Below are 57,671 nucleotides of genomic sequence, written 5' to 3' on the forward strand. Positions count from 1 at the left end.
GTCGACCTCGCAGTGCAACAGGTCGTCGTCCGCATCGTCGTAGGCATCGACAACCTCGTTGAAGCGGGCGGCAATCTCCTTCGAATCAGCGATGGAGCGAGCGAAGGCGACAGCCCGCTTCATCGGTGCCTCGCCCTCGGCGAAGCCGGAGCCGTCAGCGAAGGTGCCGGTGCGCTTGGCCATTGCGTTCCAGCAGCCGATGATCTTGGATGCGTCGTCGATGTTCAGCTCGGATCCGCTGGCGAGGCCCTTCTGGAGGGTCTTGGCGACGACGCCCTCGTCGATGGTGAGGATCAGGACCTTATAGTCGGTGAGCAGGCCCTTTGCCACCGCTTTGCCGAAGCCCAGGCGGTGGAACTCCGGTCCGAACATCTTCTCGTCGTCCATCGAGGTCAGGACTGCGTCTGCGTTCTTCGCATCTGCCTTGGTGTCCTGGTTGTAGATGCGCGGGGTCGCTGTCATATAGAGGCGCCGGTCCGCACCGAGGTAGGTGTCGTCGTGGACCCTGACGAACGCCGACTCGTCGTTCCCTGCCAAAGTGACACCGGTCGTGCGGTGTGCCTCGTCGCACAGAATGAGATCGAAGCGTGCCAGCCCTTTCTTCTGTGCCTCAGCGACGGTGGCGATGGACTGGTAGGTCGAGAACACCACGGTCAGCCCAGCGGTCGACTCCACCGAGGCCATCTGCTGGATCAGGCGGTCCGAGTCCGTGGTCGGTGGCAAAGCCAGGTCGTAGGTGGCCATGTCGTTGTCATCGCCCATAGTTTGCTGCTTGCCGACTTTTCGGTCGGAGCACACCGCAAAACCGCGCAGCGGAACCTCGGTCTCGAACGACCATTCACGCAGCGTCTGCGAGAGCAGAGCGATGGAAGGAACCAGAAACAGGATAGTTGTGTGGTCTCCCACCCCAGCCTCGGCGCGCTCCTGCTGCAGCCGCTCGACGATCTTCAGTCCGGTGAAGGTCTTGCCGGTGCCGCAAGCCATGATCAACTTGCCGCGGTTGTTGCTCGCGAATCCCGCGAAGACGTCGTCGATCGCGGCGTCCTGGTGCTTCCTCGGCTCCTTCTTCTTTTGCAGGCCCAGCTCGATGGGAGCACCAACTGCGGGGAGGTGCCACTCCACCGGACTGCTGGCAATCTGTGACAGCCCGAGGCGGGTGACAGGGATCTGTTGGTCGTTGAGGGCTGCCTCGGCGTGCACGCCCCACTTGTCGGTTGTCGAGATAATCATGCGGCGGGTGAAGCCACCCTTGCCGGACGCAGTGAAGAAGGAGTCGATGTCTTCTTTGCTGACGGTGTACTGCGGCTCATAGAATTTGCACTGGATCGCGCAGAAGCCGCCCGTCTCCCGGTCCTGGGCAACCAGGTCGATCCCGGTGTCGCGCTTGTCGTCCTCGGCTCCGGGCCAGTCGGCCCACATCCACACCCGGCTGAACTGCTCGGTCCACTCCGGGTCCGTGCTGAGGTACTGCAGCATCAATTCCTCGAAGCGCGTACCGCGATCGCGATTCGAGGCGGAACCCTCGCGGATCGCCTTCAGAACGTCGTGCACCGTCGTCGTGGCCACTTAGCTTCGCTCCCCAATCACAGCCAGAGGCACGCACGCTCACGCGCCGAGAATATTGCACCGAAAGTATTCAAAACCCTACTGCCACTCACAGATCTCCCGCGCAAGTTGGGTCTCCTAAGCGGGCCAGTTGCGGGCCGCAATCCAGCTCGGCGTGGAGACCGTAGGCCGACGCGGTGGTGGTTCTATGGCTACAGCGTCGCGTTCACAGTCCCGTGCACCGTGCTCTGCTCGTCGTGCATCTCGCCCGGGGTCGACTTAGCCCATCGGACACACCGAGACTTTCGACGCATTGGCGCGATGTCCCCTTGGCGATGATGTAGTCGGCTGGCCACCCGCCTCCACTGCACGGCGGTGTCATTGCTGTTCGGGTCATCGGACCCGTCCGCGCGCTACGATCGTGAGACCCTGACAGAGGGAGCGTCGTATGAAGGGGAGTCAAACGATGAGCGTTCGAGCTGTCCAGTCTTGTCCGGAGTGGTGTCACGACCACATTGAGCTGGACGAGCCCACGGACGGGACAAGTCACAGGGGGAAAGACGCCAAGATCGCGTTGCAGCAGCACGGACCAGTGTCCGCGTTCGTGGAGCGCTACGACCCTCCTATTGGAGACACGGAGTACTCGGTGTTCCTCTATCCAAAAAGTGGGCTCGTTCAGTTGTCGCTGGCGGAGGCCCGCGAGTTGAATAACACGTTGACCGGGCTGATTGCTCAGGCGGACAACGATATTCGAGGCTGACTGGTGCGGTCCAGCGGCTGTGGACAATTGGTTCGTTGACCAACTGGTTCACCGTCGCGGAAAAGTGCTGTCCATACCCGAGTATCTCCGCCCCGGCGTCGTCTGTGTAAGTCCTTGCGAATGAGGCTGTAGGCCACGGCCTCTGAACCTGGCCGCGCTGAATATCTGTTTGTCGGTGCGTGCCGCTGTGTCGGACCCGCCAAGGGGATCGTCGCGGGGAGGTGATGGATGTTCGACCCGAACATTGGGGATTGTCGTGACCAACGCTTGTGTCGACAGCTTGCGCCGATGCGTGCGCGCAGGCGTTTGGGTTGGCCGGGCGCGACATGTACGGCGGTGGTTGTTGGAGATGATCTCTACTCTTGGAGTTGTCGTTGATCGGCTCCCGGAACCGACAACTCGCCCGGTGTAGCCGATCGGGGGTGGTTCTGCTCCCGACGAGCTGTTGATTCTGCCGCTGGCCGAGGGCAGCGACCGGAGCGGACGACCGCAATGGATAGCAGACGAACTCTCGGCTTCCCGTGGATCACAAGGTCGACCCGCTCGGACTCGAGAAGGATCGCGCTCACCGAGGGTAGAGTTTGGTAATTATTGGAAAATCATGGAGACCTGCTACAGTGCTCCGCATGACCGAGCCACTGGAGAACCTCGAGCGCCACATCGACGGTCTTCGGACCGAGGTGCGTCGCGCGGCGATGTCCGGTGACTTGGTGCGTGCGCGGGAGTTGCGGGCAGATCTGCGTCGTGCAGAACGCGCATGGGATGAGGCCCTGGCTGCTCTGACCGCCCCGGAGGACGAGCCGGAAGATGCTCGCAAGCCGGTTTCGATCCTGCCGATTCGCGATCAGGTTCACCAAGCGCTGACCCTGTTGAGCGTGCCGTCGGCACCGAAAATGATTGCGGCCGTGCAGGATGCGTTCTTTGCCGGAGAGCTGACCGGATCACAGCTGGCTAGCCTGCGACGAGATGAGGAACGCTCGTTCCGGTCCTCGCCGCATGCCCGCCCGTACTACCTATGTAGCGCCTTGGCTGCTGACCGCTTGGTATCGGCACGTGGGCTGGTGGCAGTGTCGACCTGGCCGTTGAATCGCCGAGTCGTTGGTCCACTCAGCGCGCGTGTCGACTTCCTCATTTCGGCTGTCCAGGTCGCCGAGCAAATCGAACGGCTGCCGGAGCCGACGTTGCCCGCGTCGCGGTTGCTGTGGCGGTTCGCGACCAGCATTCCCGGCGCGGCAGCCTCTTTCGACGCTGTGGACCCGGCAACTGTGGCAGCGGCGGGGCGCTGCGAACTCGAGATCCACCGCGACGCCGATCGGACCCATCGCGAAGAGGCCGCGTCTCGAGCTCGAACTCAGCTGGACGAGATCGAGCAGATGTTCGGTTCGTCGCTGAAGGTTGTTTCTCGCTCTACAACTGCACACTGATCGAGTTACCAGTCACACTTCCTTATCCATGCTTGCTTCCGTTGTGAAGGAAGATCTATTGAACGACACCGATTTTCGGTTGGATGTCATTCGCGGGCAGGTCGTGCCGAAGAAGCACAATGCCAGGACGATTGCCGCGTTGACGAGTAATCCCGGCTGTGCCCGCCGGGCAGTTTTGGATGCGTCCTCGGTCGATAAGCAGGCTTTGGCTGAGCACATCGGCTATCCTGCGCCGTTCGGTATTTCACCGTTCGGCCTTGCCCGCGGCAATGCCTTCGAGGCATACGTCAAGGCCAACGGATGCGCCGAATTGCTGCGGCTGCTGCGAGAACGTCTTGGTCTGCCGCTGCCCGAGGTGGCCTACGACGATCTCAATAGCGTGGCCGGCCACGAGACGCTCGAGGCGCGTCATCTCCGGTCGCGCCAGTTGCTGGCGCGCGCCGCCCGCTCCGGTGAGGACTCAGGCACCCTGTTCGATCACCCGTTGCTGCGGATGACCATCGCGGGCCGCGAGGTCTATCTGGAACCGGACCTCGTCGCGTTTCGGTTGCGGGACCAGTTCCACGTCGTGGAGATCAAGTCGTTTCCGATCATCGACGGGCGAGCGGACCCCAGTAAGGTCGCGGCTGCGGCTACACAGTCGGCAGTGTATGTCTTGGCGCTGCGTCGGTTGTTGCAGCAACTCGGTGTGGACCCGGCGATGGTGTCGCATGAAGTGTTCCTGGTGTGCCCGGAGGACTTTTCGAACCGGCCGACGGCGGCGCGGATCGATGTCCGCAAGCAGCTGACGGTCCTCGAGCGGCAGCTCGCACGGATTGCCGACGTCGCGACGGTGGTGTCGACGCTGCCGGTGGGATTCACGCTCGATCTTCGTTTCGACGACGGCGGTGTGGCGACTCGGGCGGTCGGCGAGCTGTGCGAGGCGTTGGAGCTGGTGCCTGCACGGTATGCGCCGGAGTGTCTGGCCGCCTGCGAGATGGCGTTCTTCTGCCGCTCCGGTGCTTGCGGACACACCGCAGCGCTCGGCCGCTCGGTTCAGGAGGACCTCGGTGGTATCGAGACTGTCACTGCGGCAATCGGTTTGGCCTCTGGCGTGATTCCGCCCGGTGAGCACGAACGTGAGGCCGCCGAGGTGTTGCGGATGGCCGATCTCCTGCGCCATCAGTGCCTGAACGGTGCCGCATGAGTACCCTCACCTCACTGGCGCGCGCGTACGCCGTCGACCGTGATTGCGCGCAGCCGATTACCACGGTCCGACATGTCCATATCAGTGACCGGCCGATGGTGTGTGTACCGCTGACCTTGGCGGGCGAGGCGAACGCACCGCTGGCCGTCATGGTCGGCGTGGACCGCGACGCACCGCGTTTGTGGGTGGTTCCGCAGCCTCGCGACCGGAACCTGCGGATCGAGTTCGCCCAGCACTTCGCGATGGCATTGCTGCACTACTGTGCGACGTATGTGGGTTCGACTGGTGGCAAGGCCGGTTCGTGCGCCGACGACGCACCGCAACTGTGGGTGCCCAACCGAGCCGGGATCGGTTTCCTGAACCTATTGGGGCGTTCCACGCGGTTTCGTTCGACGACCGGCCCGCATGCTGTCGGTGTCGCCGTGCCCCGATTGGGTACCTGGCTGACCTTTTTCGCCGAGCAAGCCGAGCATCCTGGGTCATCGCTGCTGATGGCGGCGACCGATGCTCTGGGCCAGCATTGGGCGACCGGGCAGAGCGGGCTCGAGGACGGAAACCTTGCTGCCCTGTTGGGGTGGATCGAACCGCACTCGGGCTCCGGCGGCGCGCAGTCCGCGCTCGAGGCCGAAGATCCCCTGCTATGGCCACCGGCAGGGCCCACGACCGATCCGATGTTCGATCGAGAGGTTTTGGCGCCCAGCATCGTTGAGTATGATCGCGCCTCCAGCGACCACGAGCGCCGACGAGCAATCACTCGCATCGAAACCGCGGTGCGTAGCCAACTCGTCCCGACCTGGCAGCTGATGTGGCGTGCCGTCGACCAGCTGCGGTGCGTTCGACCGGGCGCTCATGTCGCGCAACGGTGGGCGAAGGACATCGACGCGTTCCAGAAGTTCAACACCCATGTGGCCGCGGGAGGGCGGCCACAGCCCAAACGAGACAGCGCGGTAGCTGCGGCGCATCGGCTCAATTGGCTCGAACGTCTGCAAGCAGAGTACGACGCACAACGTGCTTTCGACGACCCCCTTGTTATGGCCGAATTCCGGCTGACCGGTGAAGCTTTCGCCGGTGTCGTCACCGCGGTGGCCTCTGACCGGCGCGTCGGATCGGGACGTCAGGCCGTGTTGCGGCCTGTGATCACGGTTCTCACCCAGGATCCGGTGCGGCTGGTTCCTGGCGACGGGCCCCTGACCGATTCCACGCGTCCGCGTCAGCAAGCGACCGTCGTGTCGATCGATGAGGTGCCCCACGGGTTGGAGGTCACACTCGAGCTTGCCGGGGGAATGGGCCGCAGCCGGATCGCTCCGGTCGGCAGCATCCCCGCTGTCAACGAGCGTGTCTGCTTCAGCACCCTCAGCGACTCCTATCAGCCACGTGGATCATTTCCCACCCGGGATAGCACGCCATGGACCCATGGTGGCCCACCAACTGAGCCGACCCCCACCAGCAACGATGCGAACGAGGACTGGTCGTGACAACCGATACCGCCACCGCCGCCGAGGCAGTCATCGCCGCTGTTTTGTCCGATTTCACCGTAGGTGCCCATCGTGGTGTCGTCGTTGACTCTCCGCCCGGGGCGGGCAAATCGAGTTTGGTTGTCCGGGCAGCCATCCATATTGCGCAGGCGCAGGATCGCGTCATGGTCGTCGCTCAAACCAACGAGCAGGTCGACGATCTGGTCGACCGCATGGCGCGCGAGGCCCCGACGGTACGAATAGGCAGGCTCTCCGCGAACAGCTATGTTCCTGCCACACGAGTCTTGCACCCCAATGTTGTTGTTGCCGAGCAAGTCTCGCGCCTGAGTGACACGCAAATCACCATCGGGACCGCAGCGAAATGGGTGCACGTCACCGGCGATCCGTGGCCGTGGGCCATCATCGACGAGGCATATCAGATGCGCTCGGACATGCTGCTGCGGGTGGCCCCGCGGTTCCAGCGGGCCCTGTTCGTCGGCGACCCCGGCCAGCTCGACCCATTCTCGACCATCGAGGTCAACCGCTGGGCTGGACTGACGTGGGACCCGATGCAAAGCGCGGTCGCGGCGATGCTGCGCAACAACCCCAATCTGCCCGTCCACCAGTTGCCGGTGTCCTGGCGTCTGCCTGCATCTGCCGCACCCGTCGTGTCCTCGGCGTTCTACCCGTTCACCGGATTTCGTGCCGCCACGACTGCCGACCAACGACACCTCAGCTTCCAGACCCGCGGATTCGGCGGCCCTGTCGATGACACTCTGGAGCTGGCTGCCCGGACCGGATGGGCGTTGCACGAACTCCCCGCCAGGCACACGCTGCGCACCGATACCGAAGCAGTACAGGCGATTACCGAACTGGCCGCGCGGGTGCTCGAACGCGGGGGTGTCGCCTGTTCCGAACGCAACCCCGACGGGACGGCGGTGACCGCCGAGCGGATCGCCATCGGTGCCGCGCACCGCGATCAGGTTGCGGCGATCCGGCAAGCGCTCCACAGCTGCGGCGCCGATTCGGTCCGCGTCGACACCGCAAATCGCCTCCAGGGCAGCGAATACGACCTCGTGCTGGTTCTGCATCCGCTATCGGGACGCCGTGACGCCACCGCGTTCCACCTCGAGTCCGGGCGTCTGTGCGTGCTCACCTCACGCCACCGCCACGCCTGCATCGTGGTCGCCCGCGCCGGTATCCAAGAACTACTCGACGCACACCCGCCCAGTGAACCAATGCACCTGGGCGTACCCGCCAAGTTCCCCGACGGCTGGGAAGCAAACCAAGCCATGCTCACCCATCTGCGCTCCGTCCGCGTCGCACGGTAAGCCCCACCGACGCTTACCTGCGTCGGTGAACCCTGCTCGATCGCTCCATCCCACTGCGGTAGCCCCCGCCAGCACATCCTTGGAAGAGATCATGAGAGTTCTGCACACATCCGACTGGCATCTCGGGAAAATCCTCTACAAGCACTCCCGCGCCGAAGACCACGACATCGTCTTGGCCGAGATCATCGACGTCGCCCGCAAACGCGAGCCGCACCTGATCGTGCATACGGGTGACCTGTTCGATCACGCTCGCCCGGCCTACCCCGATCTGAGGAAGGCCATCACCGCTCTCAAAGAGCTCGCAGCGGTGGCACCGGTAGTCGTGGTCCGTGGCAACCACGACTCACCCCAGCTGTTCCAGCTCTTCTCAGAAACTCTCGCCCCCGACAGCCGGATCTATTTCATCGACAGCCCGCGAGACCCGAAAGATGGTGGAGTACTTTACTTTCCCGGCCCTGACAACACGGTGTTGCGGTTGGGTGTCCTGCCGTTCATACCGGCCAGCCACCACATCGACGGATTCGATGACCCCGACCGATGGCATTCCGCCTATGCCCAGGCCGTGGGCAAAATGGAGCGCGATCTAGCCGAGGAACTGCTGCGCGACTTCGACGACAGCCGCGACATCGCCATGTTCGCCGCGCACCTGCACATCGGCGGGGCCAACCTCGCCCGCAGTGAACGCCCGGCCCATACCTCCGACTACTACGCCACCAACCCAGACGATCTCCCCTCTGTCGCCTACGCAGCGTTCGGGCATATCCACAAACCCCAGCCGCTACCCAACACCAACGTCACCGGACGCTATGCGGGATCGCCGATCCCGCTCGACTTCGGCGAATGCGGAGAACGCAAAAGCGTCGTCATGGTCGAGCTGCACCCCGGACAGCCAGCCCAAGTCGACCTCGTCGGGCTCAGCGGCGGCCGACCGCTGCGGCGCTTCGAGGGCACCCTCGAGCAGCTGCGCGTCGAGGCACCCTCGATCGGTCGGGAACTGTGCCTGATCACCATTCACACCCCAACCCACGAACCGACATTGTCCGAACAGGTTCGAGCCCTGCTGCCCCGCGCGACGGTCCTCGATGTGTACGAAGACTGCGCCGACCAGAAACTGGAAATACTCACCCAGGACACCGTCACCGACGATGCCGAACCCGACCTCCGTGAGTTGTTCCGCGACTACCTCACCGTCCGCGGCAGCAGCACAGTCCCAGCCGAGCACCTGCACAGCAAGTTCGGCCAGATACTCACCAGCCTTGAGGAAGAACGCCCCCTCGTGTTGCCCGAAGAAGACCTCCTGACAGATCCACCCGACATCGATACCGAGTTTTCGACCGGAAGGGACGAACGATGAGACCTCTGACACTAAAGTTCAAGGGCCTGCGCACCTACCGGGCAGAGCAAGAGATCGACTTCACCGATGTGCGCTTGATGGCGATCATCGGCGACACCGGCGCCGGAAAATCCTCGATACTCGAGGCTTTGTGCTTCGCCTTGTATGGCGGACCGACCTGGAACACCAAAGCTGCCAAATCACTCATCGCCGACGGCGGCGACGGGACAGTCCGGGCCGAACTGACCTTCCAGGCCAACGGCAAGACGTGGCGAGTCACCCGAACCACATCCGCCAAACCCTATCCACCAGCGAACCACCACCTCACCTGCTTGGACGACGACACCCCTGACCTCGACACCGCACACGCTGTCAACGCTCAGATCGAGAACCTCGTCGGTCTCGACTACCCGGCATTCCTCAAAGCCGTTGTCCTGCCACAAGGACGTTTCCAAGACCTGCTGCGCGCAAACGAAGCCGACCGGACGCCCATCCTCAAAGCAGCCCTCGGGCTCGAGCAGATCACCGAAATCCGCGACCGGGCCAGAGCAAAATACGACCAGCTGCTCCCCGGCCTGATCAATCTCCAACAACAACGCAGCAGCCTCATCCCAGACCCCGACCGCGTCATTCACGAAACAACATGCGCGCTGTCAAAACTCGCAGAGGAGATCACCGCCCTCAACCACGCAGGAAAGAAACATGCTGAGGCCCTGACAGTTCACACCGAGGCGACACGGCGAGCCAGCGAATTCCGTTCGACTGCAACGCAGTTGGACGACAAGGTGCCCAACGCAATGACGGAGCAGTATCAACAGCTGATCGAACTGGGCTCCCAACTGGCCGCTGAGCTCTCGGCAATCGAAGAACAATCGACCGAAGCCGCCGCACACGAGGAACAACTCCAGACCGTTCTCGATGATGCCCAGCGCGACGGAATCGGAACCTCGGATGCCGCCGCGCTGCTCGCGACGCTGCGCTCACTCCTCGACCAGCTTCCACAGATCCAGTCAGACCACGTGCGCCTCCATACCCAGGCGGCAGCCATCGAGGCTGAACGAGCGCAGCTCGAAGATCGCAAACATGTCCACGCCGTACTGGCGCACCAAAGCCAACAGGCGGAGTCACTGGCGACCAGAACCGATTCCGACCTACTCAACGCCACGAAAACCCTTCAGCTGCAACGATCGTTGCTGCGCGATGTGCGAGTCGCGGCACAGAACACCGCCGCAGCTTCGACTCACGAATGCACTACTCGCCGTGCTGTGCAGCGCAATGCCGAAGCTCTGACCGACGCCCGGCATGCGTCGGCTCGAGCCGACGAACACGTCGATCATGCCGAGGGGATCTTGGCCGCTGCGAACCGGAAGAACTCCGCAGCCCACGCTGCTGCGCACCACGGGCCTGGTGACCCCTGCCCTGTGTGCGTGCGGCCTCTGCCCAACGACTTCCAAGCGCTCATGGCCACCGACATCGCTGAAGCCAAACTCGAGGTGACCAAGGCGAAACAGCGCGCAAAAACTGCGGCGCAAAAGCTCACCACCGCCGAGGCAGCCCACAGCACCACCCAGGCAAATCTGGCTACAGCCGTCACTGCCACAGAAACCACGGTTAACGAGTACAACACCGCGATCGAGGCGCTCGGTGCTGTCCTCGAAAGCATTGACCTCGACAAACCCGACGACACGCTGCTTGCCGCAACCCAATACACGGTCCACGAGGCAGAGACCGCCAAGAAGCAAGCCCAGGACGCCGCCAAGGCAGCTCTGGTCGCCCAGACACAGGACAAAGCTGAGATCACCAGTACAGAAACGGGACTGACGAACCGTCAGCAAGAACTGGCGAAATCCCTCAAAGCGCTGGACCGACGACGCACAGCTGCGCTCAGGTCCTATGACAGAGTCCCAACCAGGTACCGAATCAGCGACGACCTGAGCGATACCTCCATAAACCACGCGATTGGCCTTCTCGAACCCCACCAGCGCCGACTCACCGACACCGAAGCGACACTGAAATCCGCACGGGAACACAGCAAAAGACTGCGCGACACCAAAGACACCCTCACCGCGTCCATTCACAACAAGATCGACAAGCCCGCCACACGGCTAGCGCGAACAATCCACGCCCTGGCCGACCGCGCCGAAACGACAACACATCTGACCAACCCCATCCCGCTACCGCACCGCCCAGAACCCCCGACCGTAACAACCGACGCTCAGTGGGCTAGGGAAGTCACCGCCGCGGTTCGACAGATCATTCAAGGGTGCAACACGGCGGCAGCGGCTCACGACGAGATCGCCATCAACGCACGAACATCCATGACTAGCGCACTCGCTGACATCGACGTCAACAGCCGGGAGCAGCTGACCGAACAGCTGGTCGATACGCGGGCACGCGTGCTCAAAGCACAAGAGTCGCAAACCAAAGCCCGCACCGACAAACCACTTCGTGCGGAGTTCGACCGGCGTATCACGGGCATCGAACCAGCGATCGAAAGCCTCAAGGAACTCACAGCCCTGCTCTCCGACGGCAAGTTCATGGCAGCCGCCGTCAAACGTCGACAACGGGCCCTACTCGGCATCGCCTCAGGTGTCCTGGCTGACATGACCCACGATCGTTTCGCCTTCTCCGACGACTTCCGCATCATCGACAACCACACCGGACAGCCGCGCCACGTCAAAACCCTGTCCGGCGGTGAAACGTTCCTCGCCAGCCTGGCCTTGGCGCTAGCCCTTGTCGAGCTCACCTCACGCGGCGGCGGGCGGATCGAAGCCCTGTTCCTCGATGAAGGATTCGGATCACTCGACGCAAACGCACTCAACGAAGCCATGGAAGCCCTCACACGCCAAGCCGCTAGCGGCCGACTGGTCGCTGTCATCACCCACATGCGAAGTGTCGCTGAGAATTTCGACAACATCCTGGTAGTCGGCAAGTCGCTCGGCGGCAGCCAAGCCCATTGGGCAACTCCAGGCGAACGCGACACGATGATCACCGACGGGCTTACCGGAGGGCTACTGGAATAGCGACCGACCGTTTGAGCTCGCATGTCACCGCAACGCGGGGGCCCATCTCGGGGAGTTCTCGAAAGATCAAGGTGTTCAACGCCACCGACGGACTATGTACCTATTCGGCCCGGCGCGATCAATACCGTTTAGGGCGGCCCCATTGGTCGGTGGCGCGCTCCGGGAAGGTGTCTCCGGAGGCAGCGTCGAGCAGCCGTCGCTTCGCGGGGGTCCTTGATATCGAGTTCACTGTGGGTGCGAATTCTGGAGCGATGCGCAGATTTGAAATATCTTCGATGCGGTCGTCGCGGTCGCTTCGCGGGCAAACTAGGCAGCGTCCTCGAGCGCTCGGGGACGGTCAGATGCCGACGCCCGCGCAGGGTCCCCAGTCCCGGGTTAAGGCAGGAATGTCGACAGCTCGGGTTCCTGCGTGGGTCGGTCGATGACAACATCGACAGACGGCACTACCAGTGCCGGTCCTCCAGAACGTTGGAGGTCACCTCTCTAGCCAGTCGGAGGCATGGCGGGGAGTGAGCGGTAGGGGCACTCTGTCCGACCTGGTCAGCCTTGCTGCTGTACTGACCAGGTGCGCTGCATCTGATCAAGTCGCTCGATATGGCCGGTAAGTTCTGCCGAGCGAATCTGCCGTAGTTCCTTCAAGACCGCATCCGATACCTGCATCAAGCCGGCCTTCGCAGAGTCGAAACGGTGACGCCACTGGGCGATGAGATCTGCGCCTCCGTCGCGCCGGGCAGCTTGCAGGCCGGCCAGTGCGGCAGTCACCTCGTTGGCGGCAGCTTTCTGGACCGCAAGAAGCTGTGTTCTCCAGGCGTTGGCGAGGTCGCCCTCGGCCACGCCGACAGTGATCATGGCGCGAAGCTTCTGACGTTCCAGGTCCAATTGGTTTTGCTGCACGGCGACCTCCCCAGTCGGCGTTGTGTCGAACTTCGGTCAACTGTACCGCGGATCGAACTGCCAGTGAGAGTGCGTAACTCGTAGCCCCGGAGTGAGTCTCCGTTCAGCAGGCGGTCGCAACTACGACGTACGGGCATCGTCGAGGACTAGCATGCACGGAGAGGCCCGAACCGAGATCCCCTTCCGGTTCGGGCCTCCGTACGTCGCCGCGCTACTTGCGGTTCACCAGTTGGCTGACGCGCTGGTGATTGACCCCGGTGAGCGTGGCAATGTCTCGGGCGGGGATGCCCTCGCTGTCGAGTTCGCGGACCAGGGCGTCGGTCTCGTCGGCGATCTGCTTCTTCAATGAAGCTTCTAGGGCCCGCTTTTCGAGCAGAGCTGCGGATCGCTGCTGAAGATTGGGCGTGGGGCCGACGTCTTGGACAACTATCTCGACTTCGATTGCGGACGCTGCCATATCGGTCACGATGGCGAGCCGGTCGCGTGCGACGCTTTCGGCGTCGGCGAGCCGCACGACAGTTGCGAGCACGTCGGAGCCTACGTCGTCGCAGTTCAGTGCCCACCGGCCGTCGCGCCGCTCGACCCGGACTTCGAAGGTCATGGCCGTTGTCTCCTGCGTCTCGCACGATGTCGCCCTTTGGGTGCGGCAGTGTGGTGCGCGCTCCCGCAGGTCTTCTGGGTTCCCAGCGCGGCAAAGTTACCAAAGGCTCATGCTCGCGGACGCACCCTGACGGCTGGGGGCTCATATGCCCGCGTCTAGGTGGTCGATCGGGCTTCGATCTGGTCTATCGCAGCCAGAAGGGCATACCGGTCAGGTTTCCCTTGTGAATCACGACCGGTGGACAAGATTGAAATGGTCTGCCGTTCGACGGTGAGTACGTAGATGGGCAGGATGTCCTTGTGGTGGACATTGGCGACAGCGGTCCTCGCGGCAGCCGTGACCGCGCGCACTGCGCGGGGCCGGTCGTCGGAGTGGCCGTCCACGGTTCGTTCGGCGCCGGTACTGGTGATGACGGTCGTCAGAGCCCAAGTGATCATGATGTATCCATTCGTGGTTACACGCGGAATGCCGGATATCCGGTCGTCACCATCCTGGGTCTCGGGTTCTCTGCGTCGGCCGCGCTGTGGTGGATTGTGGATGAATCCCAGGGTTGTGGATAACGCGCGATCAGCCCGGCGGGCGGGTTGAGTTGGTTGACTCGCGGACACGTCGGGGGGAGTCGGCATCGCTGTGCGCTCTGCCGACTTCCGTCCTGAGATCACCAATCAGTACTCGGGCCAGCCGGTCCCTCGACGCTGGAGAGAGCTGTGATGTTTGTGCTTCCATGTGTCAGTGATCGGGTTGCGCGTGTAGCGCTCTCCATCTGGATAGACGGTGATGGCGAGCCGATGCGCGTGTACGAGCGCTTTGATGGCGCTGTTGAGGCTGGCTTGGTCCAGGATCTGGAAGGTGATCGGTGGGACCGTCAGCGAGACGTAGCTTATCGAGCGCCGAATAGCGAGGTGGTACATCCGTTCGATGGATGCCGCTCCCTGCGGTGTGCGCGTCCAGGTAATCGTGGCAAGGGCAGCTACGTCGAACGGAGACTCTTCGACGGCGGGCAGCGGAACACGCGGAAGCACGTCCATCATGCCCTGTCGTGCCAGACCGAACAGCCCCAGCATCATCTGCACCTGTTCTGCCGAGGTGAACGTCATAACGATCCTCCCCCAGCGCAGGACGATCCGTGCATCGGTTCCGTGGGCGCCGATGATGTCGATGGCGGTTTCTTGCTCTCCTGCGAGCATCGCGTTGACCGTGGTGACAATCCCCGCGATGCGATCGACGTCCGGGCGGCGAATCTGGCTGATCAGGTTCGGATTTGCGGTGCGCTTCTTAGTCATGATTCTGATTCCTCGATCACCAAGTGAGTTGAACGTCGGCCGGAGACCCGGTAGGCGCTGCACCGATATGAATTGACTTGGGGGCCAGCCGAGTTGAGCCCCAGAGGCGGATGATCGCGGCGTCGAGCGCCTGGGTGACGATGGCGTTGTCAGGCCACCCGTATGTGCGGCCGACGACGCGGCACCTGTCGGTAGCCTCGAACTGCGCGGTGAGCAAAGCGCTGACGAATCTCACGTATTCGGCTTCGTCGGCCCAGTCGTCGGGCAGCTCGGCCACGGCTCGGTGATCGCACCACCGCCGGGCATCTGCGGCCAGCGCAGCGGCAAAGTCAGGCGTGTAATAGGTGAAGTAGACCCGTTCTTCGCCCGTGTTCGTGAGGATGTGCAGCGAGCGGTTGTCGTTGCGGTATCGGATAATCCGTATGTCTGGCGACTGGGTCGCCCATAGGTTCAGACCCGTCAGATACGCGGCAGCAACCGAGGCTGGCACGTAGTCCAGGATCTTGAGTCGCCCGTTGGGCACCGAACCGAAGGTGTTGAGGCCGACGGTGATCCGATCTTCCGGCGTCGGCCCGAAGCCGATACTCGACAGGTTCGGGAAGGGCTGGCTGGCCTGCCATTCGGCCTGCTCCGACCAGTAAGCATCAGGGTCGGGCATGCCGAATGTGAGAGCTTGCGCGTCCTCGATGTATCCGTTCAGTTCTCGCATAGTTGCGGCCAGCGACGAGACGGTGGGAAGTTTCGTGTCTGGGTCCTCTGCGCCCATGCCATTCATCCGCCGCTGGCGTGCGACACGATCGCGGCAGGCACCGATGATGACGTAGGCGACCTCTAGCAAATCAACGAGCGAGTCTCCCTCTGCGACGATGAGCCACTGGCGATCTCGCCGACCGAGCCTGACTCGCATGCGGAATCCGAAGGCCGAGCTGTCTTGTTTCAGCGTGTACTCGAAGTCCAGATCCTCCGGAATCTGCTCGACGCGTTCGATGTCGAGGGACGCGCGGTCGACGTCGGGGGCGCCGACCCATTCTTCCCACGCGGCCACCGTCAACGGCGATCCAGCCTGCTGAGTTTCGTACACCCATCTGGCGATGAGTGGCAGTTGTCGCTCCGGCGCACCCAATGCCTGCAGGAAGGCTGCCTCCGTTCCGTGGAATTCCAACCGCGTAATCGATCGTGCAGTCATTTCCCCTCCTTGCCTGTGGTTTTCGGATGACCCCCATCCGACGATCTCAGTCTATCTACTAGACTAACTTCAGTCTAGTAGATAGACTGCCAGCATCAGATCAGCCACGAGAGGGAGGGACCGCAATGACCGGCCGCCGAAAGTCCAGCAAGACAACCGTTTTCGCGAAGCTGCGGAGCGGACTGCGCCGAGCGCGTGGAAGGCATCAGAAGGGACTGGTCCGCGCCACTCGATGCGCGTGCGGATTCGCCCGGATCGTGATGGACGACCCCGCCGTCAATCAGGTTCTCGATCAACGACTCCGACTCGTGAACGAGCTGGTGTTGGACATGTATCAGGCAGCACTGACCGCTCAGGGGCGCGCAGTCAGTGAGGCCGAGCGCGAATTCGCAAGGGCGCGAGCACATGTCGCGACATTGCTGGGCCTGTGCGCCAACTGCGACACCAGCCACCGCTGAATCCGACCGAGAAAGGCACTCATCTGATGACGAAAACCACGATTACTCAGACTCGCCTGGTCGATCCGGCGACGCTCAAGCTCACCAAGAACATCCGCCAAATCCGCCGATCAGAGCGCTACAAGAGGATGGTCCGGTCCGTCCGCGAAGTCGGTCTGTTGCAGCCACCGGTCGTTGTCGAGACCGAAGGCGGCGAACTCGAGGTCAGGCTTGGACAACATCGCACATTGGCGGCAGTCGAGGTCGGCCTGACCGAGATCCTGGTGTTGGTCCTTGATGCCACTGGCGGCGACCTTGTGCGGATGCTCCAGCAGTACGCGGAGAACAAGCACCGCATCGAACTCACCCGCGAGGAGGAGCTGTCCACGTTCGAGCAACTGTCGATGTTCGGCCTGAGTGCCGACCAGATCGCCCAGCGGACAGTCAATGAGGCGACCGTGGTGAGCAAGTCGTTGAAGGTCGCCAGCTCGCCGGACAAGCGCAAGAAGTTCGCCACCGGCGAATGGACGCTCCAGCGTGCCGCCGCCTTGCTCGACTTCGAGGATGACCCCGAAGCTACACGCGAACTGCAATGGGTGGACGAACGCAGGGTCGAGGAGCGAGCCGCGTCACTGCACAGGAAGCGCGCGGTCAGACTGGCTCGCGCCGAGGCGTCCGAACCCTACGAGCGGATGGGCCATCCCGTGCTCGACGCCAAGCCGTGGGGACAAGACCCGCCGTTCGCCTTGCATCGGTTACGCACGAAGGACGACGCCCCTGTCACCGCCGACCTGATCGACCGCGCACATCTGGCGGTGTATCTCGATGATGACGAGCAGTACTTCCACCGAACGACCGGCGAGCGCTTGGCGATCCAGCAAATCGACTGGGGCAACGACGATTCCGATGACGACGAAGACGAGGAGGCAGACGAGTCCGACGAGGGCATTTCGGACTCGTCCGACGCTGATAGCCCGCAACCTGCCAAGGTCCCGTTGGCTGACGTAGAACCACGTCTGGCGTGGACCCCTGTCTACTTCTGCACCGACCCGGCTGCGTACGAGTTCACCGTGAGTGGTCGCAAGCTGGAGTCGGCCGAGGAGAAGAAGGCGAAGAACGCCAAGGTCCGAAGCCACAACGCGGCGTGGCGCGAGGAACAACCCCGCCGGATCGAATGGCTCCGGCGCTTCCTGGAAAGGCCCGAAGAACCGGTCGGTGCCCCGGAGTTCGTCACTTATGTCATGGCCAACTGGCCCGATGAAATCGCGCACGGCAAAGCACATTCGCTGACCGGGCAGTTGCTGACCGGACACGAGGCGCACCGCCTCTACAAAGACGGCTCCACCCTGAATTCGCACATCGAAAGCGCTTCAGCCGCACGCCAACACATGATGCAGCTCGCGATGGCCATCTGCGGACTCGAAGCGGCTATGACCGAATGGGCATGGCGCGAAATCAAGCGCCGCAACGTCTATTTCCTGCGCTTCATCGCCTCGCAGGGCTACGAGCTGAGCCGGATCGAACGCATCGCGTGCGGGGAAGAAATCCAACTTCTCCCGGCGCAAGAGACCACCACACCAGGCCCCGCTACGAGCGCCGCGTAGCAAGGAGAATCGCAATGACAAAGTCAAATCGTCAGTCACACAACCTCTCTCGTGACGAACTCCTTGCAGATGCCAAGGATCGGAGCACCGAAGAACTGGCCTACTCCCTGGATCAGATTGGCGAACGCCAGTACCTCACCGAGGCAGAGCGCCTGCATCGCAAGGTCATCATCGAAACTCTCTGCCAACGCCACCACGAGATCTCCACCGCGTACAAGGAATGGTCATCGAACCCGACGACGATGCAGAGAGCCGACGAGGTGGTCGGTGCCGCCGCTTACCTGGTGGCCTTCCGTCGGATCGAAGACAGAATGATGGGCGCTGCCTCGTTCTCCGAACTGACCGACGACGACCGATTCGTGATCGAACGCGCTGTGGCAGTGGCGCGAACCCGCCTCGCTGTCGTCATCGACAAGCTGGGAGCGTTGCCATCCAAGGACGATCTTCGCTATCTGGGTCTCTACAACGCGCGCCATGAGCTGTCCAGCTTCATCGACCTTTGGTCGTCAGCGCTCGACGACGAATAGCGAGTTGTCCGAACTGCAAAGGGCGCGCCGCCGCAGTGGTGGTGGTGCGCCATACGGACTCGGGCGTTATCCCCTACTGGCGTAGCTGCTCCGGTCAGCGCAACGAGCCTGCGAATAGTGCGGCGCGCCGGGACCTTCGATGGTCCTGGCGCGCCGCACTATGTCGTTCACCGTCCTGCACCGCGATCAGGAGGCCGTCCCTTGTGGAAACTGGGGACCAGCGACCTCGGTGGCCGCAGATTCGCCAGGGGAGGCCGCAAACGGGGCATCCGATTCATCGGAGGGAATACCTTTACGCACCTTCTCGGGGCGCGCCGGTTTCCTGATGGCGTTGGCATCGTCGACGCGCGCCACCAGCTTGATCAGCCTGTTGACCTCCGCCACGGGCCAGTCGAGGTGTGCGGCGATCTCGGCCGGTTTCACACCTCTCCCCCGTACCCGGTCTAGGCACTCACCCTGCCGGTGTTCGAGTTCCTCGACCACCGAGCAGCGATGTACGGCGATCTGCTGGCTGACTTCGAGTGCGGCGAGAAGGTCGGTCTCGGTGTCTTTGTCGCGTTGTGCTCTCGCGTCACGTTCTTCGCGGCGGCGGCTGATCATCCGCTCTCGGATGTGCTGTCGCCCCTTGATTGCCGGTTTCCGTCGTTCGGCCATCATGGCCTGTCCTTCCCCCGGAACAGGCATTAGGAGCCCGGCCGGTGAGTCGTGTAGCTGCTACTACCTACATCCCCACTCACCTCCATCCACTATGCCGCCTCCTACGGGATCGCGCACGCGACGCTGCCCAGCCGATTTCCCGTCACCTGGCGAGAGACGTTCGTAGGTGGCGGTGATTCCCGCGATCTCTCCCCTCTCGGTCGCCCGCGCGCCGCTGCGCGGCGCGCGGGCGTGGATGGGTCCGGCCCCGACCCATTTGGCCCATCTACCTCGTCAATCAATCGCAATCACGTCGTGAAGCACCATCCGTGTACATGATTCGGCACCTTCCTGCTATCGCTTCGCTCTCGAATCCACCACACCCAACAGCCATACACCTCTTGCACCAACGGTAACTTTCTGATAACGGGGCGTAGCCTGGATTCTGTGGCTGCAACGATCCACAAGCTCACTGCTGGAAAGGGTTTCACGTACTACCTCAAACACGTTGCTGTTCACGATGCGTCCCAGACTGGCAAATTCGCTCTCGCTGACTACTACAGCGCCCGTGGCGAGTCACCGGGATTGTGGTGGGGCATGGGGTTAGAGGCATTGGGGCTCACCGCGGGCAGCGAGGTGCGCGAAGACCAGATGCGTGCCTTGTTCGGCGAAGGAGTGCATCCCGAGGCCGTACGAATCGGCCAGGAGACCTTCCGTGCCGAAATAACGCGCGGAGCGAAACCGAAGGATGCGAAACGCGCTGCACTGGAGGCGATCCGGCTCGGCGCTCCGTTTGCGGTGTATACCGCCGCAGGAACATTTCGCGAACGGTGCGCTGAAGAGTTTGTGCGGCATAACCGATCTCGCGGTCTGAAGTGGTCAGTACCGATACCTGACGATGTACGCGCCGGTATCCGGACCCGCGTAGCGGTCGAGATGTTCACTGCGGAGTACGCCCGGGCACCCGCCGACGAACGTGAACGGTCAGGCTGGGTGGCACGCAATTCGCGTCCGAAAACCAGCGCAATCGCCGGGTTCGACGTCACATTCTCCCCGGTCAAGAGTATTTCTACGCTATGGGCTGTAACGCCGGGACCGATCGCCGCCAAGATCGAAGCGGCCCATCACGGCGCGGTCGCTGATGCGCTGCGGTATCTCGAAGAGCGAGTCGCCTACACGAGGCTGGGCGCACGCGGGATTCGCCAGGTCGACGTCCAAGGACTGATATCCACGGCGTTCACTCATCGCAGTAGCCGGGCCGGCGATCCGGACCTTCATACCCATCTGGTGATCAGCAACAAGGTTTGTGTGCTCGAAACCGCCGAGCCCGAACACGAACTGGCTGGGGGCACACCGCGCCGACAGCAATGGCGCACCCTCGACGGACGGATGCTGTTTCGAGCGCTGGTCACAATCAGCGAAATCTACAACACCAGAATCGAAATGCGGCTGGAAGAAGCTCTCGGCCTGGAGTTCGCCGCACGTCCCACCACCGACCCCGACAAGCGACCAGTACGGGAAGTCGTCGGAATCGACCCATCACTAATGGAGCGCTGGTCAGCACGTGCCGCCGTTATTACAGCCCGATTGGGCGAGCTCGCGACGACCTTCCAATCAATCCATGGGCGCGAGCCGACCGCAACCGAGATGTTCCAACTTGCGCAGCAAGCGACACTCGAAACCCGCCAGGCCAAACCGGATGCGCGTTCCAGGGCCGAAGAACGGGCGGATTGGCGGGCCGACGCCGTCGATGTACTCGGCGGCGATGGAGCGATCGGCGCCATGGTCTACGCCGCACTACACCCACGCCGCCGAGCGCGGCCAATCATCGACGCTGACTGGATCAGTCGCACCGCGGACCAAGTAGTCGCCACCGTCTCCGATGAGCGCGCGACGTGGCAGATGACCCATGTGCGCTCCGAAGCCGAGCGCATTGTGCGCGGCCAGATTCCGCCGTCGCGGTGGGGCGAAATCACGGACGTAATCGTCGCAGCAGCTCTCGGGCCGAGACGGTCGATCGCAATCAGGGAGCCCGACCGCCTCCATGCACCCGCTCCCTTGCGCCGTCTCGATGGCAGCAGCGCCTACACGATGGCCGACTCTCGGCTTTACACCTCGTCACGAATTCTGGCAGCCGAAGCCCGCCTCATCGAGATGTCCCAGCGGACCGGCGCCCGGACAGTGTCCGAGATCACGGTCAGCACAGCGCTTTTGGAATACACGGCCAACAATCCGGACCGACCACTGAAGGCAGGCCAAATCGGCCTAATCCGAGGAGCAGCGACGTCCGAACAGCGTTTCCTACTCGGGATCGCACCAGCAGGATCAGGCAAAACGACTGCAATGCAGATACTGGCCCAGGCGTGGAGCGCAGAGAACGGCACCGTAATCGGCCTCGCACCCAACGCTGCTGCCGCCGCCGTTCTCGGTGAGAAGACCGGCGCCCCGGTAGCAACGATCGACAAAATTACTCACACTCTCGATCAACACACGCCGTCGCTGTACCGGTTGCCCGATGATCCGGCCGCTCCTCGCCCCCTCGTGCCGGGATGGATGCGAGCAATCGGACCAGACACGCTGGTGATCATCGATGAAATCGCCCAGGCGGGCACATTCACCTTGGCGCGTGCAGTGTCGTGGTTGTTGTCACGCGGTGCCACCGTGCGCGGGATCGGCGACCACCAGCAGTTGGCCGCCGTCGCGGCCGGCGGAGTGGTGCGAGACATCATGACTATCCAAGAACCTCTGACTCTCACCGAACTCGTCAGGTTCCGTGACGAGACGGAAGCCGCAGCTAGCCTGGCACTTCGCGACGGCGACGCCTCGGCGCTTGCATTCCACGCCGACCACGGACGTATCCATGTCGGCGCACCTGACACCGTCGCTGATTCCGCCTACCGTGCATGGGCGGTAGATACCGCCGCGGGACGCGACGCCGTAATGCTGGCACCGACCCACGAGATAGTCGCCACACTCAACTTGCGGGCTCGTACCGATCGACTTGCCCGAAGCCGCATCCCGATCGGCCGAGAAGTTGAGCTGTCGGACGGACTTCTAGCCTCCGTCGGCGACATCATTCGTACCGGTGAGAACAATCCCAGGCTTCGAATCAGCCGCAGCGACTACGTACGCAATGGGTATCGATGGGTCGTCACGGCAGTAGGCCCCGACGGCAGTGTCGAGGCGGTGCACCTGCGGGACGGCCGCAAGCTTGGACGCCGCGTCGTGTTGCCATCGGAGTATCTGCGTTCGGCGGTGTCTCTCGGCTATGCGGGCACGATCGACTCCGCGCAGGGGACGACCAGCGAGATATGTCATGGAGTTCTGCTTGGCGGTGAAAGTCGCCAACAGCTCTACGTGATGGCCACTCGCGGCGCGCTGGCCAACCATATCTGGATCGCGACGACCCTCGACGGCACCAATCAATCGCTCCTGACTGAGCGGGCGGCAGTACCCCGTACCGCAATCGAAATCCTGATCGAAATCCTTTCGCGCGACGGCACACAGAAGTCGGCAACGACAATGCAGCGCGAAGCGATGGACCCACTGATCCGATTCGGCCCGCTCGTCGACACCTACACCGATGCACTCGGCGCACTTGCCGAGCACGCCCTCGGCCCCGCTGCTCTCGAACACATCGAACGGTCGGCCGCACGACTCCTACCAGGACTGACCGATGCTCCCGCCTGGCCGACGCTACGTCAACATCTCGCGACCGTCGCCGTGACCGGCGACGATCCCGTCGCGGCCCTCGATCGCGCGATCTCCTACCGTGACTTTGACGACGCTGTCGATGTGGCCGCCGTACTGGATTGGCGCCTCGACACGACGGGTAACCATTCGACCGACACCGGGCCTCTTCCATGGCTTCCAGGCATCCCGTTACAGCTGCGTACCGCGCCCGACAACGACCAGTTCTTCGGCGAACTCACAGATCGGCTTACCCTACTCACCGATCGAATCCGCACGATTTCGTACAACTGGACATCGACCACTGCGCCGCGATGGGCTTCCGCGCTGCTCGATCTCGACCGCGACCTGGTCGCCGACCTAGCGGTGTGGCGGGCCGCCCGCCGTGTCCCCGACACCGATCATCGCCCGATTGGTCCCAGCGCTGTCCCGAACCGCCAACGCACCTACCAGCACGCCCTCGCCGGTCGCGTGCGAGCCATGGTCGGTGCCAGCAACCGCGCCGCCTCCCGATGGGCCGGGGTCGCCGACACGATCAACACCCGAATCGCCGATGATCCATACTGGCCAGTGCTCGCCGAACACCTCGACAGCATGCATCGTGCGGGCATCGACGTACCCACTCACATGACTACCGCGGCCAAGCTACGTCCCTTGCCGGATGAACAACCCGCAGCCGCTCTCTGGTGGCGGCTTCATCGACACCTCAACGACGCTGGAATGTACGCGACCGGGTTGGATCTTCACCGACCGCAGTGGCTTTCGGAACTTCGGGAAATCCTGGGCACCGCGCTCGCGACATCACTCATCGATGATCCAGCCTGGCCGCGGCTCGTCACCGCTGTCGAATCTGTCGATCCAACAGTCTGGCGCCCCCACGACTTGCTGTCGGTCGCAGCGACCCTCATCCACGATAACCAGCTCGAGCCATCGGACGATCTCGAGTCCAACGGACTGTGCGATGCTCTCGCCGCCCGAATCGAGGCCATCCACCACCACACTGCGATCAGCTTCGTCGATGTCGCCTCGGAGCCATCCAGCCCGGAAGACGACGAGCGTGCCGCAGCAACTGTCGGGGTCTTCGATCCAGAGGCCAATCTTGCGCCGCCGCACATGCCCACGGAGTCTCCTTCACCGAGCTATCCCGCCAGCGCGCCGGCCGACACTGACGAGGACTACCTCGCCGCAGTCATCGGAGTCGCGACTACCGATGACGACGAGTGGCATTTCACCGAAGACCCTGTCGAGATGGCGCAGAACTGGACGATGGAACAGCTGCGCCGATACGGAGCCGCAGGACTGGAGAAGTGGAAGCCCGGTGCCCGCTACCCCGACCTCACCCCGGCACAGCGGGTTGCGCAGCTCACCACGGATATGGCCGAACAGCAGAGAGTCCTTGACCAGGCGACGGACGCGTTGAGGAACGGCACCAGTCCCAATATGAAACTGGGCATGTCGTATGTGCTCGGACTACGCGCACGATCAGACGCCCAGCGGCCCTTCCGCATCGCCGCCGAAGATGCGAACCAGGAGTGGATCGAGGCCGATCGCCAGGCCGAATTGAACGACACCAGATATCGCGATCTAGTCGCCGAAGTTGCCCGCGACACAAGTCATCTCGATCATGCAGACGAGCTCGAAGCGCTGGCGAAAGGTCTCACAGACGGTCCACTCAAGGACGCGGTTGCCGAGATTATCGGTGGCCTTCGTGCGCAGACTGCCGACGGCGGGACGTTGATCGCCATGCAACACGCCAAGTTCATTGCTGAGAACTCTGCCGCCATCGCCGAGGAAGCAGGCGCCAAGGCAGCCGAAGCGCGACAGGCGCTGACGAACATCGCCGGGCCAGAAGGCCCGGTCACAGAGCTCGCCATCATCGAAGCCCGCTTTATGGTCGAGGATGTAGATCAGCTCGCCGTCGACACCGCGAAGCTCGAACTGGAACGCACGCAGCGAGAGTTCATTCATGCCCAACGGCAACTTCGTGCGGGTTCTATAACTGAGGGTGAAACCGAGGCGGCAGAATCTAACGGTCACAATTCCGCGACCGACCTCATCGAGGCGGCGATCGGTGTCGAAGTGCAAAGCTCGGTCAGCGAGCCAGCAAGTTCCGCTCCAGTCTCGCGTGTACCTGAAACCGGTTCGCCCACATTGGATCTGTGATTCAACCAGCGATGACGGTTGGCCCATGACGTTTTGCGACATCAAATCACCCGGTGTTCTTACATGAGGTTCGTAATGACCTTCTACCTCAGCAGGTGTTGGCACTACCGGATCGGTGGTTGTCCGGAACCGGACCTGCCAGGCTGTCACGGTTCTGTCTGCGGCGATCTCGGCCAAACCGAGCATACCGGCTGGCTCTCGCAGTGACATCCGGCGTTGCCTTCCGTTTCCACAAGCAGTCGCCGAGAGGCCGCGCCCGCCGGCGCGATCGCGGCGATATTGCGTTGCGGCGATCGTCTGGACTGCGCAGGATCGGCGGATGACCATACACAAGGTGGGTGTGGACGAATGGCGGCTCGCGCGGGCGGTGCGCCTGGATGCGTTGGCCGAATCGCGTTGTGGTGTATTCGGTTCCGCCTTCGAGGTCGCCTCAGCGTGGGACGAGGGGCAATGGCGGAGCTGGATGGGCCGACAGGTGCTGTTCGTCGCCGAGGCCGACGGCTCCCTACTCGGATCGGCCGGCGGCCTCATCGATGACGAAGCACCGTCGGTGGCCTCGGTGTGGGTTTGCCCCGCAGCCCGCGGCACCGGGTTCTCGGATCTACTCGTCGGCGCCGTGGTCGACTGGGCCCGCGCGAACGGGCATCACCAACTGCGGCTGTGGTTCACGGAGGGCAACGCGCACGCTCGGGCGCTGTATCTCCGCCTCGGATTCACGAACACCGGCCGTAAGCGGCGGGACATGGATGACCCGTCGATCGCCGAGGTCGAGATGGCGCTGCCACTGATATCGGTCTCCCGCACGGCGTCACGGTCCAGCACGCAGTTCGACGTGCGGCTGCGGCTCCTCGGTCCGCACGACGAGCAGCAGTTCCTGGCGGTCCGCGCTCGTCTACACTCCGACGGGTTCGACTTCGCCAAGGACTATCGCAGCCCTTGGACGTCGTATCTGGACCGTCTCGACCGATCTCGGCGCGGCATCGACCTGGATCAGGGGGCGGTGCCGAGCACCTTCCTCATGGCCGAGGACGGCGCCGGGCAGATCATCGGCAGCAGCGATATCCGACATCACCTCACCGAGCGCCTGATGCACTGGGGCGGCCACATCGGCTACGTCGTCCCCGACCAACGCAGGCTCGGGTACGCCACTGAGATCCTAGGCCGAACACTACTTCTGGCAAATGATCTCGGCATCGATCGTGCTCGGATGACCTGCCGCAGCGACAACGTCGCCTCACGCCGAGTCATCACCGCCTGCGGCGGCGACCTCGACACCATCACCAGCGACGGAATCTGCCAGTACTGGCTGCCGACGTGACCCGCACAGAACCAGTCGCGCGGCTCGGCCGACCGTCTTGGCCCATCGCGGTGTACAGATCGACTGCGCGCCAAAGGGGCACGCTCGACGTACCGGTTGCCGCCGGTCAGTAGGTCCCGCTTTGTCGCACGCCCGCCTCGGCGGCCGGGCGCGTGGACTTGATGAGGAACTGGCGACCGAACCAGGCCACGGTCGTGGTGTCCGGCGTGACAGCAAGCATGCGATCGGCAACCAACCCGTCGACGTCGAAGTTGCCCTTGCCGACGAGCAGATAGTTGAACACCCGAGCACCGTTGGGCGTATAGGGGTCGACGCCCGTCGGTGATCGGCCAAAGCGCGGCACCACATGTCCTTCGACAGGGTGAGAGCTACGAGAATCCCGGCTGCGAAGTCGAAACTTCGATCGGCCGAGGTTCAGTTGCGTTGCTGCGCTTTCGCTGTGAGGCGCATCACCTCGCGGAGTCGGTTGGCGAAGTGTCGATCCCGCTCGGCGATCTCCTCCGGTGACAGTTCCGTCGTGAACCGTGAGGACGCTGGTGCCGGGTCGCTGGATGGGCCCGGTGGGAGTGCGACCGCGACATACTCTTCGCTGAGAATGTCGTTTGCTCGGTGCAGAACTCGGCACTGCTGTGGGCAGGAATGGTGGATGCCCATTGCGCGAATCGCGTCGTCGATGCTGAGCGGTCCGGGGTCGGTGAAGCAGTCCTCCAGGCCGGTGCCGGTGCGGGGTTCCGGTGGGATTGCGGCGCTCATGACACCGGCCGCACGACCGGGACGCTGTCATCAACGATGCGCCACTCGCTCCACTGGCACGGGCGTGCGTCCCAGGTGAGGTGCGCGCCGATCTGGTTGTCGGCGACCGGCACCGACCCGCACAGCAATGCTGGGCATGCGACCCGGATCAACTGGATGTCAGCGTCGAATTCGGCCCGGCCGCAATCGGCATGGAGCCGGAGGTACCCACCTCGGTCCGTGGAGATCCCGATCGGGATTGGGCGGCAGCGAGATTCCGCCATCACCGGGGTCATCGTTGAGGTCGCCTGCGGGTGGTTGTGCGCCCATCGTCGCCCGTTCACGCGCTCACCCCCGCGTGCATCCATTCGAGGAACCTGGCGTAGTCGACGTTGCATGTGACCTGCATCGCGCGCCCATCGGGGTCTCGGTAGATCCGGGCGTCGCGTTCGATCCGTATCCGCTCGGGGCGGAAGGTGACGAACGGCAGGCCCAGTGCGGCGCTGAGGGTCAGCGGGTCGTGCATCCAGCTTCCGGACCGACGCAGGAACCATGCGTCGAAGTTCGCGGCCAGCAACCGCGCCCACTCGGGCGCGGTCGATGATCGGAGTCGGCGCAGCATCGCAGAGTCGTTGGTGACCTCGATGGTGGAGGAGTTCGTGAAGTCCGACAGGACCAGGCGTGGCATGCGGATCAGGCGCAGCGCGAGCCCCGCCGAGACGGGATCGGTGTGGAAGTTGTGCGAGGCGCGGGTCTTGTCGCGGTAGCAATCCAGCCAGCCACCCATCTGTGTCACCACCATCCGCTCCGCAAGATCGGGGACAGAGGACAGGACGACGGCGAGATTGGTCATCGGGCCCATACCGATCCAGAAGATCGGCCCGGTCGTGGTAGTGCAGAGCCGGGTGACCGCGTCGACGAGGCCATCGACCGCGTTGGTGAGGTCATCGGCATGGCCGGGAGTGTCATCGGGTTGGGACGGAGGTTGATCGAGGTAGCCGTCCATCAGGAACCGGTGCTCCCCGCCGAGGTCGATTCCCGCAATGACGGCGACGTCGTGGCGGCCCATCGAATCCAGCGCACGACGAGCCAGCTGCGCGCGCCGACCGCGGGTCTCGTCAGCGGTGATGACCGCGAGATCCGGTAGCGTCCGCGCTGCTATCGCCAGCGCCACGAAATCGTCTGGGTCGTATGCGATATCGGTATCCAGGATCACCAAGCCGTTCAGCGGGCTGGTCCCGAGCCGTGCCAGGTCCTTCGGCGGTTGCTCGTCGGGATGTTGTGGGTTATCGAACATGGGCGGTGCGCTCCTTTTTCACGAGGCCGTTCGGAATGTGGAAGGAAATGCGTTGGGGACAGTCCTCGTCACCATGGCGTGGTGAGCTGGGGTAGTCGGCGGATGCCGCGAGAGAGGTCGTCGGCGAGATCTCGGTAGGCATCGCCCAGCTCGTCGAGTTGCACGCAGGAGTCGTAGAACAGACCGGGAGGGGCGGCGGCCAAAGCCATATAGGTTTGCACCGTCAGCGCAGCGAGCTGATCGACCACCTGGCCCATCGTGTGGGTATGCACCTTCGCGGCCGGGAACGGCACCGGCGTTGCCAGCCGCACCCAGTCATCGACGACGCCCATCAACTGTGCGCGATGCCAGTCAATGTCCTCGAGCTGGCACCACGGGGTGTGTTCGCGGGTCTGATGCAACACGGCAAGCTCACCCGCCGCGTCCAGCATCGGATGATCGGTGATGCACGGGAATCCCCTGCAGGCGGCCAGGATCGAGTCCTTGGCCGGTAGGCCGGTCGCCATCAACTGCGTTCCTCCAGAACAGGCAACCGGCGAGACCGGTGCAGGACTTCGGTGGTCAGGTCGGTGTAGGCGTCGACCAGCTCGGCCAGGTGCGACCACGCCGCGTGCACGCGCGGTCCGGCCGGGTCGAGAGTCATCAACAGGTGATAGGCGTGGATCAGCGCAGCGGCCATACGGTCGATGACCGCGCCGATGCCCTCGGTGTGCAGTGCCGCGCCAGGGCGGGGTTGTGGCAATCGAGCGGCCACCCACTCATCAATCACGCCGACGAAACTCGCCGTGCCCACCTGCGACAGCTCCTCGAGCTCGGGTTGGGCGAGCAGATCCGTATACATCGATCCCAGTTCGTGGGCGTACTCGTCCAGCGGGTGCTGGCCGACGTGGTGACCCCGGATCGCCGACAGCAGTTCTTCACCCGAGGGGAACGACAGATCCTCGGCTCCCTGGTCCATGGGTCATCGCCTCGACGGATACGCGGCCTGCTGCTCGAACGCCACGCTCAAGGCCGCGCTCAGCAGCTCCGCGCGTGAGATGAACGGCAACGGGCTGGGCACGGGAGCTGGTGACCAGTACCAGCCCAGTTGCGCATCCGACATCGGCAACCAGACGCGCGTGCCGATCTCCGTGACTATGATCTTGTGCCGCTCAAGCGCCGCGACACCGCGATAGCCCAATGGCCTGCCCGGACCGACGCTGACCGGGAACACCCGCGTCCGGCTCCGTGCGTGAACGATCACGGGAGGCGGTGAGGTGGGGACGAAGAACCGCTGTACGGCCGAGCCCAGCTGCGCCGGCATGGTTACCACGCCAAGGCGATCGGTCGTCGTGAAGCACACTTGGTGGCCCAGCTGTTCAGCAGGCACCCCGTAGCGGACTCGGTACAGATGCCGAACCTCGTGGGCACTGTGACACGCTTGGAACATCACTGTGCCTCCGTGTATCGGCCATTCGGTTCCGTGACGACCGCTAGGTGCCCGGCACCGGGCGGCAGTCGTTCACTGAGCGCGCGAGCATCTAGACGGTCGTGCGCGGCCCCTCGACAAATCATGGCAATCTTCGACGGTCGCCTCGCAACCCCCTGGCCCATCACCGCAAACCACCCACACGCCACAGCCCGCGCCGACGATCGCTTGGCGGTGGCGGCCAAGTGCATTCCGATGTCGCCATACCCGCCAGCTCAAGCGTGGTGAGTCCGACGAAGTCGGCCAGCAACCCGACAGTCGCGACCGCTTCGGCCGCTTGCATCGCAGCTGTGGCCTGCTCGATGCTCAGCGTCCGGCCCGGCAGGAACGAAACTACCCAGCCGCCAAGGCCGACGCTCTTCGCTTGATGTCCTGTTTGGTCGCTGGTCATATGCGACCTGCCGACTACCTGCACCGCCATCGCTCCCCGATCCCTTCAGCAAACACTGAAGCAATGCTTGAACTGTGATTTTGTGTACGATGAGGATACGATACTTGACTCAAGTGCGGAAGACATGTGGATCGCGAATCTGAAGGCATCTGTGCTGTACGGTGAGAGCGACCCACGACGAGAAGGAGCGGGATGCAAACGACATCTCCCACGGTCGCCAACTGGGATCTGATGAAGCGCATCCGTGACCGCGCTGCACTGCGAGGCGTGACCGCGAAGGCGCTTGCGGGTGCGCTGGCCTTCACTCCGCAGTACATCTCGCTGCTGATGAACGGCAAAGGCGTTCTCGCGAACGACAAGCTGGAGATCCTGATCAAGCTCTTGGAGTTCGACAAGGTCGAGCGCACCGAGATGCTTGACCTGCGTGAGATCGCCAAGGAGCCGCGCCCGTACGCCAAGTACTCGGGTCTTTTCGACGACAACCTCATGCGGTTCTACGGCCTGGAGGCTGGCGCGCACAGCATCCGGACCTTCGAGCCCAACGTTGTGCCCGGCCTGTTGCAGACCGAGGATTACGCCAGGGACCTGATCAGTTCAACGGTCACGATCAGTCTGCCGACCGAGGTGGATCAGCGCGTCGAAGTTCGCGCCGCACGAGGACACCTACTCACCGGTCCCGAGCCGGTCGGCAAGCTGTCAGTGGTGATGGGGCAGGCGGTACTGATGCAAGAAGTCGGTGGACCCGAGATTCGTCACGGGCAGCTGCGCTATCTGCACGACCTGATAGAACAGCACCCTGACCGGCTGGACCTGCGGATCGTCCCGTTCGAGGCCGGAGGGGTGGTGGCGAGCCTCAACTCGGCGACCTATCACCTTCTCGACTTCGAGTCCGGGCGGTTACCGACTCTGGGCTGGATCGACTCTGCGCTCCGGGGCGAGATCATCGAAGCACCCGAGGACGTGAACAAACTCGCCTACAAGTACAAACAGGTGCAGGCAATTGCTCTCGGCCGCGAGGAATCCTTGCAGCTGATCGATAAACTCGCACGTTAGATAGGCTGAACAGGTGAGCGCAATCAAGCGGAAAATCAGTTCGTACAGCGGTGGAGAGAATACCTGCGTGGCGGTCGGCCACGACGGTAACCTCGTGCTCATCCAGGACAGCAAGCAGGACGCCGAGTACGCAGACAACCCGGCAGAGCAGCCCTCGATCGTCTTCGAGGATTCGAATTGGCCCGCCGCCCGAGATTTGGCCCTCAGCGCCTCTACTGGCGAGGTTCAGGGCGCGGTCGCCATCGAACTGCATGCCGATGGCGCAGCGACCTTCCGTGGAATCGATGCGCGCGACCAACCGGTAAAGTTCGAGTTCGATACCGACGAGATGGACGCGTGGACCAAGGGCGTCGCGGACGGCGAGTTCGACCACTAACCCACGCCCGAGGGCCCGGCACGGCGCGAATGCACGTCATACCGGGCCTTCGTCGTTGATGGGCGGGCCACTGATGCCGATCTTGTCGGTGCCTGCCTATAGCGTGACCGGCGCCGGAGACCTCAGCACTCCCTGGACCCCGCGGTCTCCGCCGCTTCAACCGTTGCGCCCCCTCTGAATCAGATTCAGCAGTGCAAACCCTTCTTCAAATCCACCTTCAGCGGGAACCAGACCGGCGTCGAGGTCGCAAACCGGCGCAATTCGGTGCTCATCCGCGCGACAGCAAATACACCAGCCCCGCAGACAAGCAACCGATCGTGTCCGTTCCGCTCGCACTGTAGGCCGCATGCTGAGCAGCAGCTCCGGTGAGCTGGATGAAGGTTTGGCCCACCGACTTGAGATCGGCCGGCCGCCAACTCACCGTTATGGCCGCAGCTGTGCCGTCGAACAGGGATGGGACACGCACTCCTGACTCACTAGATGACAGGCGTCGTTGAACGCCTTCAGCTCCCATCGCCGCCGGTCGTCCTCTGGGGGGCTCCATGGGAGGCGGCCTTCGCGCCAGATAATCAGGCCCGTGTTCTCAAGCGCCGCTGTGGCGAGAGTTTGGCTGCCTGCTTCCAGGCGATAGAAGTGATTCAGCGAGGCAATGCCGGTTTCCCAGTGTCCGACGATCGCGATTGTTTCCCCCTGATGGCGTGCGATGAGAGTTGTCAACATTGTGCTGGTGGCGTCGAGGAAGCTGGTCCACGATTCAGCACCGGGCGCAATCGGGTGGTGCGGGTGGTCAGCCGGAACGGCGCCGAACTCTGCGACGACCTCCGCCCATGTCCGGCCTTCCGCGCTGCCGAAGATCGGACCGCGCAATAGCGGATCAGTACGTACCGGCATCCTGAGCGCGTTGGCTACAGGGGTAGCGGTCTCTAACGCCCTTGCTACCGGTGTGCTGTACACGGCGGCGATCCGGTCGGGGTAGTGCAGCAGCCGCTGCGCGAGCAGGCGCACTTGTTCGTGCCCGTAGGAGGTTAGGCCCCGGCAGCTGTCGGTCCCAGCGATCGTGCCGGTCTCATTACAGTGGGCTTGCCCGTGCCGGATCAACAGCACAGTCGTCAGTGAGGCGGCGGGCTGGATGCTGGCCGACGTAGCGCCAGATGGTGGTGAAGACATCGAACTCCTAGGTCACGGCGTTGGCATCTAAGAATGCCCGCGGCTCACCAATCACCCGGCAAGCTGGTTTGCCCTGAGCGCCCTAGCGACAGTGGGGTCACAATGAACTAAAGATGGCACAGACCTGACCAATACCCCTGCCGAACGGGTGCGTCCACCACCGAGGTCAGAAACGGCACATCAGTCAGGATCTGCGGCAGTGCCACAGCGTCGATGTATCGCAGTTAGGGCACCTGAAAACGACTGGATCGGCCCACATACCATTGGTCCTGGGTTCACTCCCTGTTCGAGAGCAGCCCACCCCTAACAAACCATCTGGAAGGCGTCCATGTACTCGGCCGAAATCAGTAGCCGCGCCCTTCGATTCTTCGAGAACCGGGGTCACACGGTGGTGCCCTCAGCATCGCTCATCGCTGACGACCCGACGCTGCTGTTGATCAACGCAGGCATGGCGCCGTTCAAGCCGTACTTCCTCGGCGACGTACCGCCGCCCTTCGAGCGCGCGACGAGCCTGCAAAAGTGCGTGCGGACCGTCGATATCGAAGAGGTCGGCAAGACCAGCAGGCACGGTTCGTTCTTCCAGATGTTCGGCAACTTCTCCTTCGGCGACTACTTCAAAGAGAAGGCCATACCGTACGCGTGGGAGTTCCTGACGGGCTCGGTCACCGACGGTGGCCTCGGCCTAGATGCCGAGAGGCTGTGGGCGACGGTCTACACAGATGATGACGAGGCCGAGCAGATCTGGCGCAATGAGATCGGGGTGCCAGCCGAACGGATCCAGCGGTTGGGTATGGCCGAGAACTTCTGGTCAATGGGTGTGCCCGGCCCGTGTGGCCCATGCTCGGAAATCTGCTATGACCGTGGTCCTGAGTTCGGGCGCGATGGTGGCCCGATCGCCAACGACGAGCGCTATCTCGAAATCTGGAACCTCGTGTTCATGCAGAACATCCGGGGTGAAGGCCCAGCCAAGGAGGGGTACCCGATCCTCGGGGACCTTCCGTCGAAGAACATCGACACCGGGTTCGGCCTCGAGCGTATGGCAGCGCTGCTGCAAGATGTGCCGACGATTTTCGACATCGATACAACGCGCAAGATCCTCGACCTCGCGGCGGAGCTCAGTGGCGCGAAATATGGTGCGAACACCAAAACCGACGTGTCACTGCGCGTGGTAGCAGACCACATTCTGACCAGCGTCATGCTGATCGGTGACGGAGTCACTCCTGCTAATGACGGCCGCGGCTACATATTGCGTCGCATCCTTCGTCGCGCCGTACGGATGATGCGTCTACTCGGCTCGAATGATCCGGTCGTGCATGAACTCGTCGCCCGGACCGTTGAGGTGATGAGCCCCCAGTACCCTGAGTTGGCGGGCGAACAGAAACGCATCGACCGCATCGCCGTCGCCGAGGAGTCGGCCTTCGCGCAGACGCTGAAGGCCGGCACTTCGATCTTCGATCTCGCCGCCGCCGAGGTCCGCAAGAGCAGTAGCCTGATCCTTCCCGGTGACAAAGCGTTCCAGCTTCATGACACCTACGGGTTCCCGATCGACTTGACCCTGGAGATGGCCGCGGAAGCGGGTCTCTCGGTCGACGAGGCCGGATTCCGGAAGCTGATGGAGGAGCAGCGCGCGCGGGCGAAAGCCGATGCGAAGGCTCGCAAGATGGGCGCTCAAGGTGAGACCGGCGTGTACCGCGAGCTGCTTGCCCTCGGCGCAACCGAATTCACCGGCTACGAACACCTGGAGTCCGAGGCGACAGTCCGCGGGCTCCTTCGTGACGGTGAGCGAATCCGCGCCGCGAGCGAAGGCGACATCATCGAGGTCGTGCTCGACCGCACACCGCTCTACGCGGAGTCCGGTGGTCAGGAAAGTGATGCGGGAACTCTCGTCGCCGACGGCACCGAATTGGAGATCCTCGACGTGCAGAAGGTCGCCCGCAAACTGTGGGTACACCAAGCGCGGGTAGTGCGTGGCGAGGTGACAGAGGGCCAGAACGTCTTGGCGAAGGTCGATCCCGAATGGCGGATCGGCGCACGCCAGGCCCACTCCGGCACACACATCGTCCACGCGGCATTGCGGCAAGTACTCGGCCCGACCGCTCTGCAAAGCGGCTCGTACAACAAGCCGGGCTACCTTCGCCTGGACTTCTCCTGGACGGGCGGTCTGTCACCGGAAACGCGCAGCGAGATCGAGGAGGTCTCGAACCTTGCCGTGCGGCGCGATCTGCCGGTCGCTGTGGAGTACATGACCCTGCCGAAGGCCCGCGAGATGGGCGCCCTCGCGCTGTTCGGCGAGACGTACGACGAAGAGGTTCGCGTCGTCGAGATCGGCGGTCCCTGGTCGGTAGAACTGTGCGGTGGAACCCATGTCGCGCACTCTTCGCAAATCGGACCGTTGACGGTCATCGGCGAGTCGTCCATCGGGTCGGGGGTCCGGCGCGTCGAGGCATACGTCGGCATCGAGGCGTACCGCTTCCTCGCAAAAGAACGTGCGCTCGCGGTCAAGGTCTCCGAGATCCTGCAAGTCCCGATGCCGGAGATAGGCGATCGAGTCTCCGGGTTGATCAAGCAGTTGCGGGATGCGGAGAAGGAGATAGCGCGGTTCCGCGCTATTCATCTCAAACAGCTCGCAGGCGAATTCGTCAAGCAGGCATCAACTATCAACGGTGTAACCGTTGTCGCCGAGCATCTTTCAGAGCCAGCCACTAGCGACGAACTCCGCACGGTCGCCATCGGAGTCAGGGATCGTTTCGGCGACCGGCCTGCCGCTGTCGTCGTGACCGCGCTCGCGAACGACAAACCGATCGTCGTATCGGCAGTCAACGAGCAGGGCCGAGAACGTGGGCTTAAGGCTGGCGACCTGGTACGCGCGGCGTCCAAGGTCTTGAAAGGCGGCGGCGGAGGCAAGCCCGACATCGCCCAAGGAGGCGGCACCGACCCCCTCGCAACCGCAGATGCGTTGCAGGAGGTCCGCCGTGTGATCGGACAGACCGTCAGCCCGTGATGTAAGACGAGATCGGTCGGCCACCGACGTGCGCAAGGATGTCGGGGCCGACCTGATCCGGTTGAGTGAGCACTATGTCTGCGCCAGCGCGGTGCAGAACAGCCGTGCCGGTGAATCCCCATCCAGCACCAACGGTCAGTACTCCGGCCGCGCGGCCTGCGGCAACATCGGTGGGGGTGTCGCCGACGAAGAACGCGCGCTCAGGTCCTACTCCAAGGTTGGTGCACGCTGCGAGGACTCCGTCCGGTGCAGGTTTGGGCGCGGCGTCTTCATGCGCGATCACGACGTCGACCAATTCGGCCACCGAGGCAGGCAGGAGGAAGGCGAGACGGCTTCGCGACTGCGCGGTGATGATTCCGAGTCCGGCACCTCGTTCCGCAAGTGCAGCCATCCCCGCTACGACTGCGTCGAAGACTCGAACCTTTCCAATCGCAGTGGACAGCGCTTCGTCGAACTGATCGCGATACACCTGGCGTGCATCCGTAACACCAAGCGCTACAAGGGCATCCACGGGCGGAAGCGCCACGCAGTGGTCAAGCGTTGCCGGATCCACGACGGCACCCAGCCACCCAGAGGCGAGTGCTCGGAGCGCGTCCTTGGTCGCCGAACGTGAATCGATAATGACGCCGTCGAGGTCGAATAGGGCTGCGTACTCGTAGGTGTAATTCCGATGCCGCACTAGCCTGCACACCGCGAGTCGGCACCGAAGAGGAGTGATGGCGTGAGCAGTGAGCGCAATTCGATTCCATTCTCTGCGAGCTGATCACGTCCGCCGAGGTCACGATCGAGGACACAGATGGCCGTTGACACGGTGGCGCCGACTCGGCGCAGAACCTCGGCGGCTCTCAATATCTGCGAGCCTGTACGCACGACATCGTCGACAACGACAACCTGGCTGCCAGCGACAGCGGCTGCCTCGATCTGGCGCCGGGTGCCGTACGCCTTTGGTTCGGGCCGGATAAATCCTGCACGGACTCCGGTCGCAGCCGAGAGGGCGACAGTCAACGGCACCCCACCCAACGCGACCCCTACAACGACCTCGGTGTTTCGTGGGATCTCACGCACCATGGCGTGGGCGACCTCACGCAACAACGCCGGGTCGGCTGCCAGAAGATACTCGTCGAAATACTCGTCGAGAACTTCCCCGGACGGCAGAGTGAACACACCCTGCTGGACTGCGGCACTGCGGATACGCGCCACTAGGCTGGCGGACAGCATCATCGACGTCCGGTTGTCACTGCCGAATCTGCATTGTGATCAGCAAATCCGGGACCCGCTACCAGTCCCGATAGCGCGTCGCGGAATGCCGCCAGGTCGGGAATCTCCCTCATGAATCCGAGCGGTCGCGTTGGTGTCTCGAACAACCAGCGCTCCGATCTCAGAAATGCCGACAACCGCAAAGCGGTTGCGCCGGTCAGCCAGACTGGCACCGGGCGGATGTTGCCCGCGTACCACAGCGCGGCGGTCAGCTCGTGTAGCGTTCCGACGCCACCGCCCATTGCGATCACCAAATCTGTGTCATCGAGGAACTGGTGCAGCCGGTCGCCCATCCGTGGCAGGCGAATTGCGCTTGAAACGTAGGGGTTGAACTCGCCCCAGTTTACGTCGGTCAGCGTCACGGCAAGGATGCGTCCACCGGCACTCGCGGCCCCGCGCGCCGCGTCTTCCATCAACCCGTTGTAGCCACCGTGCTGCAGGGCGAACCCGGCATGTGCGATCGCTTGTCCGACATCGCGAGCAAGTGCCTGTTCTTGATCGGATGCGGGCACTACTCCACCGAAAAATGTTGCGGTCAAACAGTTCTCGCGCGACTTGAGGGTCATGGTAGCTCCAAGTAGTAGCGGTAAGCATCGATCGCATCCCGGAGACTGTCGACAGCCTCCGGCGCCACTCTCTCTGCGATGGCGAACACCCGATCCAGCCCTTCAGTCAGTGACGCGATGGTCGGAATCGCTGGCGCAGAGATGAGCGACATCAGATCGGAAAGACATTCTCGACCGATCGGAGTCGAGCCGATCTCCTCGCGTAACTGATACCAGCCCCAATACTGAGACGTGGACGCCAAGGCGGTCTTGATAAGGTTCTTCGCGGCCGTGTTGAACAGGAACGCTTCGGAGTAGGCAATGAACTCCTGACCACGCGCGATCCGTTTGCGCATCAGGTATCCGATAACCAGTGCCTCGATCAGCATGTCTTCGCAGGAACGCGGCTGGCCCAGCGTGCGTGCGACGAACGGTGCGACACCGGGGTCCTTTTCATACACCGCGTCTGGATCACGGAGGAAGATTGACTGACAGACCGTCTGCTCCTGGACCCGAGCGATGCCGCTGGCAGGTGCGACGTACAGGTCGAATTGCTGAAGATGTCCGGCCCAGCCGACGAGATATACATAACCGAGCCCACCCATATCTCCGACGATAGTGTCGAGCCAACCCGGAAGGATGCCCCCCAGATCCGCGGACACCAACGGGTCGAGAACGGAAATGAACTCGACGAACCAACGATCATCGACTCCGATGACGAAATCGACATCGGACAACCGATCAGCGGTCCCCCGGGCGAGGGATCCCCGGACCAGCAGATGCGTCACCGCGTCGCTTCTGGTGAACACCTCGGTGGCATGTTCTAGCAAATCGAACTGCTCCGGCCGGTTCGCCGCGGCAAGCTCGTTCAGGACTGGTCGACTCACGCAGGCTGCCCCTCTGACTGCGGCAATCCCAGCAGGATCGTCTTGTTCGACCGCCACTGGTCGGCCTCGGCCGGGCGATCGAGCGAGTCATACAATGACGCAATCATGTCGTACACGAGCCCTTCAGGAACCGCACGCTCGTAGAACAACCGCAGAAGGAACTTCTCCGCCGACTGCTGATAGCCCAAACGCGCCAGCGACTGCGCCTTCACGTACCACCGGTCCAACTCGACTTGAGTCGCCACGGGCAGCTGGACCACATCATCGTCGCTGAGCCATTCATTCGCGGTCGCTTCGACAAGCCGATCATCGCTATAGCAGTCCAGGATCAGGTGATAGCGATCCGGGCCAAGCAGGTTGCACGCCCCGTGCACGTGGGTCGGCGCGAGCCTCCAGATGCGACCAGGGCGCAATCGAATCTTGGCTCCTCCCGTGACAAGAGCAGCTGAGCTATTTGTCATCAATGGGACATGCAGCCGGTGACGCTCGAGCTCATCGAGCTCGTCATAGTCGCGGTGCTCCCACAGAAACGAGTTCGGCTCCAGACGGGCAAGACGCACCCACATGTAGCGTAAACCCAACGACGACAAGAACTTTCGAGTCACAGGCATTCGCTGCAGCAACGCTGTCTCCACCGGTGCGCAATCCTTGATCTTCACATCGGCCGGTTCCCCCGAATCGTTCAACAGGGAAAGTGTCGACCATCCGCCGGACTGGTATTGCGCATACTCGGCGACCCACTCGCCCTCCTGCGGCACAGTCACGGCCTCGTGCCGGAGTCGCTCTAGCAGGTGCGTATCGATCCGTTCCAGGCACGCAATCTGCCTGAGCAACACCCGATCGTCCACAGTTGCTGTCGGCAGCATACAAACCCACCTCTTCATCCCCGGCCCCGCTGCGAGGCACACCGAAGTACATCAGACCCATCCGACAAGAACGCCACTGTTCGTAACCTGCCAGCCCGCCGCAAGTCATGCCCCGTTCGAACTGAATCATCCGAGGGTACTGGTAGAGGCGTCCCGAGTGAAACGAATTTTCCAATGCCGCAACCGTTTTCGAGAGAGGCTTGACTATACAACGCCCCCGCCCGCGTGCCGCACCCAGATAGCCCGATACTGCCGCCGAGACATCGGCCCGCGGACACGCACTCTTTGATCCGACGCGCGGCAACTATGCCACTGCCGCCTGACAGCCCGTGCGCGGACGCTCATGAAGTTCCCGCAGTCAACCACGGCGCCAACGGCCCGAGACTCCGCGTGACTTGAAACTAGTCGTATCCGAGTTCCGCTGGGTTGTGGCCGAGTTCGACTGCTTGAACTGTGCCGGTCCGGTCCGCGCTGGATTCAATTGCCGACGCCTTCGCACCGACCGGGCCTGTTGCCGCCTCGACCAGCGCCAACGTGCGGTCGAACTCAGCGCCGGAATTGATGAGCTGGGCGTCGTCCGCTCGGTTGGCAAGTTGTTTGAGCTTGGCCGCTTCAGCTCGCTGGGCCAATACTTCGCGGATCTCGTCGGGAGTCTCAACGCCGAGTTGGCGACACAAACCGGGTGTGGCATTGAGCATCAGACTCCAACCGCTGTCCCGACCCTTCGCTTCGAGTCGTTGCTGATGCGCGATCCGCGCCGCCAAAGCTTCGGGACTGGTTGCTTCGTTGCGTAGGTCACGTTCGAGTTGATCGAGCTCGGTGTACAGCGCAGCGAGTTCGCCGCTACGGTCGAACCCCTCGGGCTCCATCGTTTGAAGATCCGCGAGTCTTGCGCTGTCGAGTTCGAGGTCGAGCTTGCGCATCTCGAGGGCGTGCGGCAGTTCTGTAACCATGTTCTCGATCCGCGACATGATGCCGGACGCGAGCCGAGCTTGGTCGGCGGCTTGTTCGTCTGTTGTCATTTGGAGTGTCTTCTGAGCGTCGATGTAGAGCTTCTCGCGCTCGATTGCTCGCGGAGGCGTCGGTATTCCAGCGGGTTTGATATAGAGCAGGGATTGCTCGGTGCTGTAACGCACTTCGATCTGGAATCCTTTGATTGTGGCGACGGTCAGCGCTTCATCGAGGCTTTTTCGTTGCAACTCCCCGATGCTAGCTCGCAGGATATCCACCAAGGCTTTGGATGCTTCTGGGCGCTTGTGGAACTGTTGACCGTTGATGACATACGGGAGTGGTCGCTCGGATTCGGTCCTGCTCTCGAGTTGGTCGACGGCGGTTTGGATTGCCTTGATGGCGGCTCGGTGGCGCGGGATGGCGGTTCCGAGTGCCGCGACTTCGCGTTCTCTGCTGCGGTTCGCGGCGAAGTACTGGTCTTGCTCGGCTTGCAGGTTGGCGACCGCGGAGTCCATCTCGACTTTGCGGACGTGGCGGTTATCTCCTGTTGCGATTGCTTTAATTGCGGCGGCGTTTTCGGCGAGATCGTCGGTGTCGATGTCCTTGACACGGCGCACACTGCGGTCTGCGTGCTTCAGCTGCTCGATGAAGTGCGCCTTGCGTTGCAGGATTTGCCACATGATGGTGTCGAATGTTCTTTCAGCGACGTAGCAGAAGACATTCACCTTTGTGTTTTGGTTGTGCTGCCGAATGATTCGGCCTTCTCGCTGTTGCAAGTCCGCGGGCCGCCATGGGACGTCTACGTGATGTAATGCGGTAGCTCTCGTTTGGATGTTGGTACCGGTCCCCATTTTTTCGGTTGAGCCGAGGATTACCGACACCTTGCCGTTTTTGCATTCGTCGAATAGGACCTGCTTGGCGGCGGCCGAGGGGTAGTCGTGGATGAACCGGATTGCGCTGGCATCCATTCCGCCAGAGACGAGTTCATCCTTGATGGCTTGGTAGATGGTCCACTGGTCGGTGTTCTTGGGGGTGGACCGGTCGCAGAAGACGATCTGGAGTCCACCGGGGGTAGGTGAGGGTTCGCCGAGGGAGTCGAGGTAGGTGTTGTGCTTAGTTTCGGCGTGGACGGCAAGGATGTTCTGGGCGACGATGCGGGCACGCCCCCCGTTGCCGGGTGGATCCAGATGTGCGGCCCGTGGATCCAGAGTCACGTTGCGGCCGTCGGTGCTGATCTTGAGCAGATTGTCCAGATCTGGCCTTCTGGGGTCGAGGCCGTCGGCGCGGAATCCGAGATCTTGGATGAAATCGAGGACTTCTTGCTCAGGCTCATAGGCGACGACCTGGCGTTCCCCGCCTTCGAGTTCGGGCAGGTTGGCGGGGATCTGATCGCGGCCGACAAAATCTGTGAAGGTCGATGTCATGGCGATGAGGTCGCCGGTGTTAATGAATTCTCCGACTCGCGTGCGCGAGACCAGGCGCGTGCCGGCGGTGTTGAGTTCGACTCGGGTGACGGTGTCGGTGAAGGTGCTTCCCCAGGCGTCGAGGTGTTCGACTTGGGAGTGTTCGAGCAGGTCTGGGCGCAGGTATTTCGTCATCACGAACAACTCGGACAGCGAGTTTGCGACAGGAGTGCCGGTGGCGAAGGTGGCGACTCGTTCGATGTAGGTGTCTGCGGGGATGCCTGCGATTTCAGCTTCGCGGCGGCGTTTGGTGCGTAGGTAGGACAGTTTCAGCAGCATGTCCAGTGCCTGTTGGGAGCCTGGCATACATGCCAATTCCATGACATTGGATTCGCGTTCCAGGTTCTTGAAGTTGTGCGCCTCGTCGATGAAGAGGTAGTCGCAACCCCCGTCCTCGAACCCGAATCCTCCTGTGTCGCGGCTAGTTTCACTGAGCGCACGCTTCAGACGTTGTTTCGCGTTGGCGAGTTTGATTTCGAGCTCTTTGACCGAATCGCGGTCGGTCAGGTGCGATCGTCCGGCTTCCAGGGTGTCGATCTGGGCTTGAATGAACTGTGCCGAAGTCTGTCCGGAGACGTTCATCCGCGTGAACGCCGACATCGGGACGATGACGATGTCCCATTCTTGGGCTGCGGACTGCGCTAGGAGCCGTCGCCTGGAATCGGAGTCGGTTGCCGCGGCGCCGGAGAGCACTCGTGCGCCGGGATACCACTGGTTGGCTTCGCGAGTGACCTGGTCGACAATGTGGTTGGGCACGACAATCCAGGGCTGGCGTGCCAGTTTGAGCCGTTTGAGCTCCATCGCCCCCATGAGCATGGTGCCTGTTTTTCCGGCACCGACAACATGGTCCAAGAGAACTGTTGGCGTGCTGCAGATCCGGCGCACTGCGTTGCGCTGGTAGTCGTAAGGGACGAATGTGGCACCCAATCCGGGCAGGGTCAGGTACGACCCGTCGAACTCCGGCGCGACGTACGAGTTGAATAGGTCGTTGTAGCGGTCGAGCAGTTTCTCGCGCCGTGCGGGGTCTCGGTCGAGCGCCCACGCACAGAACTCGTCGTTCAAGCGCTTGGCTTGGTTCTGGGCCATCCTGGTGGCGCGCGTGTGGATGTGGTCCCCACCGCCGGTTGCCGCGAAGTAGGCCCCGGACTTGTTGACCGTGATCGAACGTGAGTTACATATGTCCCGCAGCAGATCTATGTGCGAGGGTGCCTTGGCGACCCCGGAGCCTTCGATGCCACGGCGTTCGGCGTCAGGATCATCGAAGTTGTAGCGGCTGCGCTGGTCGAGCCATTTCTTCGGCCGCAACCCCCATTTTTCTACGTCGGCTTCCCAGCCGCTGTACTTGGGAACGTTGATGATCCAACTGCCATCGACGCGGGAAACGCTGACGTGCTGGCCGACGTCGAGGTCGAAGGTGTCGCGGATGAACTGGACGTAGTCGGCCGGGTCGACCCACACCGCGCCGAGCCGAATATCGACGTCAGTTTTCCGTTCGGGCACGACCGCAGCCAGGGCCTTGACGTTGACTGCGTACCGCGGATTGGATTCTGCCGCGCGGGTGGCAGCGGCCAGCTTGCGACGGACGTTGCCCGACAGATAAATCGGGGCATCAATCCAGAGGTCGGGATCCTCGACAGACTCGAACGCCAGTGCCGAATTGACGAGTTGCTGTTCGGCCTCGCCGACGGTGACGCCGAGCAAGCCCGCGATCCGCCTGATGTCGATGCCGTTGGATTCGTCCAGGCTCGCCGCAACGGCATCGTCGACGGTGTCGACTCGTTCGGGCGGCTTCGGCGCGGCCGAAACGACATCGGCGGTGAAGATCGCGGCTTTGCTCGCCCTCCCGGTGTCATCGTCGAAGTTCTCGAGTGCGAACACGACACTGATCGTCGGATCGTTGCGCAGGATGCCTTCGAGGTGCGATTGCTTCTTGAACGGTTCGCGGGTCGGAGTCCACGCCTCGGTGGATAGCTGCTCGTAGATGTCGTCCGGGACCGGACCGGGATACGGCTTGGTCTTACTGCCCTCAAGGATTCGCCATTTTTCGATTGCCTTGTCGAGACGGATTCGATGTTGTGGCTCGGTGACCGCAGGCGGGTGTATCCACTTGAAGCGGTTGATGAATCCTGACTGCGATAGATAGTTGTCGTAGCGGCGGTTGAGTTCGACGCGTAGCGCTTTGCGGTGTTCCGGCGCGAGTCCGTCGAGTTGAGCGCGGACCAACTGCGTCGCAACGTCGCGCAGTCCGAGCAGTGCTCGCCACTCCTGAGACTTCCGCTTTCCACGCACCACTGCTTCGGACCAGTCGTGCCCGTTGTAGACCTCGATGCGGTAGCGCTCGGTGTTCCAGCGCAAGGTGTCCACGGCGATGCCTTCGGACTGGTCGACCGGACGAACCAGGCCAGCACCGAACATCTCGGGTTGTGAGATGGCGGTGGATTCCGCTGTAGCGGTCAACCCACGATCTGCGGCGCGTGCCTGGTCAACGATGCGGGTGAGCCGCTGGGCCACGAGTTCGTAAAGCTCATCTCCAAGTGGCCCGTCGACACCGAGAATTTCGTTGCCGTAGGAGTCGGTCGATTTGATCGCAGCACCGAGTACGTGTTCGGGGTGGTCGGCGAAGTACCGGTTGGTGGGCATGGCAACTTCGGCGCCAGGATCATCGGGGTCGGGCACATAGATCTTGCCCCTGGTGAGGAAGCTGCGGGTGTCTTCACTGGGAGCACGGTTTTCCTCACGGACGCGGAATATGAGGATGTCGGTCACAACGTCGGTGCCTGCGACTCGGGCGTGTGCCCGGTTGGGTAGCCGGAGGGCTCCGATCAGATCAGCACGGTCGGCCATCAGCGTTCGGGCGCGTGTGTCCTCACCATCGGCGGTGTAAGCACTGGTGATCATCGCGACGTATCCGCCAACGCCGGTCAATCCAAGTGACTTGAGAATGAAATGGTTATGGATGCTCAGATTGGAGCCGTTGTGAGTCGGATCGTGGAGCCTGATCTTGCCGAAAGGAACGTTGCCGACGCTGGCCGCGAAGCTCTCTGATTCGACGAGAGTTTCTTCGAATCCCTCGTTGCGGATCTGTGCGCTGGGATAGAGAGCGGCGGCTACTCGCGCGGTGGTGGAGTCGAGTTCGACGCCGACCATGACCGCATCAGCCGGCGCATGGGCAAGGAAGTTGCCTGATCCGCAGCCTGGTTCGAGCACTCGCCCGTCGGTGAATCCGGCACGGATCAGCGCGTCCCACATTGCTTTCGCGATGCTGGGAGGGGTGTAGTGCGCGTTGGGCGTGGTGGCGCGTGCGCGTGCCCAATCGGCAGGACCAAGCAGTTCGCGAAGCTCGGTGCGCTCACCGTCCCACTCGGGTCGCTCGCGGTCAAAGACCTGCGGAACTGCGCCCCATCCGCTGTAGGCGGCGATCACCTTCTGTTCGTCGGCTGTCGCATAGCGTTCCTGCTCATCCAGGCGGTCCAGCAGCTCAATTGCCGCGATATTGGCTCGCACACGCTCTCGCGGCCCCGAAGGTACCCAGATTCTGGTATCGGCGACGAAGTCGACTGCATCGGGCCGCTCATCAGGGGCATCCGCACCGAGGTCCAACGTCTCGGTGCCGCGGACGACATTATCGGCCTCGTCGCCGGACTGCGGTTCTACGTCGATGGCGATGGGATCGGGCGAAGGCGATTCGTCCTGGGTAGCACCAGCCGTTTCGTCGCCGGTCTTGGGATCCGCGTGCGGTAGCGGGGACGTCGCCGCCGGTTGCGACAACTGTTCTGAGGGGCCAGATTCGGAATCAGTTGGTGGACTGTGCAGTTGGGACGGCGCGGCGGTCTCGATCTCGTCGACGCCGGGAAGGTCGAACAGACCCTGTGTGAGTTCGTCCTCGGGAGCGGTTGCAGCGCCTGGTTCGGCATTGCGATCGGTGATGACGATCGGGTGGGTAGCGACATCGGATTCGCTTCGAGCGGTCTCGCTCTCGGGCGGTGTCGGCTGCGCGGCGGGTGGCGTCGCGCCTTTAGGATCGCCGGGTTCGCCTGAGCGGGCTACCGGCTGGGGAGTGGTATCCGCTTCCACCGTAGGGGAACTCGACGCAGGAGGTCTGCGGCCCGGTTGACCGAGCTGGCGCAGCTCGGCGGATGTGGGCGGTAGTGGTGAACCACCAGGGTTGGCGGCGGTCGGATCAACAGGGCTTGCGCCATGGCTGTCGAACAGCGACTGCTGGTTGGGATCGAGCGCCTTACGGCGGGTACGCCGTGGCTGAGTCGCCGCTGACCGGCGACGGTTCGGTGCCTTTTTGGCCGCTGGTTGATGGACGACGACCTCACCGAAGAGGTCGTCGAACATCCCCAGTTGGCCGGGAGTTACGGCGCGAGCGCTCCGGGACCGTCCAGGGGCTGCCCGTCGGCCATCATCGCGGCTTCCAGCCTGAAGACCACCGTCGCCATCGCCGGGTCCTGTGGGCCGGTCGGGATCGTTGCGCCGTCCTCGTCCATCGACTGGAGCAGGTATGCCAGCATCACGCGCCACAGCGTCGATTTGGCCGGGAACCACTGATCGGTCAGTTTTTCCAGCTCGGGGGTCGGTTCGCTGCGACTCAGCGGATCCCGCCACCGCTCCGGCCCCCGATCGATCTCCAGGGCTTCCTGCGGCGTCGGATCGTCGGGTTCGGGCGGGATCTTCTCGTACAGATTCTGTTGGAGTACTTGCTCCGTGATGTGAAGGCGGGCGGTGTTGATCAGCGCCACTTTGGTTGGGTAGTCCGGTTCCTGTCCGTTGTGCTCGGCCTTCCACTGCGCGATCGTCGGTCCCTGGGCGGTGCCCATCCCCTGCTCGATCAATGCGCTGATTGTTTCCGTTTCCCGGTCGAGGAACCGATCGATCTCCTCGGCTGTCAGATCCGGCGGCAGACCGATCGAGCGAGTCCACACCGTCTCGATGTGCTGGCGAAGTTGCAGTGACATGACCGTCCTTGGTGTTATCCAGTAGTGCGAACAGGCCAGGGCCTTCATCAGGTCCACGGTCGGGACTATCAGCCGTCGCGTCGGCGGCCGAGTTTTCTTGTTCGACCCCCGTGCCGACCGCAGCTTCCAGAGTACGGTCGATCAGCAACTGCGCCAGTCGTGTTTCTCCCCCTGGCACGTCATGGATTCGATCGGCCAGCCGGTCCAGCGCAGTTTGGTAGACGCCGATGACAAGCGCCGTCGCCTCCGCCGCCGATTCGATATTCGATGGTGCGGTGCCGAGAACCTCGCGCAGGTCGGTACTGATCGTCTGGTAGGAGGCGATCAGGGACTCGAGCATCGCCGGGCGACGGTCCGAGGTGGAGTGTTCGGCAAAGACGGCTTCGATCCGTTCGATCGCGACTCTCGCTTGTGGGGGCACCGCCACGGGCGGGTGCTCGCTGGTCCACGTCGCATCGATCGCACGGAATGACCGATTGCGCGAGCCCTGTAAGTACGCCAGGAGCTGGCCTACCACGACCGTGTCGGTGAATGTTCCGGTCAGGAGGAGCTTGTGACTGGCGACAGCGGAGGGTTGGTGACCGTGGACAGTCACCGTTGACTCCCGCAAAGGGGGCCTGCGGGTGGCTTCGATGATCGCAGTATCGATCAGCCATTGACTTCGCTGCGGCGAGTATGTCGCAGTCACGATTCCGTCGTCGAATCCAGCGACAGGAGCTACGAATCGAATCACGAGGTCATCGGGTGTGGGTGTGCTGGTCTCGACCACACCCGCACCGGGAACGAGGCGATCGATGTATTCGGCGACGCGGCCGGCCGTGGCCTCAAGACTCCGGTGGTCTCGAGTTGCCTGCCACGACTCGATCTGGACGACTTGATGCCAGAATTCGGTGAGCGGTTCGGCGACATCCGGGTGGCCAGGCAGGTCGCTGATCCGGGCTTCCAGGCTATGCAGCAAGCGCGTGAGTTCGGCCATCTCCAATTGGCGAGCAACGTCGGTCTCAGGCACAGCGCCGGACCAGTACTCCGTGTCGGCGAGTACCGCACTGACCTCGCGGTGTGCCTCCAGGAGTGAATCGCGGCTACGTGCGGCGGTGAGCGCTGCGGTCCGTTCCTTGATCTCAGAATCGATCTGGTCGAGGGCGTCGCGGTCGGACAGATCGAGGTGGATTCCGGGACCTCGCAGCCGCGTGAGGTCGTTACGGCGGGAGAACGTCGCGCCGCCTTCGATGATCGTTAGTAGCTGGTCGAGAGGAAGCAGACCGTAAGGAACGTCGGATCTGGGGTTGATTAACAACGATTCGACCGCAGCCCGTGGGTCGGCTCTTTCGTTGCCGATGCCGCGGGCGACTTCACTTGCGGTCCATCCGCCCTGGCCATGACGGTCCAACTCGAATCGAATATGAATGGGGCGGTATGTGGCCTCCGTCGCTGGCGCGGTTAGCATCCTGCCCGCAGCACTATCTATGAAGCTGCGCAATACTTCTCGGGCGCGGTACTCGGGATCGAACGCCAGCTGGACCTCATCGGCCACGCGGTCGGCGATCTGCTCCAGGCTCTCGCCGCCGTCGGCTTGCACGGCTACTGCATCGTCCGCAGTGGCTGGGGCGTCCGGCGTGGGTTGCATGTCGGGGTATGTGTTTGCGGGTGCAGCTGTGCCGGGTCGTGGGTACTCGTCGTCTGGCATGGTCTTCTCCAGCACCTATCGGCTCATGCGCTACGCCGGTTCCGGAAGTCGGGGCCGAAACCCGCATCGGTTGGCAGATGGGGTGTGGTGAACCAGCCCAGCGGAATTCGTCGAGCGGGCAGTGTCGGGATGGCGACGTGCCGGTCTGGTGTGCACCGCCACATCGGCCCGGAAGCGGCGTCCATCATGACGCGCAGATGCGGGTCCAGATGATGCAGGAACCATGCCGACATCGCCGATCCGTCCTTGCTCAATCGGCTTGCCTCCCAAGCGGAATGGAGGAATGCCATCCGGCATGAGACCTCGGTATGCAACCACCATTGCGCGCAGAACGTAAACGTTCCCTCACGATTGCCCGACGACAACTTCCGAGCCACGCGTGGCGCCAGCCAGTCTTCGAACCACAGGTAGTGGAATCGGTAGTGCGCGTCGGCGACGGACGTGGTGGGGGTCGGAGGAAACGATCCGTCAGGTACAGGCTGGAACGGCAGTGTCGGGATGGCGACGTGCCGGTCTGGTGTGCACCGCCACATCGGCCCGGAAGCGGCGTCCATCATGACGCGCAGATGCGGGTCCAGATGATGCAGGAACCATGCCGACATCGCCGATCCGTCCTTGCTCAATCGGCTTGCCTCCCAAGCGGAATGGAGGAATGCCATCCGGCATGAGACCTCGGTATGCAACCACCATTGCGCGCAGAACGTAAACGTTCCCTCACGATTGCCCGACGACAACTTCCGAGCGATCTGTGGGACCAGCCAGCTTTCGAACCATGTCGGGTGGGTTGGATATTTGTTCTGGGCAGGTGTGGTCACGGCTGGGTTCCGTTCTGGCTGTCACCGTTCTTGGCGATCGTGGGCGCATCAGGGGCGGGTGTTCCCGCATACAGAGCGAGTGATTGTTCGACGAGCCCGCGGTGCGGCGTTTCCCACCACGGCACCTGGACGATGAGGATCGGTTTATTGCGGGGGTATCGGACGATCGCGCGTTCACCGTCGAGTGCGGCGAGATCGGATTCGTCTAAAATCGACTCGCTCCGCCAGCTGTAGGACGTGTCGGAATTGCCATGGCCGATTCGGCGGGACCGATCAGCAACGTCGTGGTGCCCGACCAACGCGACCCAGTCACGCAGATAGTCGATATCGCCGACGCCGCCACCGTAGATTTGCACGGACTGGTTGAGCATTGTCTTCAGCCCGTCGAGTCCCCACAGCTTTTTGCCTTGTTCGAGCACTTGAAGGAAGGTAAAGAGCAGAATTCCTTGGCCGCCGGCGTAGCTGTAGTAGGACGGCAATTCCGCGATCTTTGCGCAATTCGCGGCTTCGTCGAGGATCGCGAACATCGGCACTGCGAGGCGGCCGTCAGGTCTGCGGCTGGCAGTGCGTCGTCCGGCTTGAATAATCTGTCCAACAAGTGCTGTCGTGAGCGGAGTAGAGGAAGCGGGGCCTTCCATGCTCAGCGCATACAGACTGTCGTGGCTGGTCACGAAGGCGAGTGGATCGAATTCGGGTAGTTCGTGGGTGACGGGCAGTTGCTCGACGTTGATTACGATCTTGTCGGGTTGATCGATATTGCCGCTGACAGCGATGCGTTTACGGCTCGGCGGTGTGACGACCTTGGCGTAAATCCGTATGGTGAGCACATCGAGGAATCGCCTCGCCATGTCGAATAGCCCATCACGTTGCCGTGAGGTCACTGATTGAATGTCGCGAATGCGTTGTGCTGCAATATCATGCCCATGCTTGTACAGGATCAGCTGGGGGGTGTCGTCTTGGTCACGACCCAGCCATTCCAGGACATGCAGCAAGTCACCCCCGACGCATGCGGATGCCAAGATATAGAGCGCGGCCAGTTTCTGGGCTCCCCCATCGAAGTAGGAGTCGACTCGGCTGTCATTGTCTCGGGAAGCGGAGACAAAAAAGGAGATCAGCTCGAGCGCGCCATCGAGTTCGGTGATGTACCGCAAGGGATTCCACCAGAATCCGAGCGCGTATTGTCCCGCGGCGGCTTGCAGATCGAGAAGCCAGACGTGGCCCCGCTGTTCGCGTCCATAGCGAGTGTGTTCCAGTAGGTCCGGTTTGTTGGCGGTGGCGACCATCGGGCCTGGAGCTTCCAGCACCCAAGGAATCGCCCACGCCGTTGTTTTGCCAGAGCGGGTTCCGGCAACGACCGTCACGCCCATTTCCAACGGGGCAAAAAGGTCCACGCCTGCGTCAACCGTCGCACCGATACGCGCTCCCTTGGTTTGGGCATCATCGGGCGCGTCTTTCATCAGTCTCGCCGCGGACTCTCCACGGGCACCGACGAGATTCTGTGAGCGCTGCATAGTGCGAGCGACTGCATCGATCTCCGGTCGTGACCGAACGAATTTCCGGGCGTACCAACCGCCGACTCCGATGGGGATGGCGATCGCGATGGCGACGACGGTGGACTGCCATGGCCACGGTCGCCGTCCCTTGGCCACTTCCGCCAGCGCTTCGGCCGGATTGCCTCGTACCGGTATGCTGGCCCACCAGCTGCCCAGTGCCAACGCCGCCCACAACGCCAGCGTCAGGCCGATCAGGCCGCAAACCACCGACAGCTCAAGGCTCTCCTCCGACAGGCCGCTCTTCTTGCGTCGCCGAATCTTTCGCGAAGCCGTCACCATGACGACCACTCCGAGGCTGGTTGGCCGCAGACGACACCGAACCGGGCAGGGAGGCGGTGCTGACCGATCGGCACTTGCAGGACCATCGGCGCAGCGATGACCTGCGCGTTCATAGCCCCACCTCCGGATTCGATGGTGGGCTCAGTGGTCGGCCAGGTGCTTCGGTCGCTGTCGGGTCCGTGGCTTCTTGCATGGTGCCCGACGGGTGAGCTGAGTCGATCAGCGCATCAGCGACGTTGTCGGTCGGCGTCGGTGATGTCGGAGCGTCCGGCTGAGAGACGCATGCGGTGATCGGTGCGTGTAGCAGTGGGTCCTGACTGGTCAGACGCTTACCCATTAGGCGCGCGTCCATCAGGATCGCGGCAAGGTTGCCGAACGGGATCGGCTGCCCCGCAGAGGCCGGGGCGAGGTCGAGCCAATGCTGTCCCAATTCGTGTCGGAAGGGGCTCAATGTCGTTGCGAAGACATGGGATACGGCAACATGATCTCCATCGGGGCGCCCGGTGACGACCATGGCGATTCGTTCGGTGGTGTTGCGTTCGAATGCGACGAGCCACTGCTCTTCGGCCCCGGCGATCTGCGAATCTGCGAGCACGCTGGCCGAACCTTCCCGAGATTGGCCAACGAAACGCGCCTTCAGAACGGCACCCTGGTCGACGAGTTCGATGAGAAATCTGTCGACAGCCGTAGACAACTCACTATCGACAGCAGGAACGCCATCGGGGTAGAGGTCCAGTACGAGCCGCCGCTTGACGTGCTCGGTCAATGGACCTGCGGTGACCTCTGCGGTGTCGGGGAGACCCCAGACGTTGGCGCGGCTGTCGACGAACCACACCTGTCCGATAGGGCTGGGTGCCAACTGCTCAACGTACTGCCGAACATGGCTCTCAATGCCTGCGACGAACGCAGAGGTGATGAAGCAGCCTTCGTAGAGCTGGGCGGCGTAGCGAATATCGGGGGCGCGCAGGTCAGATCTCAGTTCACCGCGTGCGAAGCGGGCTCTGCCGGATGCAGGTTGATGATAGGTCATGGTCGTGTTCCTGTGTGGCACATAGTGTTTGGATGCACGGCTACAGCGAGACCGTGACATTGGGCTGAGACGTTGACGATGTCGGTGGGGCACCCGTCGTTTGGGCCTGCGCAGCTTCGGTACCGCCGCCGTTGGCCGCTTGGATCAGGTGCGTCGACTGCTGCTCCGCGCTGGCATTGCTTGCACTCTCCGCCGAGCGGGCACTGGACTGTTCGGAGGCAGCAGACTTCTCGCCGTCTTGCAGCGCATCGATTACGCCGAATTTGGTTCGCGTCATACTTTCGACACCCTGAACATGCGCAACGAGGTCTGGTTCGGAAATTCCCAGAGCCCGAGCACTATTCATCGCCGCTTCTTTCGCGTGGGCGAGATCGGCAAGATTGGGAACTTGGTCGCCCCTGATGGCAGCCCGCAATGCATGCTCCCAGTTCATAATTTTCTTACTGACTTCATTCAGTGCCGCAGACTGCTGGGGAGTCGTCCACGCCGCGGGGCCGGTGGCGGCCGTCAGGCGGGAAGTGAATCGGCTTGCGACCGAACCGATCCGGCCAGTCAGTTGCTGCCGTGATCGCCATGCGGCCACGCGCGCCCGGAGCGCATCCAGTCCCGTCTTCTGCTGCCAGGGCGATCGCTCCGGCGCGTCAGGCGTGTTGTGGGCAACCCGCAGTGTCTCGATCGCTTGCCCGCGTTCGGTTTCCGATAGGTGTGGGGCACGCTGGATGACATCTTCAAGAGTGTTTGCCTGTTGAGCGAGACTCTGCTGACGACCGAACCACTGGTCCACCGTTTCACCGAGTTTGGGCGCGCGACCCGATTGGATGGTGTTGCGGTGTTGGCGAATCCAGTCGGTGATAGCTTCTCGGGTTTGCTGGTGCTCAGCTTCCTGCCGACGAACTTCATCGCGCAACGTGTGGTTGATCTGCTTGCGCACCGACCGGGGGAGCCGCGTCGCGGAGGGTTCGGACTCCCGCCATGTCTCGATGATCTGTAGCAGCGCAAACCGCATGGCGTCGCTGTCGGAGCTGGATGCCTGGGGAGTGGTCATGACCTGCTCTCCTCTCGTGACACGGGTGCTTGGCTCGGTGGTTTCGGGTTGTCGGCAATTTGCGAGGCGGCAAGTACCGCGGATAGATGTGCCCAGGAGACGCCCAGGCGGGACAGCCACCGAGCGAATGCGGCGGTGTCCCCGGTGCGGAGGGCGTGCTGTATCCGCACCAAGGCGGCGCTGCTGGCGGGGACACTGGATTCCGGTGCGCGCGGCTGGGTTTCGGCGATGCGACGGTGGGTCGAGTTCATAGCTGTAGCGCCTGATCGACAGCAGAGGCGTTGGGCTGGGGCGGCGCAGCACCGGCTGGGGCGGCCGGGCCGGTGGTGGCGCCGTTGGGCGGGTGGGCCTCAGAAATCAGTCGTGCGGCAGCGCTGGTGGCGTCATCGCTGTGGCTCTGCGTGCCGGAATGAGCACTGTCGGCGTCGAGGTGGCCGAGGGTGAGATCGGCGGCGAGCTGCGTCGAGTCATCGATCGGCAAATCCATCCAGCCGGGCTCGCTGGCCAGCAGTCGCTCGGCGTCAGCCTGGATCTCATCGGGATCGAGCCCGGCATCGGTCAGGCGCTCGTCGTAAGCATCAGCTCGATCGGGATCGATATCCGCTGTTGCCCGCGCTGCGGCCCATTCGGCGATGGCAGCGTCGTCTTGATGTTGCGACAGCTGGTCGCGTGCAAGTTCCTTCGCGAATTCCGCGTTCTGGTCGAGTACTTCGAGGCGTCGAGTCGTCTCGATAGTCCGGAGCTGGTGGCGCTGCTGATCTCGTGTTTCGCGAGCGGCGGCCCGGGCTTCGCTGACGTTGGCGCGGTTTTGTGCGGCACCGTCGCGCGCCGCGCCCTGCTTGGCTGCCCGGTAGGTGCGAACAGTGTCGAGAGCGACGCGCATCGCCTGGGTCGCCACGCCACGGAGCGAGTTGGTGATCTCGTCGACTTCTTCGGTCATGATCAGCGCACCTCAAGCTGGTCAAGCAACCAGGGTCGCTTCGAATCGGTTCGGACAACCCGCGCGTAGATGGAGGTGTGATGGGCTGGGCCATCGCCGAGATGCTGATCGAGCGTGATTACGCGACTGACCGATCCGCCGGTGTCGGGTGGATGATCGTCCTCGGCGACATGCGCCGTGGTGATTACGCGCGTTGCGCCACGTTGCTCCGACAACGTGCTGGTGATCTGGCCCCCGAGCGCGATGGCCGAGTTTCCGACTCTTTCGCGGTAGTCGTCGGTCAACAGTGGAGAGGCAGCATCGAATGATGTCGCAGGGTCGTACTTTTCGGACGATTGGGAAAAGATGCGCGTGACTGCTGCGGTCAGCACTTCCTCGGCCGCGCAGGGGTCGACGTTCGTGTAAGGGTGAGGAAATGGCGGCGCGGTGCACGTTGCCGCAGGAATCGCCACGTCGTCGCGCGCCGCGCAGCCGGTGACTGCCAGCAGCATGGCCCCGATACCGGTGATCGCAAGCGCGGGTCGGACCTTCATGACGCGGTCGGGTAGGCATCGTCGGAGAGCAGTTCGACGGGATCGACGGCGGGTTGGAGATAGCCACCCGAGTTCACCCATTCCGTTGCCGGATTCCAGTCACTAGTGACGATGAGATCCAGCACCAGTTGGTGGCTGTTCGCCAAGTTGGTCAGCCTCGCGTTATCGAGTGTCCTGCTCACCATCAAGTGGACGGTCGCTGCGGGGGCGTTGATAGCTTCGCGAGCGCGGGCAGCCAGTCGAATGGCCTTGATCGCTGCCGAGTTGTCGGCGCGCAGTGGATCGCCCTGTGGGTGATCCGGATCGTCGAAACCAAAGGGACCGAAGGCAATCAGCTGGCCCTCGTCGCCGCAGATCGCCCAAGTGTCATGGTCACTTCCCGCGGACCACAAGGTGATATGTGGACCGCTGTCAGCTGCGGATCGGCCATACTTGTCGGTGGCCGACGCCGGGTCGTGTTGTGCCGGGATTCTGTGGCCGGGGATGAACATACGTACTTCCTCCTTGTGTTATCCGTATCTGCGGACGTCCATGCGTTCCCCCTGCCAGAGGGGCTCGATCGTGACGGTTTGGCCGAAGGTCGGCGCGTGTAGGAGCAGGTCACGGCCCTGCTCGTCGGTGCCGTACAAGACACCGACGTGATGGGATTCCGCAGCGCCGGGTTGTGTGAAAAAGATCAGGTCGCCGGGCCGGCGCTGAGCGAACGGAATGGTTTGGCCCGCAGGGTCGTCCTGCTGTGACTGCGTGTAGTGCGCGAGCCGGATGCGTCCCTGCGATGCGTGGTAGATCGCGTAGAGGGTCAGACCTGAGCAATCCATTCCGCCGCTGGTGGGGCCGTTGGCATCGCCGCCGCCCCACACGTAAGGCGTTCCGAGCCAGCGCGCGGCGGCCTCGACAACCGCTTGGCCGAATGGTCCTGTGTTGCCTGGGATTGCAAGTCCCGAGCCGTCTGCACCGCATCCTGCTGGCAGCTGGCCGGGGGCCGTGGCGGGCAGTTGACCGACATCGATTCCAGCAAAAGCGTTGTACAGGTCCTGGGCCAGTGGGAGGTCGCGGCTGTACGCAGTGGGATTGCCAGAGATCTCGATGGCCTGCGCGAGTTCGGCCGGATCCATCGCAGCAGCGCCGCTGATCTTGTCGGCCTGGTCATAGAACCATCCGATCTGATAACTAGGGTCCATCAATGTCGAGATGCCAACCGCTCCCCACACGCTGGCTCGCATCTGATGTGGTCCGAGGCTATCCAGGTTGGTGCCGGTCCCGTCGTTGGCGAAGCGCAGAGATTCCGGGACGGAAGGATTGGCGAGGTTCCTGAGTCCGGATTCGGTGATCTGCGCCGCGAGTTCGGCGACGATCACTGTGCGTGGCTGGCGCCGCTGCACACCGATCACCACACCGTTGCGAGCGAGCTTGAGCTGTGCCTCGTTGAGCCCGGCGAGAGTGATGCCGGTAGGACCTTCGATTCCGCCGCCCGAAGAAGCGGCCAGAGTGCACGTGGCCGGATTTTGGGAGCCGACCATGACGAGCATCGACAATGTCGATACGGTGAGAAGCAGAGGGAGGGCGGTAGCGAACGCTACGGTGGTCCGTGAGGTCTCCATGCGATCACCCCGCGTCTTCAGTATCGCGGAGGCCATCAAACCGACGGTTCGTATTGTGGACCTGAGTTGCGCGCTCGGTGGCGGTGAAAACGAGCCTGAATGGAATTCCGGGTTGCTGGCCTTCGCCGGTACGGAGTAGGAAACATCCTGTGCCAGGCGGTGTTTCACGTTCGCCCCGACTATCGAGCAGTTCTTCGGTGGGTTGACGGGGAGCCGCCCACCCGGTGAGTAGTAGTTCCTCGGTTTTGGTCAATGGCACGACCGCGCGAAGTCGTTCCACTTCGTCGGGTGGTATCGGCCCGAGGATCTTCGCTCTGGATCGCTCGATGAATCCCAGCGCCTTCATGCGGGCTGCTGGACTGTCGAACGCCGACAGATCTTTGATGGTGTGGCTGCACATGATCAGCCCTGAGCCCAGCGGCCGGTTGAGCCGAGTGAGCGCGTCGACGCGGTCAACCATGAAATCGCCGAGCCCAAGGACTCGCCAGATCTCGTCGAGGACGATCTCGAATGTGCGTTTGCGTGCGAGGCCGGCGTCAGCGAGGGTGTGAGCTGCGGTCACGGCGTTGATACCTTCGGACCAGCAGACCATGAGCACGGCGGCGAGCAATTTGTTGTCCCCATCGGGGATATGGCTGACATCAACGCAGACCGCGGGCGCATCGAGGTTGAGTTCGGTCGTGGTATGGCCGTCGAGCGCTTCTCCGAATGGGCCTTCGATCAGCGCTCTCAACGAACGCCGAAGAGTGCGGGTGGAGTCTCGGTAGGCGTACCCGACGTCCTCCTCCGAGGAGCGAAGCATGTTCTCGCCGCCGTCGGAGATCACGCCGAGCAGATCACGCAGGAGCGGCGGCCGAGACATCGTGTAGTCACCGTCGCTGTAGAGCTGTCGTAGACCCGCCGCGATCAGGGTCTCTTCCCAATCCGCGATCCGGTCGCCCCGCGCGAGTTCAATCAGAGCAGCAACGATGGTGACCTGACCTGCTTCGACGCGGGCAATGACCTGCCGCCGCAGATCAGAGTCGGGTAGGCGGTCGACCACGGCACCGAGTGCGCCGACGGCCAAGGGATTCAGCTTGCCTCGCCCGTATCCGAGTTCGACGATCTGGCCGCCGAGATGCTCGACCAGGTCGCGGTATTCACCTTTGGTGTCACCGAGCGCGAGCACGGTCTCTCCGGCAGCGACTGCGCCGGTCATTATCCGGCGGATGAGTGAGGACTTGCCGAAACCGTTGAGGGCCAGCACGAAAAGCGTGGGAGCAGTGAGAAAGCCGCGTAAGAACCAGGCCATGGGATCGAAGTGCACCGGGCTGCCGGTGACGAAGTGCGGCCCGAGCGGGGTGCCGACTACTGGCGCGGAAGCGCCGACCGAGAATGG

At 62.9% G+C, this 57,671-nt stretch carries 47 protein-coding genes (2 of these 47 cut by a window edge); 16 read left to right on the forward strand and 31 right to left on the reverse strand.

The window, feature by feature from the left end; genetic code table 11:
• Nucleotides 1-1,566 carry the 5' portion of a DEAD/DEAH box helicase gene (locus tag OG874_RS35515; protein ID WP_330251412.1) on the reverse strand. Its footprint begins 3,294 nt before the window's first position, so 1,566 of the gene's 4,860 nt are visible here — the first part of the coding sequence; it begins with the start codon at nucleotides 1,564-1,566; the stop codon falls past the left edge of the window.
• Between the two features lie 583 nt (nucleotides 1,567-2,149).
• Between OG874_RS35515 and OG874_RS35520 the strand changes: the two genes are divergently transcribed.
• The 7 genes from OG874_RS35520 to OG874_RS35550 all read left to right on the forward strand — a co-directional run bounded on the left by OG874_RS35520 (nucleotide 2,150) and on the right by OG874_RS35550 (nucleotide 12,056).
• A complete protein-coding gene (locus tag OG874_RS35520; RefSeq protein ID WP_330251413.1) occupies nucleotides 2,150-2,305 on the forward strand; it encodes a hypothetical protein in 156 nt (51 codons plus the stop codon).
• A gap of 626 nt (nucleotides 2,306-2,931) precedes the next feature.
• Nucleotides 2,932-3,729, forward strand: coding sequence for a hypothetical protein (locus OG874_RS35525; RefSeq protein ID WP_330251414.1), 798 nt, complete (start codon nucleotides 2,932-2,934; stop codon nucleotides 3,727-3,729).
• Nucleotides 3,730-3,787: 58 nt separating this feature from the next.
• Nucleotides 3,788-4,915 (forward strand): hypothetical protein, encoded by a 1,128-nt coding sequence (locus OG874_RS35530; protein WP_330251415.1) that lies wholly within the window; start codon nucleotides 3,788-3,790, stop codon nucleotides 4,913-4,915.
• Nucleotides 4,912-6,390, forward strand: a complete 1,479-nt coding sequence (locus tag OG874_RS35535; protein ID WP_330251416.1) for a hypothetical protein — start codon at nucleotides 4,912-4,914, stop codon at nucleotides 6,388-6,390. Before OG874_RS35530 ends, OG874_RS35535 begins: the two co-directional genes overlap by 4 nt.
• The gene (locus tag OG874_RS35540; protein WP_330251417.1) at nucleotides 6,387-7,700 is read left to right on the forward strand and encodes an AAA domain-containing protein; all 1,314 of its coding nucleotides are present in this window, start codon (nucleotides 6,387-6,389) and stop codon (nucleotides 7,698-7,700) included. The genes OG874_RS35535 and OG874_RS35540 overlap by 4 nt, the downstream gene beginning before the upstream one ends.
• Before the next feature lie 91 nt (nucleotides 7,701-7,791).
• The gene (locus OG874_RS35545; RefSeq protein WP_330251418.1) at nucleotides 7,792-9,054 is read left to right on the forward strand and encodes a metallophosphoesterase family protein; all 1,263 of its coding nucleotides are present in this window, start codon (nucleotides 7,792-7,794) and stop codon (nucleotides 9,052-9,054) included.
• Nucleotides 9,051-12,056 (forward strand): SMC family ATPase, encoded by a 3,006-nt coding sequence (locus tag OG874_RS35550; protein WP_330251419.1) that lies wholly within the window; start codon nucleotides 9,051-9,053, stop codon nucleotides 12,054-12,056. Before OG874_RS35545 ends, OG874_RS35550 begins: the two co-directional genes overlap by 4 nt.
• 540 nt (nucleotides 12,057-12,596) lie before the next feature.
• On the opposite strand, the gene OG874_RS35555 is transcribed toward OG874_RS35550, so the two are convergent.
• The 5 genes from OG874_RS35555 to OG874_RS35575 all read right to left on the reverse strand — a co-directional run bounded on the left by OG874_RS35555 (nucleotide 12,597) and on the right by OG874_RS35575 (nucleotide 16,020).
• Nucleotides 12,597-12,950, reverse strand: coding sequence for a hypothetical protein (locus tag OG874_RS35555; RefSeq protein WP_330251420.1), 354 nt, complete (start codon nucleotides 12,948-12,950; stop codon nucleotides 12,597-12,599).
• 211 nt (nucleotides 12,951-13,161) lie between these two features.
• Nucleotides 13,162-13,551: a hypothetical protein gene (locus tag OG874_RS35560; protein WP_330251421.1), complete on the reverse strand. Its 390-nt coding sequence runs from the start codon at nucleotides 13,549-13,551 to the stop codon at nucleotides 13,162-13,164.
• 155 nt (nucleotides 13,552-13,706) lie between these two features.
• Nucleotides 13,707-13,988: a hypothetical protein gene (locus OG874_RS35565; protein ID WP_330251422.1), complete on the reverse strand. Its 282-nt coding sequence runs from the start codon at nucleotides 13,986-13,988 to the stop codon at nucleotides 13,707-13,709.
• A 228-nt stretch (nucleotides 13,989-14,216) separates the two neighbouring features.
• Entirely contained in the window at nucleotides 14,217-14,834 is a 618-nt protein-coding gene (locus OG874_RS35570; protein ID WP_330251423.1) for a hypothetical protein, read from the reverse strand.
• Between the two features lie 16 nt (nucleotides 14,835-14,850).
• Nucleotides 14,851-16,020 (reverse strand): hypothetical protein, encoded by a 1,170-nt coding sequence (locus tag OG874_RS35575; RefSeq protein ID WP_330251424.1) that lies wholly within the window; start codon nucleotides 16,018-16,020, stop codon nucleotides 14,851-14,853.
• A 125-nt stretch (nucleotides 16,021-16,145) separates the two neighbouring features.
• Between OG874_RS35575 and OG874_RS35580 the strand changes: the two genes are divergently transcribed.
• Genes OG874_RS35580 through OG874_RS35590 form a run of 3 tightly spaced genes read left to right on the forward strand, consistent with a single transcriptional unit; the run spans nucleotide 16,146 to nucleotide 18,588 of the window.
• Complete coding sequence (locus OG874_RS35580; RefSeq protein ID WP_330251425.1) at nucleotides 16,146-16,478, forward strand: hypothetical protein; 333 nt, start codon at nucleotides 16,146-16,148, stop codon at nucleotides 16,476-16,478.
• A 26-nt stretch (nucleotides 16,479-16,504) separates the two neighbouring features.
• Entirely contained in the window at nucleotides 16,505-18,061 is a 1,557-nt protein-coding gene (locus OG874_RS35585) for a ParB/RepB/Spo0J family partition protein (RefSeq protein ID WP_330251426.1), read from the forward strand.
• Nucleotides 18,062-18,075: 14 nt separating this feature from the next.
• The gene (locus tag OG874_RS35590; protein ID WP_330251427.1) at nucleotides 18,076-18,588 is read left to right on the forward strand and encodes a hypothetical protein; all 513 of its coding nucleotides are present in this window, start codon (nucleotides 18,076-18,078) and stop codon (nucleotides 18,586-18,588) included.
• 186 nt (nucleotides 18,589-18,774) lie between these two features.
• On the opposite strand, the gene OG874_RS35595 is transcribed toward OG874_RS35590, so the two are convergent.
• Nucleotides 18,775-19,188: a hypothetical protein gene (locus tag OG874_RS35595; RefSeq protein WP_330251428.1), complete on the reverse strand. Its 414-nt coding sequence runs from the start codon at nucleotides 19,186-19,188 to the stop codon at nucleotides 18,775-18,777.
• 483 nt (nucleotides 19,189-19,671) lie between these two features.
• Here OG874_RS35595 and mobF point away from each other — a divergent pair, with 483 nt between their 5' ends.
• Complete coding sequence (mobF, locus tag OG874_RS35600) at nucleotides 19,672-25,077, forward strand: MobF family relaxase (protein ID WP_330251429.1); 5,406 nt, start codon at nucleotides 19,672-19,674, stop codon at nucleotides 25,075-25,077.
• Nucleotides 25,078-25,396: 319 nt separating this feature from the next.
• Nucleotides 25,397-26,395 (forward strand): GNAT family N-acetyltransferase, encoded by a 999-nt coding sequence (locus OG874_RS35605; protein ID WP_330251430.1) that lies wholly within the window; start codon nucleotides 25,397-25,399, stop codon nucleotides 26,393-26,395.
• A gap of 106 nt (nucleotides 26,396-26,501) precedes the next feature.
• Here OG874_RS35605 and OG874_RS35610 read toward each other — a convergent pair whose 3' ends face one another.
• The 7 genes from OG874_RS35610 to OG874_RS35640 all read right to left on the reverse strand — a co-directional run bounded on the left by OG874_RS35610 (nucleotide 26,502) and on the right by OG874_RS35640 (nucleotide 30,313).
• Nucleotides 26,502-26,741: an SAM-dependent methyltransferase gene (locus tag OG874_RS35610; protein ID WP_330251431.1), complete on the reverse strand. Its 240-nt coding sequence runs from the start codon at nucleotides 26,739-26,741 to the stop codon at nucleotides 26,502-26,504.
• A 68-nt stretch (nucleotides 26,742-26,809) separates the two neighbouring features.
• On the reverse strand, nucleotides 26,810-27,148 hold the full coding sequence (locus OG874_RS35615; RefSeq protein ID WP_330251432.1) for a hypothetical protein: 339 nt from the start codon (nucleotides 27,146-27,148) through the stop codon (nucleotides 26,810-26,812).
• A gap of 319 nt (nucleotides 27,149-27,467) precedes the next feature.
• Entirely contained in the window at nucleotides 27,468-28,424 is a 957-nt protein-coding gene (locus tag OG874_RS35620; RefSeq protein ID WP_330251433.1) for a nucleoside hydrolase, read from the reverse strand.
• A gap of 68 nt (nucleotides 28,425-28,492) precedes the next feature.
• Entirely contained in the window at nucleotides 28,493-28,930 is a 438-nt protein-coding gene (locus OG874_RS35625) for a hypothetical protein (protein WP_330251434.1), read from the reverse strand.
• Nucleotides 28,930-29,382: a DUF4254 domain-containing protein gene (locus OG874_RS35630; protein WP_330251435.1), complete on the reverse strand. Its 453-nt coding sequence runs from the start codon at nucleotides 29,380-29,382 to the stop codon at nucleotides 28,930-28,932. The genes OG874_RS35625 and OG874_RS35630 overlap by 1 nt, the downstream gene beginning before the upstream one ends.
• Before the next feature lie 3 nt (nucleotides 29,383-29,385).
• A complete protein-coding gene (locus OG874_RS35635; protein ID WP_330251436.1) occupies nucleotides 29,386-29,856 on the reverse strand; it encodes a hypothetical protein in 471 nt (156 codons plus the stop codon).
• 160 nt (nucleotides 29,857-30,016) lie between these two features.
• The gene (locus OG874_RS35640; protein WP_330251437.1) at nucleotides 30,017-30,313 is read right to left on the reverse strand and encodes a hypothetical protein; all 297 of its coding nucleotides are present in this window, start codon (nucleotides 30,311-30,313) and stop codon (nucleotides 30,017-30,019) included.
• Nucleotides 30,314-30,475: 162 nt separating this feature from the next.
• On the opposite strand from OG874_RS35640, the gene OG874_RS35645 reads away from it, so the two are divergent.
• Both OG874_RS35645 and OG874_RS35650 read left to right on the forward strand, forming a co-directional pair.
• Nucleotides 30,476-31,336, forward strand: coding sequence for a DUF5753 domain-containing protein (locus OG874_RS35645; protein WP_330251438.1), 861 nt, complete (start codon nucleotides 30,476-30,478; stop codon nucleotides 31,334-31,336).
• A 13-nt stretch (nucleotides 31,337-31,349) separates the two neighbouring features.
• The gene (locus OG874_RS35650; protein WP_330251439.1) at nucleotides 31,350-31,712 is read left to right on the forward strand and encodes a DUF397 domain-containing protein; all 363 of its coding nucleotides are present in this window, start codon (nucleotides 31,350-31,352) and stop codon (nucleotides 31,710-31,712) included.
• A gap of 423 nt (nucleotides 31,713-32,135) precedes the next feature.
• Here OG874_RS35650 and OG874_RS35655 read toward each other — a convergent pair whose 3' ends face one another.
• Nucleotides 32,136-32,879: a histidine phosphatase family protein gene (locus OG874_RS35655; protein WP_330251440.1), complete on the reverse strand. Its 744-nt coding sequence runs from the start codon at nucleotides 32,877-32,879 to the stop codon at nucleotides 32,136-32,138.
• 328 nt (nucleotides 32,880-33,207) lie between these two features.
• Between OG874_RS35655 and alaS the strand changes: the two genes are divergently transcribed.
• Nucleotides 33,208-35,880: an alanine--tRNA ligase gene (alaS, locus tag OG874_RS35660; protein WP_330251441.1), complete on the forward strand. Its 2,673-nt coding sequence runs from the start codon at nucleotides 33,208-33,210 to the stop codon at nucleotides 35,878-35,880.
• Here alaS and OG874_RS44975 read toward each other — a convergent pair.
• From OG874_RS44975 to OG874_RS35695, 7 genes are all read right to left on the reverse strand, one after another.
• Nucleotides 35,870-36,571, reverse strand: a complete 702-nt coding sequence (locus OG874_RS44975) for an HAD family hydrolase (protein ID WP_442943179.1) — start codon at nucleotides 36,569-36,571, stop codon at nucleotides 35,870-35,872. The two genes, alaS and OG874_RS44975, sit on opposite strands and share 11 nt — an antisense overlap.
• Nucleotides 36,559-37,101, reverse strand: coding sequence for an orotate phosphoribosyltransferase (locus OG874_RS35670; RefSeq protein WP_330251443.1), 543 nt, complete (start codon nucleotides 37,099-37,101; stop codon nucleotides 36,559-36,561). Before OG874_RS35670 ends, OG874_RS44975 begins: the two co-directional genes overlap by 13 nt.
• Nucleotides 37,098-37,703 carry an LOG family protein gene (locus OG874_RS35675; RefSeq protein WP_330251444.1) on the reverse strand — a complete coding sequence of 202 codons (606 nt, stop codon included), beginning with the start codon at nucleotides 37,701-37,703 and terminating at the stop codon, nucleotides 37,098-37,100. Before OG874_RS35675 ends, OG874_RS35670 begins: the two co-directional genes overlap by 4 nt.
• Nucleotides 37,700-38,626 carry a hypothetical protein gene (locus tag OG874_RS35680; protein WP_330251445.1) on the reverse strand — a complete coding sequence of 309 codons (927 nt, stop codon included), beginning with the start codon at nucleotides 38,624-38,626 and terminating at the stop codon, nucleotides 37,700-37,702. The genes OG874_RS35675 and OG874_RS35680 overlap by 4 nt, the downstream gene beginning before the upstream one ends.
• Nucleotides 38,566-39,435, reverse strand: coding sequence for an aspartyl/asparaginyl beta-hydroxylase domain-containing protein (locus tag OG874_RS35685; protein ID WP_330251446.1), 870 nt, complete (start codon nucleotides 39,433-39,435; stop codon nucleotides 38,566-38,568). Before OG874_RS35685 ends, OG874_RS35680 begins: the two co-directional genes overlap by 61 nt.
• 401 nt (nucleotides 39,436-39,836) lie before the next feature.
• Complete coding sequence (locus OG874_RS35690) at nucleotides 39,837-45,923, reverse strand: helicase-related protein (RefSeq protein WP_330251447.1); 6,087 nt, start codon at nucleotides 45,921-45,923, stop codon at nucleotides 39,837-39,839.
• Between the two features lie 287 nt (nucleotides 45,924-46,210).
• The gene (locus OG874_RS35695) at nucleotides 46,211-46,810 is read right to left on the reverse strand and encodes a hypothetical protein (protein ID WP_330251448.1); all 600 of its coding nucleotides are present in this window, start codon (nucleotides 46,808-46,810) and stop codon (nucleotides 46,211-46,213) included.
• Between the two features lie 655 nt (nucleotides 46,811-47,465).
• Here OG874_RS35695 and OG874_RS35700 point away from each other — a divergent pair.
• Entirely contained in the window at nucleotides 47,466-47,885 is a 420-nt protein-coding gene (locus OG874_RS35700; protein ID WP_330251449.1) for a hypothetical protein, read from the forward strand.
• Between the two features lie 635 nt (nucleotides 47,886-48,520).
• Here OG874_RS35700 and OG874_RS35705 read toward each other — a convergent pair.
• The 9 genes from OG874_RS35705 to OG874_RS35745 all read right to left on the reverse strand — a co-directional run.
• The gene (locus tag OG874_RS35705) at nucleotides 48,521-49,312 is read right to left on the reverse strand and encodes a DUF4913 domain-containing protein (RefSeq protein ID WP_330251450.1); all 792 of its coding nucleotides are present in this window, start codon (nucleotides 49,310-49,312) and stop codon (nucleotides 48,521-48,523) included.
• Entirely contained in the window at nucleotides 49,309-51,144 is a 1,836-nt protein-coding gene (locus OG874_RS35710; RefSeq protein ID WP_330251451.1) for a type IV secretory system conjugative DNA transfer family protein, read from the reverse strand. The genes OG874_RS35705 and OG874_RS35710 overlap by 4 nt, the downstream gene beginning before the upstream one ends.
• Before the next feature lie 109 nt (nucleotides 51,145-51,253).
• Nucleotides 51,254-52,174: a hypothetical protein gene (locus tag OG874_RS35715; RefSeq protein ID WP_330251452.1), complete on the reverse strand. Its 921-nt coding sequence runs from the start codon at nucleotides 52,172-52,174 to the stop codon at nucleotides 51,254-51,256.
• A gap of 40 nt (nucleotides 52,175-52,214) precedes the next feature.
• The gene (locus OG874_RS35720) at nucleotides 52,215-53,219 is read right to left on the reverse strand and encodes a hypothetical protein (RefSeq protein WP_330251453.1); all 1,005 of its coding nucleotides are present in this window, start codon (nucleotides 53,217-53,219) and stop codon (nucleotides 52,215-52,217) included.
• Nucleotides 53,220-53,466: 247 nt separating this feature from the next.
• Nucleotides 53,467-54,159 (reverse strand): hypothetical protein, encoded by a 693-nt coding sequence (locus OG874_RS35725; protein WP_330251454.1) that lies wholly within the window; start codon nucleotides 54,157-54,159, stop codon nucleotides 53,467-53,469.
• 2 nt (nucleotides 54,160-54,161) lie between these two features.
• On the reverse strand, nucleotides 54,162-54,692 hold the full coding sequence (locus OG874_RS35730; RefSeq protein ID WP_330251455.1) for a hypothetical protein: 531 nt from the start codon (nucleotides 54,690-54,692) through the stop codon (nucleotides 54,162-54,164).
• Complete coding sequence (locus OG874_RS35735) at nucleotides 54,689-55,183, reverse strand: hypothetical protein (protein WP_330251456.1); 495 nt, start codon at nucleotides 55,181-55,183, stop codon at nucleotides 54,689-54,691. Before OG874_RS35735 ends, OG874_RS35730 begins: the two co-directional genes overlap by 4 nt.
• Before the next feature lie 18 nt (nucleotides 55,184-55,201).
• The gene (locus OG874_RS35740) at nucleotides 55,202-56,050 is read right to left on the reverse strand and encodes a C40 family peptidase (protein ID WP_330251457.1); all 849 of its coding nucleotides are present in this window, start codon (nucleotides 56,048-56,050) and stop codon (nucleotides 55,202-55,204) included.
• A gap of 247 nt (nucleotides 56,051-56,297) precedes the next feature.
• Nucleotides 56,298-57,671, reverse strand: the 3' portion of a protein-coding gene (locus OG874_RS35745; protein WP_330251458.1) for a hypothetical protein. 267 nt of this gene lie beyond the right edge of the window; 1,374 of the gene's 1,641 nt are visible here — the last part of the coding sequence; its start codon lies beyond the right edge, outside the window; the stop codon is at nucleotides 56,298-56,300.

This window comes from Nocardia sp. NBC_00565, assembly GCF_036345915.1.
Lineage (GTDB): Bacteria > Actinomycetota > Actinomycetes > Mycobacteriales > Mycobacteriaceae > Nocardia.

Bases quoted from the DNA above. Each gene is read 5' to 3' on its own strand.
- OG874_RS35620 (WP_330251433.1), bottom strand. From the start codon at position 28,424: ATGTTCGATAACCCACAACATCCCGACGAGCAACCGCCGAAGGACCTG.
- OG874_RS35675 (WP_330251444.1), bottom strand. From the start codon at position 37,703: ATGACCCTCAAGTCGCGCGAGAACTGTTTGACCGCAACATTTTTCGGT.
- OG874_RS35710 (WP_330251451.1), bottom strand. From the start codon at position 51,144: ATGGTGACGGCTTCGCGAAAGATTCGGCGACGCAAGAAGAGCGGCCTG.
- OG874_RS35645 (WP_330251438.1), top strand. From the start codon at position 30,476: ATGCAAACGACATCTCCCACGGTCGCCAACTGGGATCTGATGAAGCGC.
- OG874_RS35580 (WP_330251425.1), top strand. From the start codon at position 16,146: ATGACCGGCCGCCGAAAGTCCAGCAAGACAACCGTTTTCGCGAAGCTG.
- OG874_RS35715 (WP_330251452.1), bottom strand. From the start codon at position 52,174: ATGACCTATCATCAACCTGCATCCGGCAGAGCCCGCTTCGCACGCGGT.
- OG874_RS35550 (WP_330251419.1), top strand. From the start codon at position 9,051: ATGAGACCTCTGACACTAAAGTTCAAGGGCCTGCGCACCTACCGGGCA.
- OG874_RS35615 (WP_330251432.1), bottom strand. From the start codon at position 27,148: ATGAGCGCCGCAATCCCACCGGAACCCCGCACCGGCACCGGCCTGGAG.
- OG874_RS35590 (WP_330251427.1), top strand. From the start codon at position 18,076: ATGACAAAGTCAAATCGTCAGTCACACAACCTCTCTCGTGACGAACTC.
- OG874_RS35670 (WP_330251443.1), bottom strand. From the start codon at position 37,101: ATGATGCTGTCCGCCAGCCTAGTGGCGCGTATCCGCAGTGCCGCAGTC.
- OG874_RS35595 (WP_330251428.1), bottom strand. From the start codon at position 19,188: ATGATCAGCCGCCGCCGCGAAGAACGTGACGCGAGAGCACAACGCGAC.
- OG874_RS35535 (WP_330251416.1), top strand. From the start codon at position 4,912: ATGAGTACCCTCACCTCACTGGCGCGCGCGTACGCCGTCGACCGTGAT.
- OG874_RS35585 (WP_330251426.1), top strand. From the start codon at position 16,505: ATGACGAAAACCACGATTACTCAGACTCGCCTGGTCGATCCGGCGACG.
- OG874_RS35525 (WP_330251414.1), top strand. From the start codon at position 2,932: ATGACCGAGCCACTGGAGAACCTCGAGCGCCACATCGACGGTCTTCGG.
- OG874_RS35560 (WP_330251421.1), bottom strand. From the start codon at position 13,551: ATGACCTTCGAAGTCCGGGTCGAGCGGCGCGACGGCCGGTGGGCACTG.
- OG874_RS35695 (WP_330251448.1), bottom strand. From the start codon at position 46,810: ATGTCACTGCAACTTCGCCAGCACATCGAGACGGTGTGGACTCGCTCG.
- OG874_RS35605 (WP_330251430.1), top strand. From the start codon at position 25,397: ATGACCATACACAAGGTGGGTGTGGACGAATGGCGGCTCGCGCGGGCG.
- OG874_RS35720 (WP_330251453.1), bottom strand. From the start codon at position 53,219: ATGACCACTCCCCAGGCATCCAGCTCCGACAGCGACGCCATGCGGTTT.
- OG874_RS35725 (WP_330251454.1), bottom strand. From the start codon at position 54,159: ATGACCGAAGAAGTCGACGAGATCACCAACTCGCTCCGTGGCGTGGCG.
- OG874_RS35545 (WP_330251418.1), top strand. From the start codon at position 7,792: ATGAGAGTTCTGCACACATCCGACTGGCATCTCGGGAAAATCCTCTAC.
- OG874_RS35575 (WP_330251424.1), bottom strand. From the start codon at position 16,020: ATGACTGCACGATCGATTACGCGGTTGGAATTCCACGGAACGGAGGCA.
- alaS (WP_330251441.1), top strand. From the start codon at position 33,208: ATGTACTCGGCCGAAATCAGTAGCCGCGCCCTTCGATTCTTCGAGAAC.
- OG874_RS35630 (WP_330251435.1), bottom strand. From the start codon at position 29,382: ATGGACCAGGGAGCCGAGGATCTGTCGTTCCCCTCGGGTGAAGAACTG.
- OG874_RS35730 (WP_330251455.1), bottom strand. From the start codon at position 54,692: ATGAAGGTCCGACCCGCGCTTGCGATCACCGGTATCGGGGCCATGCTG.
- OG874_RS35570 (WP_330251423.1), bottom strand. From the start codon at position 14,834: ATGACTAAGAAGCGCACCGCAAATCCGAACCTGATCAGCCAGATTCGC.
- OG874_RS35625 (WP_330251434.1), bottom strand. From the start codon at position 28,930: ATGGCGACCGGCCTACCGGCCAAGGACTCGATCCTGGCCGCCTGCAGG.
- OG874_RS35640 (WP_330251437.1), bottom strand. From the start codon at position 30,313: ATGGCGGTGCAGGTAGTCGGCAGGTCGCATATGACCAGCGACCAAACA.
- OG874_RS35685 (WP_330251446.1), bottom strand. From the start codon at position 39,435: ATGCTGCCGACAGCAACTGTGGACGATCGGGTGTTGCTCAGGCAGATT.
- OG874_RS35565 (WP_330251422.1), bottom strand. From the start codon at position 13,988: ATGATCACTTGGGCTCTGACGACCGTCATCACCAGTACCGGCGCCGAA.
- OG874_RS35655 (WP_330251440.1), bottom strand. From the start codon at position 32,879: ATGTCTTCACCACCATCTGGCGCTACGTCGGCCAGCATCCAGCCCGCC.
- OG874_RS35735 (WP_330251456.1), bottom strand. From the start codon at position 55,183: ATGTTCATCCCCGGCCACAGAATCCCGGCACAACACGACCCGGCGTCG.